The sequence below is a fragment of the Comamonas sediminis genome, from assembly GCF_041107495.1.
Lineage (GTDB): Bacteria > Pseudomonadota > Gammaproteobacteria > Burkholderiales > Burkholderiaceae_C > Comamonas > Comamonas sediminis.
Map to the genome: position 1 here is coordinate 169,481 of NZ_JBGBDC010000010.1, position 55,851 is coordinate 225,331.

At 64.5% G+C, this 55,851-nt stretch carries 50 protein-coding genes and 1 riboswitch (2 of these 51 only partly in view); of the genes, 22 read left to right on the forward strand and 28 right to left on the reverse strand.

Features of this window, described 5'->3' with window-relative positions; all coding sequences use genetic code 11:
* From AB7A72_RS21125 to AB7A72_RS21135, 3 genes are all read right to left on the reverse strand, one after another.
* On the reverse strand, positions 1–341 hold the 5' portion of the coding sequence (locus AB7A72_RS21125; protein ID WP_369461070.1) for an MBL fold metallo-hydrolase. It extends 808 nt beyond the left edge of the window; only the first 341 of its 1,149 coding nucleotides appear in the window; the start codon lies at positions 339–341; the stop codon falls past the left edge of the window.
* Between the two features lie 124 nt (positions 342–465).
* Positions 466–927, reverse strand: coding sequence for a RidA family protein (locus AB7A72_RS21130; protein ID WP_312461828.1), 462 nt, complete (start codon positions 925–927; stop codon positions 466–468).
* A 127-nt stretch (positions 928–1,054) separates the two neighbouring features.
* Complete coding sequence (locus tag AB7A72_RS21135; RefSeq protein ID WP_313332279.1) at positions 1,055–1,516, reverse strand: RidA family protein; 462 nt, start codon at positions 1,514–1,516, stop codon at positions 1,055–1,057.
* Positions 1,517–1,672: 156 nt separating this feature from the next.
* Here AB7A72_RS21135 and AB7A72_RS21140 point away from each other — a divergent pair, with 156 nt between their 5' ends.
* From AB7A72_RS21140 to AB7A72_RS21150, 3 genes are read left to right on the forward strand one after another with little or no spacing between them, the layout of a single operon-like run.
* Positions 1,673–4,339 carry a DNA internalization-related competence protein ComEC/Rec2 gene (locus tag AB7A72_RS21140; RefSeq protein ID WP_369461071.1) on the forward strand — a complete coding sequence of 889 codons (2,667 nt, stop codon included), beginning with the start codon at positions 1,673–1,675 and terminating at the stop codon, positions 4,337–4,339.
* 60 nt (positions 4,340–4,399) lie between these two features.
* On the forward strand, positions 4,400–5,887 hold the full coding sequence (locus AB7A72_RS21145; RefSeq protein ID WP_239809013.1) for a circularly permuted type 2 ATP-grasp protein: 1,488 nt from the start codon (positions 4,400–4,402) through the stop codon (positions 5,885–5,887).
* 56 nt (positions 5,888–5,943) lie between these two features.
* A complete protein-coding gene (locus AB7A72_RS21150; RefSeq protein WP_369461072.1) occupies positions 5,944–6,918 on the forward strand; it encodes an alpha-E domain-containing protein in 975 nt (324 codons plus the stop codon).
* A 107-nt stretch (positions 6,919–7,025) separates the two neighbouring features.
* Here AB7A72_RS21150 and AB7A72_RS21155 read toward each other — a convergent pair whose 3' ends face one another.
* The gene (locus AB7A72_RS21155) at positions 7,026–9,224 is read right to left on the reverse strand and encodes a TonB-dependent siderophore receptor (protein ID WP_312461825.1); all 2,199 of its coding nucleotides are present in this window, start codon (positions 9,222–9,224) and stop codon (positions 7,026–7,028) included.
* A 375-nt stretch (positions 9,225–9,599) separates the two neighbouring features.
* Positions 9,600–10,076 carry a bacterioferritin gene (gene bfr, locus AB7A72_RS21160; RefSeq protein WP_230774696.1) on the reverse strand — a complete coding sequence of 159 codons (477 nt, stop codon included), beginning with the start codon at positions 10,074–10,076 and terminating at the stop codon, positions 9,600–9,602.
* Between the two features lie 407 nt (positions 10,077–10,483).
* Between bfr and ahpC the strand changes: the two genes are divergently transcribed.
* Complete coding sequence (ahpC, locus tag AB7A72_RS21165) at positions 10,484–11,047, forward strand: alkyl hydroperoxide reductase subunit C (RefSeq protein ID WP_239809010.1); 564 nt, start codon at positions 10,484–10,486, stop codon at positions 11,045–11,047.
* Between the two features lie 134 nt (positions 11,048–11,181).
* On the forward strand, positions 11,182–12,753 hold the full coding sequence (ahpF, locus tag AB7A72_RS21170; RefSeq protein WP_369461073.1) for an alkyl hydroperoxide reductase subunit F: 1,572 nt from the start codon (positions 11,182–11,184) through the stop codon (positions 12,751–12,753).
* A gap of 223 nt (positions 12,754–12,976) precedes the next feature.
* On the opposite strand, the gene argF is transcribed toward ahpF, so the two are convergent.
* Positions 12,977–13,897 carry an ornithine carbamoyltransferase gene (gene argF / locus AB7A72_RS21175; RefSeq protein ID WP_369461074.1) on the reverse strand — a complete coding sequence of 307 codons (921 nt, stop codon included), beginning with the start codon at positions 13,895–13,897 and terminating at the stop codon, positions 12,977–12,979.
* A gap of 18 nt (positions 13,898–13,915) precedes the next feature.
* Positions 13,916–15,118 carry an aspartate aminotransferase family protein gene (locus AB7A72_RS21180; protein ID WP_239809007.1) on the reverse strand — a complete coding sequence of 401 codons (1,203 nt, stop codon included), beginning with the start codon at positions 15,116–15,118 and terminating at the stop codon, positions 13,916–13,918.
* 373 nt (positions 15,119–15,491) lie between these two features.
* Between AB7A72_RS21180 and AB7A72_RS21185 the strand changes: the two genes are divergently transcribed.
* Positions 15,492–15,854 (forward strand): DUF3579 domain-containing protein, encoded by a 363-nt coding sequence (locus AB7A72_RS21185; RefSeq protein WP_239809006.1) that lies wholly within the window; start codon positions 15,492–15,494, stop codon positions 15,852–15,854.
* 265 nt (positions 15,855–16,119) lie between these two features.
* On the opposite strand, the gene rpsT is transcribed toward AB7A72_RS21185, so the two are convergent.
* Positions 16,120–16,416, reverse strand: a complete 297-nt coding sequence (rpsT, locus tag AB7A72_RS21190; protein WP_021025539.1) for a 30S ribosomal protein S20 — start codon at positions 16,414–16,416, stop codon at positions 16,120–16,122.
* A gap of 117 nt (positions 16,417–16,533) precedes the next feature.
* Here rpsT and murJ point away from each other — a divergent pair, with 117 nt between their 5' ends.
* The 3 genes from murJ (at position 16,534) to ppk2 (ending at position 20,157) form a co-directional block, all read left to right on the forward strand.
* The gene (murJ, locus tag AB7A72_RS21195; protein WP_312413557.1) at positions 16,534–18,099 is read left to right on the forward strand and encodes a murein biosynthesis integral membrane protein MurJ; all 1,566 of its coding nucleotides are present in this window, start codon (positions 16,534–16,536) and stop codon (positions 18,097–18,099) included.
* A 218-nt stretch (positions 18,100–18,317) separates the two neighbouring features.
* Positions 18,318–19,166, forward strand: coding sequence for a SirB1 family protein (locus AB7A72_RS21200; protein WP_239809004.1), 849 nt, complete (start codon positions 18,318–18,320; stop codon positions 19,164–19,166).
* 118 nt (positions 19,167–19,284) lie between these two features.
* A complete protein-coding gene (gene ppk2, locus AB7A72_RS21205) occupies positions 19,285–20,157 on the forward strand; it encodes a polyphosphate kinase 2 (RefSeq protein WP_239809003.1) in 873 nt (290 codons plus the stop codon).
* A gap of 287 nt (positions 20,158–20,444) precedes the next feature.
* On the opposite strand, the gene AB7A72_RS21210 is transcribed toward ppk2, so the two are convergent.
* On the reverse strand, positions 20,445–21,557 hold the full coding sequence (locus AB7A72_RS21210; protein WP_312413562.1) for an AI-2E family transporter: 1,113 nt from the start codon (positions 21,555–21,557) through the stop codon (positions 20,445–20,447).
* Positions 21,558–21,652: 95 nt separating this feature from the next.
* Complete coding sequence (purM, locus tag AB7A72_RS21215; RefSeq protein ID WP_369461075.1) at positions 21,653–22,702, reverse strand: phosphoribosylformylglycinamidine cyclo-ligase; 1,050 nt, start codon at positions 22,700–22,702, stop codon at positions 21,653–21,655.
* Between the two features lie 414 nt (positions 22,703–23,116).
* Here purM and hda point away from each other — a divergent pair, with 414 nt between their 5' ends.
* The 4 genes from hda to folK are packed head-to-tail and all read left to right on the forward strand — an operon-like array spanning position 23,117 to position 26,716.
* Positions 23,117–23,812, forward strand: a complete 696-nt coding sequence (hda, locus tag AB7A72_RS21220; RefSeq protein WP_239809000.1) for a DnaA regulatory inactivator Hda — start codon at positions 23,117–23,119, stop codon at positions 23,810–23,812.
* Positions 23,813–23,863: 51 nt separating this feature from the next.
* A complete protein-coding gene (locus AB7A72_RS21225; RefSeq protein ID WP_312461820.1) occupies positions 23,864–24,562 on the forward strand; it encodes a histidinol-phosphatase in 699 nt (232 codons plus the stop codon).
* On the forward strand, positions 24,559–26,175 hold the full coding sequence (pcnB, locus tag AB7A72_RS21230; RefSeq protein WP_312461819.1) for a polynucleotide adenylyltransferase PcnB: 1,617 nt from the start codon (positions 24,559–24,561) through the stop codon (positions 26,173–26,175). The genes AB7A72_RS21225 and pcnB overlap by 4 nt, the downstream gene beginning before the upstream one ends.
* The gene (folK, locus tag AB7A72_RS21235; RefSeq protein WP_312461818.1) at positions 26,165–26,716 is read left to right on the forward strand and encodes a 2-amino-4-hydroxy-6-hydroxymethyldihydropteridine diphosphokinase; all 552 of its coding nucleotides are present in this window, start codon (positions 26,165–26,167) and stop codon (positions 26,714–26,716) included. The genes pcnB and folK overlap by 11 nt, the downstream gene beginning before the upstream one ends.
* A 97-nt stretch (positions 26,717–26,813) precedes the next feature.
* On the opposite strand, the gene AB7A72_RS21240 is transcribed toward folK, so the two are convergent.
* On the reverse strand, positions 26,814–27,785 hold the full coding sequence (locus AB7A72_RS21240; protein ID WP_312461817.1) for a Bug family tripartite tricarboxylate transporter substrate binding protein: 972 nt from the start codon (positions 27,783–27,785) through the stop codon (positions 26,814–26,816).
* A gap of 290 nt (positions 27,786–28,075) precedes the next feature.
* A complete protein-coding gene (locus AB7A72_RS21245; RefSeq protein ID WP_369461076.1) occupies positions 28,076–29,131 on the reverse strand; it encodes a CDP-6-deoxy-delta-3,4-glucoseen reductase in 1,056 nt (351 codons plus the stop codon).
* A gap of 193 nt (positions 29,132–29,324) precedes the next feature.
* On the opposite strand from AB7A72_RS21245, the gene AB7A72_RS21250 reads away from it, so the two are divergent.
* On the forward strand, positions 29,325–30,335 hold the full coding sequence (locus AB7A72_RS21250) for an NAD-dependent epimerase/dehydratase family protein (RefSeq protein ID WP_369461077.1): 1,011 nt from the start codon (positions 29,325–29,327) through the stop codon (positions 30,333–30,335).
* A gap of 12 nt (positions 30,336–30,347) precedes the next feature.
* On the opposite strand, the gene AB7A72_RS21255 is transcribed toward AB7A72_RS21250, so the two are convergent.
* The 3 genes from AB7A72_RS21255 to AB7A72_RS21265 are packed head-to-tail and all read right to left on the reverse strand — an operon-like array spanning position 30,348 to position 32,141.
* Positions 30,348–31,112, reverse strand: coding sequence for a DUF4124 domain-containing protein (locus tag AB7A72_RS21255; RefSeq protein WP_369461078.1), 765 nt, complete (start codon positions 31,110–31,112; stop codon positions 30,348–30,350).
* Between the two features lie 24 nt (positions 31,113–31,136).
* Positions 31,137–31,592 carry a hypothetical protein gene (locus AB7A72_RS21260; protein ID WP_239808993.1) on the reverse strand — a complete coding sequence of 152 codons (456 nt, stop codon included), beginning with the start codon at positions 31,590–31,592 and terminating at the stop codon, positions 31,137–31,139.
* Positions 31,593–31,649: 57 nt separating this feature from the next.
* Positions 31,650–32,141: a hypothetical protein gene (locus AB7A72_RS21265; protein ID WP_133857912.1), complete on the reverse strand. Its 492-nt coding sequence runs from the start codon at positions 32,139–32,141 to the stop codon at positions 31,650–31,652.
* Positions 32,142–32,680: 539 nt separating this feature from the next.
* Between AB7A72_RS21265 and AB7A72_RS21270 the strand changes: the two genes are divergently transcribed.
* Positions 32,681–33,811 carry a branched-chain amino acid ABC transporter substrate-binding protein gene (locus AB7A72_RS21270; RefSeq protein WP_239808992.1) on the forward strand — a complete coding sequence of 377 codons (1,131 nt, stop codon included), beginning with the start codon at positions 32,681–32,683 and terminating at the stop codon, positions 33,809–33,811.
* Positions 33,812–33,849: 38 nt separating this feature from the next.
* On the opposite strand, the gene AB7A72_RS21275 is transcribed toward AB7A72_RS21270, so the two are convergent.
* The gene (locus AB7A72_RS21275) at positions 33,850–34,383 is read right to left on the reverse strand and encodes a methylated-DNA--[protein]-cysteine S-methyltransferase (RefSeq protein WP_369461079.1); all 534 of its coding nucleotides are present in this window, start codon (positions 34,381–34,383) and stop codon (positions 33,850–33,852) included.
* A 210-nt stretch (positions 34,384–34,593) separates the two neighbouring features.
* Positions 34,594–34,751: riboswitch (FMN riboswitch) on the forward strand.
* Between the two features lie 89 nt (positions 34,752–34,840).
* Between AB7A72_RS21275 and AB7A72_RS21280 the strand changes: the two genes are divergently transcribed.
* Positions 34,841–35,362 (forward strand): 6,7-dimethyl-8-ribityllumazine synthase, encoded by a 522-nt coding sequence (locus AB7A72_RS21280; RefSeq protein ID WP_239808990.1) that lies wholly within the window; start codon positions 34,841–34,843, stop codon positions 35,360–35,362.
* Positions 35,363–35,476: 114 nt separating this feature from the next.
* Positions 35,477–36,691, forward strand: coding sequence for a sugar transporter (locus AB7A72_RS21285; RefSeq protein WP_312836168.1), 1,215 nt, complete (start codon positions 35,477–35,479; stop codon positions 36,689–36,691).
* Between the two features lie 60 nt (positions 36,692–36,751).
* On the opposite strand, the gene AB7A72_RS21290 is transcribed toward AB7A72_RS21285, so the two are convergent.
* The 5 genes from AB7A72_RS21290 to AB7A72_RS21310 all read right to left on the reverse strand — a co-directional run bounded on the left by AB7A72_RS21290 (position 36,752) and on the right by AB7A72_RS21310 (position 42,635).
* Positions 36,752–38,137: a PepSY-associated TM helix domain-containing protein gene (locus tag AB7A72_RS21290; protein WP_369461080.1), complete on the reverse strand. Its 1,386-nt coding sequence runs from the start codon at positions 38,135–38,137 to the stop codon at positions 36,752–36,754.
* A 13-nt stretch (positions 38,138–38,150) separates the two neighbouring features.
* Positions 38,151–39,725 (reverse strand): phosphonate ABC transporter, permease protein PhnE, encoded by a 1,575-nt coding sequence (gene phnE, locus AB7A72_RS21295; RefSeq protein WP_407065008.1) that lies wholly within the window; start codon positions 39,723–39,725, stop codon positions 38,151–38,153.
* Positions 39,716–40,564: a phosphonate ABC transporter ATP-binding protein gene (locus tag AB7A72_RS21300; RefSeq protein ID WP_369461081.1), complete on the reverse strand. Its 849-nt coding sequence runs from the start codon at positions 40,562–40,564 to the stop codon at positions 39,716–39,718. The genes phnE and AB7A72_RS21300 overlap by 10 nt, the downstream gene beginning before the upstream one ends.
* A gap of 74 nt (positions 40,565–40,638) precedes the next feature.
* Positions 40,639–41,523, reverse strand: a complete 885-nt coding sequence (locus AB7A72_RS21305; protein WP_369461082.1) for a putative selenate ABC transporter substrate-binding protein — start codon at positions 41,521–41,523, stop codon at positions 40,639–40,641.
* Positions 41,524–41,732: 209 nt separating this feature from the next.
* Positions 41,733–42,635, reverse strand: a complete 903-nt coding sequence (locus AB7A72_RS21310; protein ID WP_239808986.1) for a LysR family transcriptional regulator — start codon at positions 42,633–42,635, stop codon at positions 41,733–41,735.
* Positions 42,636–42,767: 132 nt separating this feature from the next.
* On the opposite strand from AB7A72_RS21310, the gene AB7A72_RS21315 reads away from it, so the two are divergent.
* On the forward strand, positions 42,768–43,427 hold the full coding sequence (locus tag AB7A72_RS21315; RefSeq protein WP_239808985.1) for an NAD(P)-dependent oxidoreductase: 660 nt from the start codon (positions 42,768–42,770) through the stop codon (positions 43,425–43,427).
* A gap of 19 nt (positions 43,428–43,446) precedes the next feature.
* Here AB7A72_RS21315 and AB7A72_RS21320 read toward each other — a convergent pair whose 3' ends face one another.
* The 3 genes from AB7A72_RS21320 to AB7A72_RS21330 form a co-directional block, all read right to left on the reverse strand.
* On the reverse strand, positions 43,447–44,244 hold the full coding sequence (locus AB7A72_RS21320) for an alpha/beta fold hydrolase (RefSeq protein WP_369461083.1): 798 nt from the start codon (positions 44,242–44,244) through the stop codon (positions 43,447–43,449).
* Between the two features lie 50 nt (positions 44,245–44,294).
* Complete coding sequence (locus AB7A72_RS21325; RefSeq protein ID WP_369461084.1) at positions 44,295–45,827, reverse strand: glycosyltransferase family 39 protein; 1,533 nt, start codon at positions 45,825–45,827, stop codon at positions 44,295–44,297.
* Between the two features lie 102 nt (positions 45,828–45,929).
* Positions 45,930–46,415, reverse strand: coding sequence for a nucleoside deaminase (locus AB7A72_RS21330; protein WP_312463242.1), 486 nt, complete (start codon positions 46,413–46,415; stop codon positions 45,930–45,932).
* A gap of 131 nt (positions 46,416–46,546) precedes the next feature.
* On the opposite strand from AB7A72_RS21330, the gene AB7A72_RS21335 reads away from it, so the two are divergent.
* Entirely contained in the window at positions 46,547–47,284 is a 738-nt protein-coding gene (locus tag AB7A72_RS21335) for a methylated-DNA--[protein]-cysteine S-methyltransferase (RefSeq protein ID WP_369461085.1), read from the forward strand.
* Between the two features lie 81 nt (positions 47,285–47,365).
* Here AB7A72_RS21335 and AB7A72_RS21340 read toward each other — a convergent pair whose 3' ends face one another.
* Together AB7A72_RS21340 and AB7A72_RS21345 are read right to left on the reverse strand one after the other, a co-directional pair.
* Positions 47,366–48,604, reverse strand: coding sequence for a CaiB/BaiF CoA transferase family protein (locus AB7A72_RS21340; RefSeq protein ID WP_312413616.1), 1,239 nt, complete (start codon positions 48,602–48,604; stop codon positions 47,366–47,368).
* A gap of 232 nt (positions 48,605–48,836) precedes the next feature.
* Positions 48,837–50,027: an acyl-CoA dehydrogenase gene (locus AB7A72_RS21345; RefSeq protein ID WP_021026966.1), complete on the reverse strand. Its 1,191-nt coding sequence runs from the start codon at positions 50,025–50,027 to the stop codon at positions 48,837–48,839.
* 217 nt (positions 50,028–50,244) lie between these two features.
* Between AB7A72_RS21345 and AB7A72_RS21350 the strand changes: the two genes are divergently transcribed.
* The 3 genes from AB7A72_RS21350 (at position 50,245) to rimO (ending at position 53,532) form a co-directional block, all read left to right on the forward strand.
* Entirely contained in the window at positions 50,245–51,183 is a 939-nt protein-coding gene (locus AB7A72_RS21350) for a LysR substrate-binding domain-containing protein (RefSeq protein ID WP_369461086.1), read from the forward strand.
* A 153-nt stretch (positions 51,184–51,336) separates the two neighbouring features.
* Entirely contained in the window at positions 51,337–51,879 is a 543-nt protein-coding gene (phaR, locus tag AB7A72_RS21355; protein ID WP_021026964.1) for a polyhydroxyalkanoate synthesis repressor PhaR, read from the forward strand.
* Between the two features lie 240 nt (positions 51,880–52,119).
* Positions 52,120–53,532, forward strand: a complete 1,413-nt coding sequence (gene rimO, locus AB7A72_RS21360; protein ID WP_369461087.1) for a 30S ribosomal protein S12 methylthiotransferase RimO — start codon at positions 52,120–52,122, stop codon at positions 53,530–53,532.
* A gap of 84 nt (positions 53,533–53,616) precedes the next feature.
* Here rimO and AB7A72_RS21365 read toward each other — a convergent pair whose 3' ends face one another.
* Together AB7A72_RS21365 and AB7A72_RS21370 are read right to left on the reverse strand one after the other, a co-directional pair.
* The gene (locus AB7A72_RS21365) at positions 53,617–54,429 is read right to left on the reverse strand and encodes a PPK2 family polyphosphate kinase (RefSeq protein WP_369461088.1); all 813 of its coding nucleotides are present in this window, start codon (positions 54,427–54,429) and stop codon (positions 53,617–53,619) included.
* 103 nt (positions 54,430–54,532) lie between these two features.
* Positions 54,533–55,851: the 3' portion of an MATE family efflux transporter gene (locus AB7A72_RS21370; RefSeq protein WP_313335244.1), read on the reverse strand. 70 nt of this gene lie beyond the right edge of the window; 1,319 of the gene's 1,389 nt are visible here — the last part of the coding sequence; its start codon lies off the right edge, out of view; the stop codon is at positions 54,533–54,535.

Consider the following 55,851-nt stretch of genomic DNA (forward strand, 5'->3'; position numbering starts at 1 on the left):
TCCGCGGGCAGCGCCTGCAGCTGCGCCGGGGTGACGGTGTTGACGGGAATGCTGTCCAGCGGTGTGGTGCCGCTCTTGTCACCGAACAGAAAGCGCGACCAGATCTGGAAGCCGCCGGCATGGGGCTTGGCGGCAGGATTGGGCGGGTTTTGAAAGCGCTTTTCAGCGGACGAATACTGGGGCGATGCCTGGTAGCGGCGTTGGCTGTCCTCGTCCGGGGTCGAGGCACAGGCCACCAGCGAGCAGGCCGTTGCCACGAGCCATCCGCTGCGCAGCCGTTGAAAGCCGCCGTTGCCACGGGTGGTGTTGTTGGAGGAGGAGGCGGGGCGGGGCTCTTGCATGGCTAATATCAATCGGGCAGGGTGGGGCGTTAAGCGACTGCCATGATACGGCGCCCACAAGAAAGCCGCATGGCTGCGGCTGTTGTAGGGATTTAGCGAAAAATCTATTGATTAATCTACAGATTTATTCCACTTCGGCGATGAGTTCAATCTCCACACAGGCGCCCCGGGGCACCTGGGCCACGCCAAACGCGCTGCGGGCATGGGCTCCCTTGTCCGGCCCAAACACCTGGGCCAGCAGTTCGCTGGCGCCGTTGGTGACCAGATGTTGCTCGGTGAAGTCTTCTGTGCTGTTGACCAGGCTCATCAGCTTGACAATGCGCTTGACCTTGTTCAAGTCACCGCCCACCGCTGCCTGCAAAGTACCCATCAGGTCGATGGCGACCGCGCGTGCTGCCTGCTGGCCTTCAGCGGTGTCCATGGTCTTGCCGAGCTTGCCGGTCCAGGGCTGGCCGTTCTTGCTGGCCGTGTGACCGCTGATAAACACGAGCTGGCCTGTCTGCGCATAGGGTGCGTAAGCTGCGGCGGGCGTGCGCACCGGTGGCAGTTCAATGTTCAGGGCTTGGAGTTGTTCGTAGATGCACATGCCGGTCTGGTCCTTGCTGGGGTGAGGAAGAGAGGCATCTTAGAGCCAGCGCCGGCCCAGCACGCATGCAAAAACAATGCGGCGCCATACCCGCAGGGCATGGGCGCCGCATGGCGTGGTGTGCGGCTCAGGCTAGTTCGGCGATCAGCTCGATCTCGACGCAGGCACCCATCGGAATCTGGGCGACGCCAAAGGCGCTGCGGGCATGGGCGCCTTTGTCAGCGCCAAACACCTCCGCGATCAACTCGCTGGCGCCGTTGGTGACCAGGTGCTGCTCGGTGAAGTCACCGGTGCTGTTGACCAGGCTCATCAGCTTGACCACGCGTTTGACCCGGTTCAGATCGCCGCCGGCGGCATGCTGCAAGGTGCCCAGCAGATCGATGGCCACGGCGCGCGCTGCCAGCTTGCCTTCTTCGGTGTTGATGTTGCGGCCAAACTGCGCCACCCAGGGCTTGCCATCCTTGCGGGCAATGTGGCCACTCAAAAACACCATGTTGCCGGTCTGCACATAGGGCAGGTAGGCGGCAGCGGGCACCGCCAGCGGCGGCAGGCTGATGCCGAGGGCCTGGAGTTTGTCGTAAACGCTCATGGAATCCTTTCAACAATGGAGGCGGGGCAAAGCGCCAGTGTGGCACAAATGCCCTGCTTGAGCGTCGTTGCCCGTGTCGCCTGAGAGGGGCAACGACCCACTTTAGGGCAAGTCCGGATCGGGCTGATGGGCAGCGCTGCCTAGCATGTGGGGATGATGGAGACTTCTTCCGCCCAGCCGGCGGACCCGCGCAGTGGAGGGCCGGGCAGGCGCTGCTACTGGCGGCCGGCCGCCTGGCTGTGGGGCATCCTGGCCGGTACGGCGGTGCAACTGCAGCAGGCCAGCCTGGGGTTGGGCTGGCACTACGCCACATCGGCACTGCTGGGGGCCGTGGCCAGTCTGCTGCTGAGCCGCTGGCGCAGGCCGATGCCGTGGCCGGATCGGGCTCTGTGCTGCCTGGCAGCCGCCGCGCTGGCGTTTGGCCTGGCGGGCATGCGCGCCGTCCACCAAGCACAAACGCAGTTGCAGCCAGCGCTGGAAGGTATCGATCTGCAGCTGGAGGGTGTCATCGTGGCGATGCCTTTGCCGGTCAGCGGCGGCCAGCGCTTTCGGCTGAAGACCGAGCAGGCCTGGCTGGAGGGGGCACTGGTAGCAGTGCCGCCGCTGGTCGACCTGTCCTGGTACCGCGCCGACCACCGCGCCTTTGCACGCGTGGCGATGGAGCAGCCCGCATCGGCTGAGGGGGCCTTGCCGCTGCTGCAGGCGGGGCAGCGCTGGCGGTTGCCGGTGCGTCTGCGCGCTCCCCATGGCAGCCTGAACCCGCATGGCTTTGACTACGAGATGTGGATGTGGGAGCAAGGGGTGCAGGCCACGGGCTATGTGCGGCACGGGCAGGCGCTGGAGCCACAGCTGCTGGCAGCGCGGCAAGGCCATGCGGTGGAGCGCTTGCGGCAGGCGGTGCGCGATGGCATGGTGCAGCAGCTGGCGCCGCCGGGCGAGCCGCAGGCGGCAGAGCGGGCACGCATTGCCGGTGTGCTCGTGGCGCTGGTGACAGGCGAGCAGCGCGCCATTGACCGCGAGGACTGGCGTGTGTTCCGCATCACCGGGGTGGCCCATCTGATGGCGATCTCGGGCCTGCACATCACCTTGTTTGCCTGGGTATCGGCGGCGATGATCCGCATTGCCTGGCGGCGCAGCCCGGCGCTGTGCCTGTGGCTGCCGGCACCCCATGTGGCGCTGTGGGGTGGCGTGCTGTGCGCTGCGCTCTATGCGGTGTTCAGCGGCTGGGGCATTCCGGCACAGCGCACGGTGCTGATGCTGGTCGTCGTGGCTGCGCTGGCATCGAGCGGCCGGCAGTGGCCCTGGTACATGCGCTGGTTGCTGGCCTGCGTCTGCGTGGTGCTGGCCCAGCCGATGGCCTTGTTGCAGGCGGGGTTCTGGCTCAGCTTTCTGGCGGTCGGTATCTTGTTTGCATCGGACCGGGGGCCTGGTGCCCGCAGCCCTGAAGCCTCTGGGCAAGGCATTACCCAGCGCGGCCTGCGCGGCGCCTTGGCGGCCACGGCCCAGCTGCTGCGCGAGCAGTGGGTGGTGACCTTGGCGATCACGCCCTTGTCCCTGCTGCTGTTTGGCCAGGTGTCGGTGGTGGGCTTTGTGGCCAACCTGCTGGCCATTCCGTGGGTGACCTGGGTGGTCACGCCGCTGGCCTTGCTGGGGGCGGTGCTGCCGCCATTGTGGACGGCGGCGGCCTGGGCGCTGCAGCCCTTGATGCTGGTCTTGCAGTGGCTGGCCAGCTGGCCCCATGCGGCGCTGTGGCTGGCGGCGGCACCTGGCTGGGCGGCGCTGGCTGCGGTGCTGGGCGGTGTGTGGCTGGTGCTGCCCTGGCCCTGGCGGCTGCGGCTGCTGGGCCTGCCTTGTCTGCTGCCAGCCCTGTTCTGGCAACCGCTGCGGCCGGTGCATGGCCAGTTTGAACTGTGGGCGCTCGATGTGGGCCAGGGGCAGGCGGTGGTGGTGCAGACGGCCAGGCATAGCCTGCTGTACGACGCCGGCCCGCTGTATGGCCCGGGCAGCAACGCCGGTGACCGGGTGGTGGTGCCGGCCATGCGGGCGATGGACGTGCGCGGGCTGGACAGCGGCAGGCTCGATCTGCTGGTGCTGAGCCATGGGCATGTGGACCATACCGGCGGCGCCGAGGCGGTGGTCGAGCAACTCCGGCCTGCCGGCGTGCTGGGCTCACTGCTGCCCCATGAGCGCCAGCGCCTGGGCATAGCTGCCGCGCCCTGGCAAGACTGTGCTGCGGGCCAGACATGGACCTGGGATGGCGTGCAGTTCAGCGTGCTGTTTCCAGGCGAGCAGGAGCTGGGTGCTGCCGACAGCCCCATCCCCAGGCCGAGCTCGGGCAATCCCATGAGCTGTGTGTTGCGTATCGAGGCCGCAGCGCGTGGCGGTCATGCGGCTGCGGCCTTGCTGCCAGGCGATATCGAGCGCGCCCAGGAATGGGCGCTGGTACAGCGCCATGCCGATGCGCCAGCCGCTTTGCGGGCCGACCTGATGCTGGCACCGCACCATGGCAGCAATACCTCGTCCACGCAGCCGCTGTTGGCAGCGGTGCGGCCGCGCTGGGTGGTGGCGCAGACGGGCTACCGCAACCGCTTCAGGCACCCGGCGGCCGCGGTGCGGCAGCGTTACCAGCAGATGCAGATAGTGCTGCGCAACACCGTGCATTGCGGTGCCGCATACTGGCGTTCGGACCAGCCGGAGACACTGGTATGCGAGCGGCAAAAACGGCCCCGCTATTGGCGCCACGAGGCTGCTGAGCTGGGCCCAACGCGTAGGACATTGGATATAAACAAAACAAATCAGCCCCTAATTCTTGATGAAGGTTAGTACTTATCTTTGGGTGGCCTGAAACTTGCTAAGCTGCTGGTGCCAGAAAGGGATTCTGCGATGCAAAAGTTCGACGAGATGTACCAGGGCCTGCCTTATGCAGCAGGTGCCGAAAGAGCGCACTACCAAAGCTATGCCAAATGGCTGCAGCAGCAGCCTTTTGAGAAGATGCAGGCCTTGCGGGAGGAGGCCGAGCTGATATTCCGCCGCGTGGGGATCACCTTCGCGGTCTACGGAGAAAAGGACGAAGATGGCTCGGGCACCGAACGCCTGATTCCGTTTGACCTGATCCCGCGCATCATCCCCTCGCACGAGTGGTCACAGATGCAAAAGGGCTTGGTGCAGCGCGTTGCCGCCCTCAACCGCTTCATCCATGATGTCTACCATGACCAGGAAATTCTGAAAGCCGGCATCATTCCGCGCGATCTGGTGCTGGAGAACAGCCAGTACCGGCCCGAGATGCGGGGCGTGCATGTGCCGCTCGACACCTATGCGCACATCGCAGGCATCGATATCGTGCGTGCGGCCGAGGCCGACGGCAGCGGCACCTACTATGTGCTCGAAGACAACCTGCGGGTGCCATCCGGCGTGTCATACATGCTGGAAAACCGCCGCATGATGATGCGGCTGTTCCCGGGCCTGTTCAGCAGCCACGCAGTGGCCCCGGTGGCCCATTACCCGGATCTGCTGCTGGACACCTTGCGTGCCAGCGCCCCCAACCAAGCGGCCAACAACCCGACCGTGGTAGTGCTGACACCGGGCATGTACAACAGCGCCTATTTTGAGCATGCCTTCCTCGCCCAGCAGATGGGCGTGGAGCTGGTCGAAGGCCAGGACCTGCTGGTGCGCGATGACATCGTGTACATGCGCACCACACAGGGCCTGCAGCGCGTGGATGTGATCTACCGCCGGGTCGATGACGACTTTCTCGATCCCCAGGTCTTCCGCCCCAATTCCACCCTGGGTTGTGCCGGCCTGATGCGCGCCTACCGCAAGGGCAATGTGGCCATCTGCAATGCGGTGGGCACTGGCGTGGCCGATGACAAATCGGTCTACCCCTATGTCCCGGCGATGATCCGCTTCTACCTCGGAGAAGAAGCGATCCTGAAGAACGTGCCGACCTGGATGTGCCGCAAGCCCGATGACCTGGCCTATGTGCTGGACCACCTCGACGAGCTGGTGGTCAAGGAAGTGCATGGCGCTGGCGGCTACGGCATGCTGATCGGCCCCGCCTCCACCCGCGCCGAGATCGAGGCCTTCCGCGCCGTACTCAAGGCCAAGCCCAATGGCTATATTGCCCAGCCGACCTTGAGCCTGTCGAGCAGCCCCACCTATGTCGAAAGCGGCATCGCGCCGCGCCATATCGATCTGCGGCCCTTTGTGCTCAGTGGCAAGGATGTGCAGATGGTGCCCGGCGGCCTCACGCGCGTGGCGCTCAAGGATGGCTCGCTGGTGGTCAACTCCTCGCAAGGCGGTGGCACCAAGGACACCTGGGTGCTGCGTGGCCCGGAGGATGATTACAGCGAATGGGATGGGATGCAGCAGTGAGCTCCCCGAGCTTCCTGATTGAAAACCCTCCATCTGCCTAGCGAAAGAATGTCACTATGTTGAGCCGAACCGCCGACCACCTCTACTGGATGTCCCGCTACACCGAGCGGGCGGAAAACACTGCCCGCATGCTCAATGTGAGCTACGAGACCTCGATGCTGCCGCAGACCGTCTCTGCGGCGACCAAGGCCTGGCAAAGCGTGCTGTCCATCAGCGAGCTGCTGCCTGCCTACTATGAGCGCCATGACGAGATCACCCTCGATGGGGTGCTGCACTTCATGGTGCGCGACGAGACCAACACCTCGTCGATCTACAGCTGCCTGCTGGCCGCGCGCGAGAATGCGCGTGCCGTGCGCGGCGCGCTGACCACCGAAGCCTGGGAGACCCTGAACGCGACCTGGCTCGATGTGAACCGCTTGTTCAAGGCCAAGAAGTTCGAGAACGACCCGGCCAAGTTTTTCGAATGGGTGAAGCTGCGCTCGCACCTGTCGCGCGGCGTCGTGTCGGGCACGATGCTGCAGGACGATGCGTTTCTGTTCCTGCGCCTGGGCACCTTCATCGAGCGGGCCGACAACACCGCCCGCCTGCTGGATGTGCGCTTCCATGCGGTCAAGAATGACTACCATGGCTCCTACCAGCCGGGCAAAGGCGGCCAGCCGTCGGACTTCTACCACTGGAGCGCGATCTTGCGCAGCGTCTCGGCCTTTGAGGTCTACCGCAAGGTCTACCGCAATGTGATCACGCCCGAGCGCGTGGCCGAGATGCTGATCCTGCGGCGCGACATGCCGCGCTCGCTGCATGCCAGCATGTACGAGGTGGTGCAGATTCTGGAGGCCGTTGCCAACGACCATTCGGCCGAAACCCAGCGCCAGGCCGGTCTGCTGCTGGCCGAGCTGCAATACGGCCGCATCGATGAGCTGCTGGCCACCGGCCTGCATGCCTTCCTGGTGCGCTTTCTGGAGCGGGTGCATGCGCTGGGTGGCCGTATCGGGCAGGATTTTCTGGCGACCACGGAGCCGGTGGCTGCCTGATTTTTCGGCGGGCCCACAAGGCAAAAGGCTGCGGTGGTCACCGCAGCCTTTTTTTCCGCTCTCTGGCGGGCATTCCGCAGCCCGCGATCCGAGCTGACCGGTGGCGATCAGTAGCGGTAGGTCGCGGTCAGCAGAAAGTTGCGGCGCTCGCCGTAGAAGCAATCCCCGCGTGACAGGCACTGCGTGATCACGACCTTGTCGGTGAGGTTGTTGGCATGGAAGGCCAGACGCCAGTCACCGCTGTCGTAGGCCACCATGGCATCGGTCAGCAGCGACGAGGGCGTGTCGATGGCGCTGGTGCCCGACCACTGCGAGCCGGTGTAGCGCATGCCGGCGCCGACGCTCCAGCCGCCGCGCCCCTGGCTGGCAAAGCGGTGCATCAGCCAGCTCGATGCCATGTGGCGAGAGACGGCGGCCACGCGCTGGCCCTGGTCGCCCGCATTGCTGCGGCTGATCTTGGCGTCGGTATAGGCATAGGCGACGGTCCAGTCCCAGCTTTTGGCCAGGCTGGCGGTCATCTCGGCTTCAAAGCCCTGGGTTTTGACCTCGCCCAGCTGCAGGCTGTTGAGCGGGTTGGCCGGGTCATTGGTCTTGCGGTTTTGCTCACGCAGGCTGTAGACGGCCGCATAGCCGGAGATGCCCTTGCCTTCGGGGATCCATTTCACCCCCGCCTCCACCTGCTTGCCACGCTGCGGCTTGTAGGGCGTGCCGTAAAAGTCCACGCCGCCCAGCGGCTGGAAGGACTCGGTATAGCTGACGTAAGGCGCCCAGCCGCCACCGGCCTGGTAGGTCAGGCCGACGCGCTTGGTCCAGGCCGAATCATCGGCAGCGGCTGCGGGCCGGCCTTCGGTCTCTGTCTTGGCATGGTCGCGGCGCAGGCCGGCCGTGGCCGTCCAGTCGCCCCAGCGCAGCTGGTCCTGCAGGTAAAAACCGAGCTGGCGCTGCGAGACATTGGGCGCCTGCACCAACTGCGATGCCGTGGGCGGCGTGAACGAGCCGTAGACGGGGTTGTAGACATCGAGCGGTGTGCCCAGCGCGCGCCAGCTCGCCTGGCTTGTGGTATTGCGCTGCCAGTCCATGCCGGCCAGCACGGTGTGCTGCACATCGCCAGTCTGCAGCTTGCCTTCCAGTTGGGTATCGACCAGCAGCATGCGGCCGCCGTTGATCTGCCAGACGGCATCGCGCTGCACGGTGCGGCCATCGGCATCGAACACCGGGCGGGCCGGGCGGCCGGTGGCGGCGTTGGCGGCAAAGCTGGTGTAGAGCGTGCGGTAGTCCACCTCGCTGGTGGTGCGGCGCAGGTTCTGGCGCAAGGTCCAGTGGTCGTTCAACTGGTGGCTGAACAGGTAGCCGAAGGACTTGTTCTCGGAGTCGTACTTGTCAAAGTTCGGCTCGCTGATGAAAGTGTTGGTGGGAATCTGGCCGTAGGGGCCGGGCAGGCGCGTGCCCTGCCAGGGGAAGAACTGGGTGATCGAGCCGCTCTTGTCCTTGTGGTACATGGCCTGCAGGGTCAGCGAGGTACCGGCAAAGGGCTTGAAAGTCAGGGACGGTGCAATCACCAGGCGGTCGTCCTTGACATGGTCGACCTGGGTGTTGCTGTCCCGGCCCACGGCCACCAGGCGGTAGAGCCAGCGGCCGTCTTCGTCGATGGGGCCGGTGATGTCGCTGGCAATCTGCTTGCGGCTATGGCTGCCCAGCTGCAGCTGCACTTCGCGCTGGGGCTGGTCCAGCGGGCGCTTGCTGGTCAGGTTGAGCACGCCGCCCACGCTGCCCTGGCCATAGAGCACCGACGAAGGGCCACGCAGAAACTCAACCCGCTCCAAGGTGTAGGGCTCGACCTTGATGTTGTTGTAGGTGCCGTAAGTGCGCAGCAGCCCATCCTGGTACTGGCTGACATCGCCGCCCCGGGCCTTGAAGCTGTCGACCCGGTTGTCGAAATAGCTGGAGTTGATGCCCGCCGCGTAGCGCGTGGTTTCGCGCAGCGTTGTCACACCCTGGGCGTCGATCTGGTCGCGGGTCACGACGCTGATGGCCTGCGGGGTCTCGATCAGCGGGGTATCGGTCTTGGTGGCGGAGATGGCACGTTTGGCAACAAAGCCCTTGACCGGGCCGGTGGCTGTTTCGGCCTCTGTGGCGCCCTGCACGGTAATGGGCGCCAACGTGGTTTCCGCAGCGGCTGCCGGCGCGGGCTGGTCAGTTTGCGCCAGCGCGTTGCTGCCCCAGCAGGCCAGGGCGGCCCACAGGGCCGTGTGCAATGCGGTATGCAGCGCACGCGGCGCGGCTGCGGAGATCAGGGTGTCAGACATGGTGAGCGGGTGTTGAACGCGGAAAAACAGGGGCGCCGACGAGGACGGCACGAGGGCTTGACCGGGTCCGACCACTGTGATGCGGGTAGGCTGCGCGGTAGATGCAAGGGCATCCAACGCAAGCCGCTGCGGCCTGGTGGACCGCAAGGCGAAGGGATGGGCAGGCACGCAGCATGGCAGTGAGGGGGTGACCCGGAGCGCTGGCTGGCACCGGTGAACAAACGATGCTGGCGTGCGAAGAAAGATGAAGGCGCAGTGTAATTGAAGTTGTGAATGATTATTGTTTAACCTTCTATCGAGGCAGGTTTGTGCGGCGGATACAACAAAAAAAGGACCCGAAGGTCCTTTTTGAGAGGGAGTTGCTGGCGTCGTCGTTTATTCGACCTCGCCCATGATGGACTGCAGGTAATTCTGGATGCCGACCTTGTCCACCAGGTCCAGCTGGGTTTCCAGAAAATCGATGTGCTCTTCGGTGTCGTCCAGGATCTTTTGCAGCAGATCGCGCGAAACATAGTCGCGCACGCTTTCGCAGTGGGCGATGCCGTCCTTAATGGTCGCCTGTGCTGCTTGCTCCAGACGCAGGTCGCAGGCCAGCGCTTCGGGCACGTCTTCACCGATCTGCAGCTTGCCCAGATCCTGCAGGTTGGGCAGTCCATCGAGCATGAAGATGCGGTCCATCAGCCAGTCCGCATGCTTCATCTCACCAATGGATTCCTCGTATTCCTTCTTGGCCAGCTTGTCCAGGCCCCAGTGCTTGTACATGCGGTAGTGCAGAAAGTACTGGTTGATGGCGGTGAGTTCGTTCTTCAGCTGCGCCTGCAGAAAACCGATGGCCTTGGGATCGCCTTTCATGGTGGGCTCCTTCTCTTGTGTGAATGACGGGGATTGGGACTATTGTCCTTGCGAAAGGTCAAGCAACCAAACCGGGCAGCGCTTATCCCCGTGCTTTTGCTCTGGCTGCGTGTAAGGCTGAGTCGTGTTCTCATTTGACGCCGCAGCGCCCTTGCTTGCATGATGCGGCTTGCTGCAGCGCAACTGCGCTGTCATGGCGCTGTGATAAGTTTGCAGCAATAAAGGCGCAGGGCGGGCTCAGACTTGCAATATCTGATTCAGCCCGCATATAACAATCTGCCTTGGGTCAGCATTTAGATAATAGTTTGTTTAAATTGAAATGATTATTTTAATTGAGTTGATCAATTATTAAGAAGTTTCTACACTGACTCCTGTCAATCGTTTTTACTCAACAGAAGGAAACAACCATGTCCGTACTCAACAGCAAGATCAAGCCTTTCACGACGCAAGCCTTCAAGGATGGCAAGTTCATCGAAGTGACCGAAAAAGACGTCCTGGGCAAGTGGGCTGTGTTCTTCTTCTACCCTGCTGACTTCACCTTCGTGTGCCCGACCGAACTGGGCGACGTGGCTGACCACTACGCAGAACTGCAAAAGCTGGGCGTGGAAGTTTATTCCGTGTCGACCGACACCCACTTCGTGCACAAGGCATGGCACGACACCTCGGACACCATCGCCAAGATCAAGTACACCATGCTGGGTGACCCTACCTGGCAGATCAGCCAGAACTTTGACTGCCTGCGCGAAGGCCAGGGCCTGGCAGACCGTGCCACCTTCATCGTGGATCCAGAAGGCGTGATTCAGGCGATGGAAATCACCGCTGAAGGCATTGGCCGCAATGCAGAAGACCTGCTGCGCAAGATCAAGGCTGCCCAGTACGTGGCTTCGCACCCCGGTGAAGTCTGCCCTGCCAAGTGGCAAGAAGGCGAAAAGACCCTGGCTCCTTCGCTGGACCTGGTCGGCAAGATCTAAGCCCAGCATCAACCTTTCTTAACTGCTGCCATTCCAACGTAGTAGACGCCCGGGTGCCTGGCGCCCGGGCTTTGTTTTTTTGAAAAGTGCTGCAAGCCCACGAGGCTGGGCACAAGAAGTTTGAAGGAAGTCCCATGCTCGACAACACCATGAAAGCCCAACTGAAAGCCTACCTGGAGCGCTTGACCAAGCCCGTCGAGCTGGTGGCGACCCTGGACGACGGTGAAAAGTCGAATGAAGTGCGTCAGCTGCTGGCCGATATCAAGGCGCTGAATGACAAGATTTCGGTGGTCGAGGACAGCGCGGCCGATGTGCGCAAGCCCTCGTTCTTGATCACCAACCCCGGCACCGATGTCGGCGTGCGTTTCGCTGGCGTGCCGCTGGGCCATGAGTTCACCTCGCTGGTGCTGGCCCTGCTGCAGGTGGGTGGGCACCCGTCGAAGGAATCGGCAGAGCTGCTCGAGCAGGTCAAGAACATCGACACGCCGCTGCACTTCGAGACCTTCTACTCGCTGTCCTGCCACAACTGCCCGGACGTGGTGCAGGCGCTGAACCTGATGTCCGTGCTCAACCCCAAGATCACGCACACCGCGATCGATGGCGGCCTGTTCCAGAAGGAAGTGCAAGAACGCGAAATCATGGGTGTGCCTACCGTGTTCGTCAATGGCCAGCGTTTTGGCCAGGGCCGCATGGAGCTGGCTGAGATTGTCGCCAAGGTGGATACCGGCGCCGCAGCCCGCGAAGCGCAAAAGATTTCGGCCAAGGAGGCCTTTGATGTGCTGATCGTCGGTGGTGGTCCTGCTGGCGCAGCCGCTGCGATCTATGCGGCGCGCAAGGGCATCCGCACCGGCATTGCGGCCGAGCGCCTGGGCGGCCAGGTGCTCGATACCGTCGATATCGAGAACTTCGTCTCCGTCAGCAAGACCGATGGCCCCAAGTTTGCGGCCGCGATGGAGAGCCATATCCGCGACTACGAGGTCGACATCATGAACCTGCAGACCGCCAAGTCCTTGACGCCAGCGGCGCAAGCGGGTGGCCTGATCGAGATCGAGACCGAATCGGGTGCCAAGCTCAAGGCCCGCACGGTGATCCTGTCGACCGGCGCGCGCTGGCGCAACATGAATGTGCCCGGCGAAGACACCTACCGCACCAAGGGTGTGACCTACTGCCCGCACTGCGATGGCCCGCTCTTCAAGGGCAAGCCCGTGGCGGTGATCGGTGGTGGCAACTCGGGTCTTGAGGCGGCCATTGACCTGGCTGGCGTGGTCAAGCACGTGACCTTGCTGGAGTTTGCCTCCGAGCTGAAGGCCGACGCCGTGCTGCAGCGCAAGCTGCGCAGCCTGCCGAACGTGACGGTCATCCTGAATGCGCAGACCACCGAAGTGAACGGTGACGGCAAGAAGGTGACGGGCCTGACCTACAAGGACCGCACGAACGACGAGACCAAGACCGTCGCGCTGGAAGGCATCTTTGTGCAGATCGGTCTGCTGCCCAACACCGGCTGGCTCAAGGGCACCGTGCAGCTGACTCCGTTTGGCGAGATCGAGATCGATGCGAAGGGCCACACCAACCTGCCCGGAGTGTTCGCTGCCGGTGACTGCACCAATGTGCCGTACAAGCAGATCGTGATTGCCGCAGGTGCCGGCGCGACTGCCGCGCTGAGCGCGTTTGACCACCTGATCCGCACGACGGCACCCGCTGCCTGATCTGCCGAGCAGGCGCTGAAATAACAATGCCCCGATACCGGAAGGTTCGGGGCATTGCTGCATCTGGAGGGGCCGGGGCGGCTCAGCCAGCCGATGAACAGCCGCTGGATTGGTGGCAGCGAAAGGCGTTAACACGGCCCTTGAGACGAGGCGCCGAGTCGCAGGCAGTACTTTAGTACGACAAGACGCGGCAACGAAGTATCAAGGGTTGTGTTAGCGCCGCCTAGCCTTGCTTGCCGATGAGCAGGTACTCCATCAAAGCCTTTTGCACATGCATGCGGTTCTCGGCCTCGTCCCAGACGACGGACTGCGGGCCGTCGATGACCTCGGCCTGCACTTCTTCGCCGCGGTGGGCGGGCAGGCAGTGCATGAAGAGGGCGTCCTTCTTGGCGACGGCCATCATGTCGAGGTCCACGCACCAGTCGGCAAAGGCCTTCTTGCGCTTTTCGTTTTCCTCTTCATAGCCCATGCTGGTCCACACATCGGTGGTGACCAGGTCGGCGCCCTTGCAGGCCTCTTGTGGATCGCTGAACAGCTGGTAGCAGCCTTTGTCGTAGGGGCGGCCGCTGAAGGCCAGCAGTTCATCGATGCCATAGCCGCTGGGCGTGCTGACATGGACCTTGAAGCCCAGCAGGTTGGCCGCCTGCAGCCAGGTGTTGGCCATGTTGTTGCCATCACCCACCCAGGCAACCGTCTTGCCCTGTATGGAGCCGCGGTGCTCGATGAAGGTGAAGATGTCGGCCAGGATCTGGCAGGGGTGGAACTCGTTGGTCAGACCGTTGATGACCGGCACGCGCGAATGTGCCGCAAAGCGCTCGATCTTGTCCTGCCCGAACGTGCGGATCATCACCAGGTCGGTCATGCGGCTGATCACGCGGGCGCTGTCCTCGATCGGCTCGGCACGGCCCAGCTGGCTGTCGCCGGTGGTCAGGTGGACCACCGAGCCGCCCAGCTGGTACATACCGGCTTCAAAGCTCACGCGCGTGCGGGTGCTGGCTTTCTCGAAGATCATGGCCAGGGTGCGGTCGGCCAGCGTGTGGTGGGTCACATAGCCCTTGAACTTCTGCTTGATCAGCGCGGCGCGCTTGAGCAGGTATTCGTATTCGTCGGCGCTGAAGTCCTGGAATTGCAGATAGTGTTTCATTGCGTTCTTTTTCCGGCCTTATTGGCCTGCCAGGAAGGATTTGACCAGCGGTACCAGCTTGGCGACGATTTCATCGGCCTCGGCCTTGGTGAGGATCAGCGGCGGCACGATGCGGATCACAGTGTCGGCGGTTACGCTGAACAGCAGGCCGGCTTCCTGCACGCCGCGCGTGATCAGCTCGCCGCAGGGCTTGTTCAGCTCCACGCCGATCATCAGGCCCTGGCCGCGCACTTCGACAAAGCCCGGCGTGTCGGCGAGCGCCTGGTTCAGCGCTGCCTTGAGGTGATCGCCGACCTGGGTGGCGTTGGCCAGCAGGCCTTCTTCTTCCATGATCGCAATGGTTTCCACGCCGGCACGCATGGCCAGCGGGTTGCCACCAAAGGTGGTGCCGTGGTTGCCTGGCTGCAGCACCTTGGCTGCCTTGGGGCCGGCAACGACGGCGCCCACCGGCACGCCCGATCCCAGGCCCTTGGCCAGCGACATCACATCCGGCACGATGCCGGCCCATTGGTGGGCAAACCACTTGCCGGTGCGGCCCATACCGGCCTGGATTTCATCAACGATGAACAGCCAGTCCTTGGCATCGCACAGCTCGCGCACCTGCTTCATGAACTCCGCGCGCATCGGGTGCAGGCCGCCTTCGCCCTGGATGGGCTCCATCATCACGCCCACGATGTTGGGGTTGCCTTCGGTCGCTTCCTGCAGCGCGACGAAGTCATTGGCCGGCACACGCAAAAAGCCGTCGAGCAGGGGGCCGAAGCCGTTGCGCACCTTGGGGTTGGCGGTGGCGCTCATCGTGGCGATCGAGCGGCCATGGAAGGCATGGTCGAACACGACGATCACCGGCTTTTCGATGCCCTTGTCCACGCCGTACTTGCGCGCGATCTTGATCGAGGCCTCGTTCGCCTCCAGACCGGTGGAGCAGAAGAAGACATTGGTCATCTTCGAACGCTCGACCAGCAGGGCCGCCAGCTTTTCCTGGCCGGGCACATAATAGTAGTTGCTGGTGTGGATCAGCTTGGTCATCTGGTCGTGCAGCGCAGCGACCAGCTTGCCGTGGTTGTGGCCCAGCGTGTTGACCGCAATGCCGCCCAGCGCGTCGAGGTATTCCTTGCCGTTGACATCCCACACACGCACGCCCTGGCCTCGCTCCAGTGCGACCGGCACGCGGCCATAGGTAGTCATCACATGGGGCTCAGAAGGCTTGACAGTGTCTTGCATGGAAATCTCCGGAAAAAGGATCAGAATCAAAAAATCCGCTTGGGCCCCATACCCCTATGGCATGGCACCAGCGGAAGTCCCATTCTAGGGGCTGCATTGCGGCAGACTAGTGAAGAATGCGCATCACAGAATCGCGGTGCTGCCTGACTGCCTGCGCGGCCCTTTCTGCGCAGGCTAGACTGCAGAGCGCAAAAACCCGGGCTGGGCTGTTCCGGCGGCTCCTGCATGCGCTGCAGGGTTATGCGTTTCTTGCATTTCCTGATGTTTTGAACTTATGCCTTGCGCGTGCGTATCTCTTATATAAGAGTTAAAATACGGGTTTGGCCTGAGGCAGTGATCCTGTGCTCAGGCGTCTATCAGAGGCTTCCACCCCATGGTTTCTCCAACATCTCAAGAAGTGTTCATTCTGGGCCTGACCCAGAATGGGAAGACCTTTCGCCCCAGCGACTGGGCGGAGCGTCTCGCGGGAGTGATGAGCCAGTTTCGTCCGGGCGGTATGCGCCGTGGTGGCCATCTGGGCTATTCACCCTGGTGCGTCCCTACAACGATGAACGGCGCCAAATGCGTCATCGTCAAGCGCGAGCTGCAGGTCCATGAGCCGATGGCCTGGGATTTCGTGATGAACTTTGCGCGCGACAACGGACTGCAGACCACCGATGCCTGCCTGATTCCCGAGGCGGCGGTGGATCCCGGCAAGCCCGGAGCCAACACTTCCAGCGACACGACCAAGGCCTGAGTTTCAGGCCTTTTTTGCGGCTGGGCCCGGGCGGTCAACGCGGTTGCGCTGGGGCTCAGCCGGTGGCGGGCCCGTGAGCAGGCCGAGCCCGTCCGGCTGGCTCGCCATCCGGGACGCGCGGCGGCAGGCCGATGCAGATCAGGCAGTGGGCAAAAGAGGCCCACACAACTAAAAAGCCGTCTTGCGACGGCTTTTTAGTTCACTGAGAGCGCACCCGTTACAAACGGCGGGCAGGGGATCCTGCCCGTGCGATTGCCTAATGGGCTTAGGCGGCCAGTGCCAGGGCCTTGACCTTGGCAGCAATGCGGCTCTTATCGCGAGCAGCCTTGTTCTTGTGGAAGATGCCCTTGTCGGCAATCGTGTCCAGCACGGATTGCGCCTTGGCAAACAGTTCGGTGGCCTTGGTCTTGTCGCCAGCGGCAACAGCCTTTTCCACGTTCTTGATGGCGGTACGGTACTTGGAACGCAGCGAGGTGTTGGCGGCGTTCAGCTTGATGGTTTGGCGGGCGCGCTTGCGGCCGGATGCCAAACGGGGGTTTTTCTTGACTGGCTTAGATGCCATGATGAGTGTCCTTTGAGTCTGCGGATGTTTTCAGTGAATCGGGCATTATAGCCGCTCTTTACTCAGAAATCCAGATATCCGGCAATTTCCTGCCAGCGGCGCAGCTACACTGCCCAGGTGTCACTGTTCAAAGCTGCCTCCACCGTCTCCCTGTTTACGCTGCTCTCGCGTATCACAGGGCTTGCCCGCGACCTGCTGATGGCCACCATGTTTGGTGCCAGCGCGTTGACCGACGCATTCAATGTAGCGTTCCGCATTCCCAACTTGTTCCGGCGCTTGTTTGCAGAAGGGGCATTCAGCCAGGCCTTTGTGCCGGTGCTTGCCACCACCCTGACCAAGGAAGGCGAGGAGCGCACGCGCACCCTGGTGCACAGTGTGGCCACGGTGCTGTTCTGGATTCTGGCGCTGACCTGTGTGGTCGGCGTGGTCGCAGCGCCCGTGCTGGTCTGGCTGCTGGCCAGTGGCCTGCGGCAAAACCCGCACAGCTATGACGCGGCCGTGCTGATGACGCGCTGGATGTTTCCCTATATCGGTTTCATGTCGCTGGTGGCATTGGCTGCCGGGGTGCTCAATACCTGGAAGCGCTTTATCGTGCCGGCCTTCACACCGGTGCTGCTCAATGTCAGCATGATTGTGGCTGCCTTGGCACTGACGCCCTGGATGCGCAGCCATGGGCTGGAGCCCATCTACGGCATGGCCATCGGCGTGATGGCCGGAGGCGTGCTGCAGCTGGTGGTGCAGTTTCCGGCGCTGCGCCGCATCGGCATGCTGCCACGCATTTCGTGCCGGCCTTCGGTCATCAGGCAGGCCTGGGCCGATGCCGGTGTGCGCCGCATCCTGTCGCTGATGGCGCCCGCGTTGCTGGGTGTGGGCGTGGCCCAGATCTCGCTGATGATCAATACCCAGATCGCCTCCTACCTGGCCCCTGGCAGTGTGACCTGGTTGTTCTACGCCGACCGGCTGATGGAATTTCCCACCGCCTTGCTGGGCGTGGCGCTGGGCGTGGTGCTGACGCCGCAGCTGTCCTCGGCCAAGGCAGCGGGCGATGACGAGCGCTATGGCGCGATGCTGGACTGGGGTCTGCGCATCGTGGTGCTGCTGGCCGCCCCCTGTGCGGCTGGCCTGCTGCTGTTTGCCAAGCCCTTGGTGGCGGTGCTGTTCCACTACGGTGCGCTCAAGGGATCGGATGTGGGCCAGATTGCGCTGGCGCTGCAAGGCTATGGCGTGGGCCTGTTGGCGATGGTGGCCATCAAGGTGCTGGCCCCTGGCTTTTATGCGAGCCAGGACATCCGCACACCGGTGAAGATTGCCATCTGTGTGCTGGTGCTGACGCAGCTGTTGAATCTGGTGCTGGTGCCGACAATGGCCCATACCGGCCTGGCCTTGTCGATTGGTCTGGGTGCCGTCATCAATGCGCTGTGGCTGCTGGTGGGGCTGATCCGGCGCGGCAGCTTCCAGCCCAGGCCGGGCTGGTGGATCTTTCTGGCCCGGGTCTCGCTGGCGGTGGCACTGCTGGGCATCTTTCTGGCCTGGGGCGCACAGATGACCGACTGGGTGGCGATGGGCGCGCACCGTCTGGAGCGCGTGGGCCTGCTGGCGCTGTGGATGGCCGGCGCCGCGCTGCTGTACTTTGGCGTGCTGGCCTTGTCAGGCATGAAGCTGCGCAGCTTGCTGCGCCGCTGAGCGCCTTGCGCTCACTGCAGGCGCAGTGGTGGCATCTGCCCGGCATTAGTTCCTAAGGGCATTCCTGGGGGATAGCCTGCATATTTACGCAGCTTTTGCACAATTGTGTCCTACACGGCCTGCATTCGGGGCTGTCTCGTGCTATACATGGTGTCATGGCACAGGCAGCGCCCGAATGTGCCAGCGATGTATGCGGCGGCGCTGCAGTTGGGATGTGTATGGACTTCCGCTTTTCTATCCCCACACCGTTGGAGCATTTCGAATCGTTGGTCAGCAGCGATGAGGGTTTTCCGCTGCTGGAAGCGGCTGCTGCCGTGGCCTGCATCGAATACCCGCAACTCGATACCCAGCAGGTGTTGAACGAGGTCGACCAACTGCTGGGTCAACTGATGGAAAGCCGCGATGCCAGCAGCCGCAGCGCGCTGACCCGGCTCAAGGCGCTCAACCACCGGTTTTATGCCGACTGGGGGTTTCAGGGCAATCCCAATGACTTCTACGCACTGGACAACAGTTGCCTCAATGCCGTGCTGCACCGCAGGCGCGGCATCCCCGTGTCGTTGGCTGTCATATGGCTGGAACTCGCATCGGCGTTGCAGCTGCCCGCCCATGGCATCTGCTTTCCCGGCCATTTTCTGCTCAAGGTGAGTGTGGCCGAAGGGCAGATCGTGCTTGACCCGCTGTCGGGCCAGTCGTTTTCCAGCAATATGCTTGCCGAGATGCTCGAGCCGATGCAAAAGGCGTTTCACCGCGTCGACGAAGACGATGTGCCGCTGGGCCTGTACCTGCAGGCGGCCACTCCGCGCGACATCATTGCGCGCATGCTCTCCAATATGAAGGAGGTCTACCGCAGTGACAAGAACTGGGCCAAGCTGATCGAGGTGCAAAACCGCCTGCTGGTGCTGCTGCCCGATGCCTGGACGGAGCTGCGCGACCGGGGCCTGGCCTATGCAGAACTGGGCGTGCATGACCGCGCGCGTGAAGACCTGCAGGCCTACCTGAACCACACCGGCAATCCGGAGGATGCGGCGTATATCCGTGCGGCTTTGTTAGATTTGCAACGAATGTAACGTTTGACGTGGTTCTGACATTTCTTTGTCATTGTGTCGTCACACAACTTCGGCAAGATGGCAGCACTAGGGATGCGCCATTATGAAAGACCGATTGGGAATATCACCAGAAGACGTCATGCACAAGATTGCGCGTGACGTGATGGATGACTATGACGAGTCTCTGGAGCTCGAGATGGAAGATGGCATGCTGGGCACGCCGTTTGCCGCCGGGATGACGGAGCATGACTACCAGTACTTTCGCGAGCTGCTCAGGCTGCAGGGTGAGCTCGTCAAGCTGCAGGACTGGGTGCAGCACACCGGTCAAAAGGTGGTGGTGCTGTTCGAGGGGCGCGACGCCGCAGGCAAGGGCGGTGTCATCAAGCGCATCACCCAGCGCCTCAACCCTCGCGTGGTGCGCGTGGCGGCCTTGCCGGCCCCCAATGACCGCGAACGCACGCAGTGGTACTTCCAGCGCTATGTGGCGCACCTGCCTGCAGCCGGCGAGATCGTGCTGTTTGACCGCAGCTGGTACAACCGCGCTGGCGTCGAGAAGGTCATGGGCTTTTGCACCAACGACCAGTACGAAGAGTTTTTCCGTACCGTGCCCGAGTTTGAAAAAATGCTGGTGCGCTCGGGTATCCGCCTGGTCAAATACTGGTTTTCGATCAGCGACGAAGAGCAGCATCTGCGCTTCCTCGGGCGTATCCATGATCCGCTCAAGCAGTGGAAGCTGTCGCCGATGGATCTGCAAAGCCGCGTGCGCTGGGAGGAGTACACCAAGGCCAAGGAGGTGATGCTGGAGCGCACCCACATCCCCGAAGCGCCGTGGTGGCTGGTGCATGCCGATGACAAGAAAAAGGCGCGCTTGAACTGCATCGCGCATTTCCTCTCGCAGGTGCCCTACACCGATGTGGACCACGAGAATGTCGTGCTGCCCGATCGGGTGCGCCATCCGGATTACACGCGCCTGCCGGTGCCCGCATCCATGTATGTTCCGGAAGTCTATTGATCAACGGCCCAGCGCATTTCGTACACAGAACCCCGGTTTGATCACCGGGGTTTTTTGCGCCTGTGCGGTGCCGATGGTGCATGGAAGGCATGGCCTGGACATCCCTCTGTGCGGTTCGCGCTGATCGGGGGCTGACAGACTGCGGGACCGCATGATGCAGAGGCATGGGCCTGGGCTCAGCCCCTGCAGGTGGGGCGCTGTGATGGATGCCTGGCGCTCTGTACCTGGAGCGACCGGGGGTGGGGCATCTGCACCTGCCTGGGGTGCCATGCCCGTGGAGACGGATGCTAGATCAGCCGCGCCGCAAACAACTCTTTTTTCAGATAGGCGTAAAAGAGCGGCGCTGCGACCAGCCCGGCAGGGCCAAAGATGGCTTCCGCGACAAACATCACCGACAGCAGTTCCCAGACGCCCATATGCGTTTTGGCGCCGACGACCTTGGCATTGATCAGGTACTCGGCCTTGTGGATCAGCACCAAAAAGGCCAGGCAGGCCACGGCGGTCAGCGGAGAAACCGATAGGCCCACGGTGGTGATGACGGCATTGCAGACCAGGTTGCCGACAATGGGGATCAGGCCACCAAAAAACGTCAGCATGATCAGCGCCCCGCTATAGGGCAGGCGCATGTTGATCAGCGGCAGGATGCCGAGCAGGAAGATGGCGGTCAGCACCGTGTTGAACAGCGCGATCCAGAACTGGGCCGCGACAATCTGCCGGAAAGCATCGCCAAAGCGCTGCACACGCAGCTGCAGCTGGTAGGCCAACGGCGCATGGGAGTGGCGGCTGTGGCGCACGGCGGCCAGCGCGCCAATCAAGAGACCCACAAACACATAGAGCAGGCCGGTGAGCCAGAGCCGGCCCATGTTGGCGATGGCGCCTGCCTTGGTGCCCAGGTACTCGGCAGCCCTTTGCTGCAGGTCCTGCACGCCGTCGGGCAGCACATTGGCCAACTCGGGCGGCAGCTTGCTGCGCAGGTCGAGCAGGGTCTTGGCCATCGATACCAGCATCTCGCGGTACTGCTGCGGCGCGTTCAGCAGATAGCCCTGCGAGTGGATCAGGCCGATGGTCACGAGCACCACGGGCACCACCAGTACGATGGTCACGGACAGGTATTCCATCCACAGCGGGGGAGGGGTGTTCAGCGATGCCGGCACGCGGCTGAGCTCGCGGATCTTGTGCACCAGAAACAACGTGAAGGTGTAGCCGGCGCATGCGGCCAGCAGGCCCACCAGCAGGCCATTGAGCATGATCAGCAGCAAGGCGGCGGCCATCAGCACATAGGAGGCCACCCTGACGCCCCAGTGTGCAGGAGGCGGCCGCCAAACATGCGGCAGGTCCGCAGCGCCACTGGCCGGCTGGCCGGGGCTGTTGGACGTGGGCTTTGCAGAATCCGGTTGCATCGTAGGCCATCCATCTGAGCGAGTCGGAGGGCCAGGAACTGGCCCGTGCTGCGCACGGGGCAGGCGGCTCAATGCGCCCGCCCTGTCGGGGAAGCTTAGCGCACCGTGACCGCAGCATCCGCGCCGCGGGGGCCGATGCTGCCAATCGTCCACACTTGTTCACCAAGCGCAGAGAAAGCGTCCTTGACCGCCTGTTCGCTGTCGGCGGGAACGACCACCACCATGCCGATGCCATTGTTGAACGTGCGGTTCATCTCGATGTCATCGATGCCCGCCGTCTTTTGCAGCCAGGCGAACAGCTCGGTCTGGGGCCAGCTGCCTTTGACCAGGTGCGCGCCCAGGCCTTCCGGCAGCACGCGGGGGATGTTCTCCAGCAGGCCGCCACCGGTGATGTGGGCCAGCGCCTTGATGGGCTGCGCTGCCAGCACCTTCAGCACGTTGAGCACATAGAGGCGCGTGGGCTCCATGATGGCTTTCTTGAAAGGCTTGCCGTCCAGGGTGTCGGGCAGGCCGCCCTGGCTTTGTGCGCGCTCGATGCACTTGCGCACCAGCGAGAAGCCATTGGAGTGCACGCCGTGCGAGGCCAGGCCCAGCACCACGTCGCCGGCCTGCACGTTCTGGCCGGTCAGGATCTTGCTCTTCTCGACAGCGCCGACGGCAAAGCCGGCCAGGTCGTATTCGCCGTCCGGGTACATGCCGGGCATCTCGGCGGTCTCACCACCGATCAGTGCGCAACCCGACAGCTCGCAGCCCTTGGCGATGCCGCCCACCACAGCTGCTGCGGTGTCCACATCCAGCTTGCCGCAGGCAAAGTAGTCGAGGAAGAACAGCGGCTCGGCGCCTTGCACCAGCACGTCGTTGACGCTCATGGCCACCAGGTCGATGCCCACGGTGTCATGCATGTTCCACTCAAAAGCCAGGCGCAGCTTGGTGCCAACGCCGTCGGTACCCGAGACCAGCACCGGCTCCTTGTAGCGCTTGGGCACTTCAAACAGCGCGCCAAAACCACCGATACCCGCCATCACGCCTTCGCGCATGGTTTTCTTGGCCAGGGGCTTGATGCGCTCGACCAGCGCGTCGCCTGCGTCAATATCAACGCCAGCGTCTTTGTACGAAAGGGGGGTGGAGGAATGGGAAGAGCTCATGAGGGACTACAAAGGCAATAAGGCTGTCAAGCTGACCCAACGGGGGCCAGAAACGTCGATTTTATGCCGCAAGCCATACCTGAGGGGCCAGAATGCCCGTCCGGTGTGCACTGTTAACGGCTGTGCAGCCATTTGCAGCGCGCGGTGTGGCCGATTTCCTGCATAAATGCGGCACTTCGGCCTTTTGTGTCACACGGTCGTGACTACCGACTAAAATCAATGGGTTTGCATGTACGCCTCTGGCCAGTACCTATGCCCCGAGCAGGGGAGCCCCCAGTTGGCGCGCGTTGCGCCCAACCACACTGAACGCTTTCTTGTATTGAACGCAGCCATGCGTGAGATTTCCTTTTATCCGAACCCCACCAACGCAGTGCCCCACGCACGGCGGGCACGGGTGCGGATAGGAGTTGGCGCATGAAGCAAATGGCTTTGGATCTGGGCTTGGCGCCAGCGCCAAGCCTGAACCGGTTTTTTGCGGGCTCGAACCAGGCAGCACTCGCGCATCTGCATGCCCAGGTCAATGAGGCCTGGGACACGCCGCGCTCGACCGTGCCGACCTACCTGTGGGGTGAGATGGGCTGTGGCAAGACCTATGTGCTGCGTGCGGTCGCGGAGGCCTTGCGCGAGCAGGGCTCACCGGTGGGCTGGCTCGATGCGAGCACGCGCTTTCCCAGTGCTTTCAATGAGCGCTGGTCAGCGGTGATTCTGGATGAGGTGCAGTTCTACAACCCGGTGCAGCAGGCGGCGGCCTTCAACTGGTTCGTCAACGCCACCAGCCCGGCAACCGGCGCGCGGCGCTGGGTGCTGGCGGCGGGCGATGTGCCGCCCTCGGACCTGAAACTGCGTGACGACTTGCGCACCCGGCTGGGCTGGGGCGAGATCTACCAGCTGCATCTGCTCAGCGAAGCACAGCGCAGGGACGTGCTCAAGGATGAAGCCAAACGACGTGGCCTGGTATTGACCGACGATGTGATGGATTACATGCTCAAGCGCTTCTCACGCGATTTGGGCAGTCTGATGCAGCTGTTGGACCACCTGGACAATTTTGCCTTGCGCAATAAGAGGGGCCTGACGATCCCCTTGCTCAAGGACATGCTGGAGACGGAGTAAATGGTCTTAGATCACAAACACGTTCTTCCGGCAACAACCGAGATTTTTTGAATGAATAACTCTGCTGGCACAAGCACTAGGCTTGCGCTTTTTGACCTGGACCATACTTTGCTGCCGCTCGATTCGGACTACGAATGGGGGGAGTTCACGTTGCGCAAGGGCTGGTGCGACAAGCAGGAGTTCGGCAGCCGCAACGCGGCCTTTTTTGCCGATTACCAAAAAGGCACGCTCGATATCCATGCCTATGTGCGTTTTGCCACCGAGGCCATTCGCAAACTGGGGCCGCAGGCCGCCGACGACGCCCATCTCGCGTTCATGCAGGAGGTCATCGAGCCGCATATCCAGCCGGCGGCGCTGGCGCTGCTGCAGCAGCACCGGGACGCGGGTGACACCATCGTGATCGTCACCGCCACCAATGAATTCGTGACCCGCCCCATCGCCAAGGCCTTGGGCGTGGACCACCTGCTGGCCGTCAACCTGGCGCGTGATGCCTCGGGCTGGATCACCGGCGAGATCGATGGCGTGCCGACGATGCGTGCCGGCAAGGTCACCCGCATGGAAGCCTGGATGGCCGAGCGCGGCCTGAGCTGGGACAGCGTGGACAGCATCTTCTACAGCGATTCGATGAACGACGTGCCGCTGCTGGAGAAAGTCAATACGCCGGTGGCCACCAACCCTGACGACCGCCTGCGCCAATTGGCGACAGAACGCGGCTGGCGCATTCTGGACCTGCTGGAGCCTCACGCATGATCAAGACCATCATCGATAAATTGCTCGGCAAAGCCACGGCGGCCAGCAAGACCAAGAACCCCTTTGGCAAGCGCGAGGAAGTCGGCGTCGATGTGCACAACATCGATCCCAAGCTGGTGGACCGCCGGGCGCTGGATGTCTGCAGCACGTTGAAGGAAGCGGGGTTTGAGGCCTATATCGTCGGCGGGGCCGTGCGCGACCTGCTGCTGGGCCTGCGCCCCAAGGACTTCGACGTGGCCACCAACGCCACGCCCGAGCAGGTCAAGAGCCTGTTCCGCCGCGCCTTCATCATCGGCCGGCGTTTTCGCATCGTGCACGTGGTCTATGGCCGTGGCCGCGAGAACGAGGTCATCGAAGTCACCACCTTCCGGGCCTTTCTGGACAGCTCCAAGGCCGAACAGGTGCAGGGCAACGAGAAAACCAGCAAGGCCGCACTGGCCGGCATGAAGCTGGCGGTGGACGAAAGCGGCCGTGTGCTGCGCGACAACGTCTGGGGTCCGCAGAACGAAGATGCGGCACGGCGCGACTTCACCGTCAATGCCATGTACTACGACCCGCAGACCCAGATCGTCGTGGACTACCACAAGGGCATCCGCGACTCGCAAAAGCATGTGCTGCGCATGATTGGTGATCCGGCCACCCGCTACCGCGAAGACCCGGTGCGCATCATCCGCGCCGTGCGCTTTGCCGCCAAGCTCAGCAAGAAGGGCTTCACGCTCGACCCCAAGACCGCCAAACCGCTGGTCGAATGTGCCCAGCTGCTGCAGGAAGTGCCGCAAAGCCGCATGTTTGACGAAATGCTCAAGCTTTTGCAGACAGGGCATTCGCTGGCCTCGATCGAGCAACTGCGCCTGCTGGGCCTGGCCAAGGGCATCTACCCGCTGCTGGATGTGGTGGTGGACCGCGCCGACCTGCCGTTTGTGCAGGCTGCGCTGATGGACACCGACCGCCGCGTGGCCGAAGGCAAGAGCGTGGCGCCAAGCTTCTTGCTCGCATGCGTGCTGTGGCAGGACGTGAAAGCGGGCTGGGACAAGCGCATGCTCAAGGGCGAGCACCCGCACCCGGCGCTGCAGGATGCGATCGACGATGTCTTCAACCACCGCATCGGCGATGTCTCCGGCCGGGGCAAGCTCGCCGCCGACATGCGCGAAATCTGGGTGATGCAGCCGCGCTTTGAAAAGCGCACCGGCAGCACGCCGTTCGGCATGATCGCACAGGCGCGCTTCCGTGCCGGCTTCGACTTTCTGCGTCTGCGCGCCGATGTAGGCGAGGTGGACGAAGCGCTGGCCAACTGGTGGCAGGAGTTCCAGCAGGCCGATGAGGCCCGCCGCGAAGACCTGATCGCCCAGGTGCGTGAAGAGCAGCGTGCCAAGCCCAAGGCAGGCGCTGCCAAGCCCAAGCGCGCCCCGAGAAAACCGGCAACTGCCACAGAGGCGCAGCAAGGCTCCAGCCTGGACCAGGTGGCTCAGCAGGCCATCGACAGCGAGAGCGCCGCCGCTGGCGATGCGCCAGCGAAGAAGCGCCGCCGCCGCCGCCGCAAACCCGGTGCGGGTGATGCTGGCGGAGCAGCAGGTGGCGGCAATGGTGGTGATGCAGCCGCCCATGGCGACTGAAGCGCTGGGCCAGGCGCAGCGCCTGGCCAATGGTGATGCCGCACCGCCCGCCGGGCAGAGCTTGCGCGCCTGGATAGGCCTGGGTGCCAATTTGGGCGACCGGGGTGCGGCGATGGCTCAGGCCTTGCAGCAGTTGGCGGGCAGTGCGGGCGTGGCAGTGCAAGCGGTGTCATCGCTGTATGCCAGCCGCCCCGTGGATTCGACCGGACCCGATTACCTCAATGCGATAGCGCAGCTGCAGACGTCGCTGTCTGCGCACCAGCTCCTGGTGTTGTTGCAGCAACTGGAGCTGGCCGCCGGCCGCGAGCGCCCCTACCGCAATGCCCCGCGCACGCTGGACCTGGATGTGCTGCTCTATGCGGATATCGACACGTCGATCGCGATGCCCGACCTGCAGGTGCCCCATCCGCGCATGTGGCAGCGTGCCTTTGTGCTGGCACCGCTGCAGGAGCTGGCGCCGGCCTGGGTCAGCGAGGCACAGCTGCAGCCGCTTTTGCCGCAGGGTGTGCAGCGCAGCCAAGGGCCGGACTGGTGGCGCTGAGCCGGCGAGAGAAAGATACCGCCCCACAAGAACAAAGCCCCGCAGCTGCACGCTGGCGGGGCTTCTTGCTGGGCGCTACGGATTCGCAGCGCGGCGCTTAGTCGACCTTGGCGCCAGAGAGCTTGACCACCGATTCGTACTTGTTGCGCTCGGAGGCCATGAACTTGTCAAACTCGGCCGGCGTAGTGGGCACGGGCTCGGCCATCAGGCTGGCAAAACGGGTCTTGGTGGCCGGATCCTTCAGCGCATCGGTAAAGGCCTTGTTGAGGCGGTTGATCACATCAGGCGGCGTGTTGGCCGGTGCCACCAGGCCCCACCAGGTGTCGATCTCGAAGCCTTTGAGGGTGTCAGCCAGCGGTGGCACGCCGGGCAGCATCGGGCTGGCGTGCAGGCTGGTGACGGCCAGCGCGGTGAGTTTGCCGCTGTGGATGTTGGCCGACGCGGCCGCCAGGTTGTCGATGTTGAAATCCACCTCGCCCGACAGCAGCGCCAGCTGCGCAGGGTTGGCGCCCCGGTAGGGCACGTGCACGGCAAAGATGCCGGCCTGGCGCTTCATCATCTCGCCGGCCAGGTGGCCGGAGCTGCCATTGCCGCCGCTGCCGAAATTGAGCTTGCCGGGGTTCTTCTTGGCATAGGCGATCAGCTCCTGCACATTGCTGATCTGCAGCGCCTTGGCGCGCTCGGTGTTCATCACCAGCACGTTGGGCACGCGCACCATCTGGGTGATGGCGGTGAAATCCTTGGCGGCGTTGAAAGGCATCTTGGTGTACAGCCAGGGATTGACGGCATGCGTGGCCGTCGCCGACAGGCCGATGGTCAGGCCGTCCGGTGCGGCCTTGGCCACGATGTCGGCACCGATGTTGCCGCCGGCGCCCGCCTTGTTGTCGATCACCACGGTACCCAGTTGGTCGCGGACACGTTCAGCCAGGATGCGCGAGGTGACATCCAGTGGACCTCCCGGAGCGTAAGGCACGACCAGGCGAATCACCGGATCGGCCGCAAAAGCGGCAGGTGCAGCGAAAGCGGCGGCGGCCAGGACGGTGGATAACAGGATATTTCTGCGTTGCATGGTTTGGTGTCTTCTTGACGAGAGTGAATAACGACGAAGCGCCTGAGACGAGCAGGCACTACCCCCTTGAGTGCCGCCAGCACAGCCCCGCCAGCCAAAGCTTGGCGTTGCAGAGGGAGGGGCCCAGCCTGCAGCATGACAGACGCACGACAAGGCGGGGCCCTAACGCAGGTTGGACTGTGTGAGCGGCTCTAAACTTTCTAGTGTAGCGGCTGGGGCATGTACATGCCGTGACGCGGAAGTGGGACAGGGCCGCGATTGCGCCCTGTCAGACCCCGTGTCTCAGCCGTTCATACGATCTGGTTCTGCTTGTCGGCCTCGGTCACGAAGGCATCGGCAAAGAAGGCGTCCTCCGGCAGGCCGCGCTGGCTGGTAAAGCTGGCGCGGGCAGAATCCACGACAATTGGCGCGCCACAGGCATAGACCTCGTAGCCCGACAGGTCGGCAAAATCATCGAGCACGGCCTGGTGAACAAAGCCGCTGCGGCCTTGCCAGGCGTCTTCTGCCAGCGCGTCGGAAACCACCGGCACATAGCGCAGATGGGGCATCTCGGCGCTGCGTGCCAGCATCCAGTCGTGCATATACAGGTCTTGCGGGCGCCTGCCGCCCCAGTACACCACCACCGGGCGCTGGATGTCGTGGTGCTGCAGATGTTCGATGAGCGCCTTGATCGGCGCAAAGCCGGTGCCTGAGGCCAGAAAGACCATCGGTTTGTCGCCCTCGTGCAGGAAGAAGCTGCCGAACGGGCCTTCGATGCGCAGGATCTCGCGCTCCTTCATCGCGCCAAACACGTGGTCGGTAAAAAGACCGCCGGGTGTGTGGCGGATATGCAACTCCAAGCCAGGCGCGCTGTCCTGGTGGTGCGGCGCAATCGCCATCGAATAGGCACGGCGCGTGCCACCTGCAAGCAAAAACTCGATGTACTGACCGGCGTGGTAGCGAAAGCTGTCTGCGGCAGGCAGCTGCAGGCGCAGCTTGACGACATCGGGCGACAAGCGCTCGATGGTCTGCACGCGCACCGGCATTTTCTTGATCGGAAAGGCGCTTTCATCGGTGACATGGCGCGACTCGATCACCACATCGCTGGTGGGCACGGCGCAGCACGGCAGGATCATGCCGTCGGCCTCTTCCTGCGGGCTCAGCGCACGTTCGCTGTGGGGACCATGCACGACGGTGCCGCTGAGCTTCTTGCATTTGCAGGAGCTGCAGGCGCCATCCTTGCAACCATACGGCAGACCTACGCCGCTGCGGATCGCAGCCGTCAGGATCGCTTCCGAGGCCTGGGTGGCAAATGCGCGTCCGCTGGGCAGGACCGAAATTTGAAACGCGCTGGACGAAGAGCTCATTGCACCAAAATTCCTTATCGACACAAAACAACGGCGCTCATCGGCGCCTGGGGTTGCATAAATGGGGTGAGCGCTGGCATTTGCAAGCAGGTTCAGACGCTAGACTGCAGTGTGATGGCTGCCATCTGAACCACGAAAGCTTATTGTGCCTTTAAACCAAAGCCCGCGAAGCGGGCCCCGACAGCGCTGCGCCATGGCAGCTGGCCAGGCCTTGCCGGCGCGTTTTCGGCGCCAACGGGTGCTGATCGTGGGCTGCGGCGATGTCGGCCAGCGGGTGCTGCGGCTGTGGCAGCGGCCAGGCCAGCATGCGCATGCGGCGCGCGGCCCGCTGGTGCGGGCGCTCAGTTCATCGCCGCAGCGCTTTGACAGCCTGCGTGCCCTGGGTGCTACGCCGTTGCTGGGCAATCTGGACGAGCCGCGCAGCCTGCGCCGGCTGGCGGGGCTGGCCCAGCGTGTGGTGCATCTGGCGCCACCGGCGCAGCCCGCTGCGGGAACGCCGCCCACGCTAGCCTCGCGCGATCTGCGCACACGCCACCTGCTGCAGGCGCTGGCCTGCCGCGCGGGGCAGGTGCCGCAGCTGGTGTACGGCTCCACCAGCGGTGTCTATGGCAACTGGGACGGTGCCTGGGTCACGGAGACCCATCCGCTGCGCGCCAGCACCGCCCGGGCGCTGCGCCGGGTCGATGCCGAACGCCAATTGCGGGCCTGGGCGCGGCGCTTGGTGGCCAGCGGCGCTGCCGTGCATGTACTGCGCATCCCCGGCATCTACGCAGGAGACCGCGAGGGCGGTACCCCGTTGGGGCGGCTGCAGCGCGGCACGCCGCTGTTGCGGCGCGAGGACGATGTTTACACCAGCCACATCCATGCCGATGACCTGGCGCGCGCGGTGGTGCGGGCGCTATGGCGCGGCATGCCGCAGCGCATCACCAATGTGGCCGATGACTCTGCGATGCTGATGGGCGATTATTTTGACCTGGCCGCTGACCTGTGGCGCCTGCCGCACCCGATGCGCATCAGCCTGGCCGAGGCCGAGCAGCAACTGAGCCCCACCTTGCTGAGTTTCATGCGCGAGTCGCGGCGCCTGAGCAATACGCGTATGCGGCAGGAGCTGGGCCTGGTACTGCGCTACCAGACGGTGCACCACGGCTTGCAGGCCGCTGTGTATCTGGTGGGGGCGGGCACTGCGGCTGGCCCTGGTGCTTGAACCTCGCCCGGGCTAGCAGGGTGCCGAGCCGCCCTGGCTACGGCAGCTGCGCGGGTTGGCGCCGGGGCTCGGTGGCCGTGCGGTTTCGCCAATCTGGCCCCGGGGGTGCGAATAGCCCTGCGTATCCACGCACTTGAACACATCGCAGCGGCTGATGCTGGGTGCGGGGGCGGGCGGTGGTGCCGGTGGGCGGGGGCGATGGGGGCGGTATGGGTACCCGTCCCAATAGGGATCAGCGGGCAGTACCGCCGTCGGGGCGGTGCGGCTGGCCTCCAGCCGGCTATAGGCCTCGGGGCCCATGCAGTCGAGCTCCATCTGGCGCTTGGCCGCATCGAGCCGGGCATGGCTGCCCATGGTCTTGTCGGCAGCCTCATCGGATGCGGCGCTGTAGCGCTCACGCGATTGCTGGCAGGCGGCTGACTGCGCGGGGTTGGCGCGAGCGGGGCGGTTGGCGGCCCGTTGCGCCAAATCCTCGGCGCGTTCATCGGCCTGCAGCCGGCCCTGGGCCAGCTCCTGCTGGCGCCGCTCGGCCTTGGCTTGCAGGGCTTCCTGCTCGCGGGCGCGGTCCTGGGCCAGCTCCTCATCGGATTTGCGGCGCTCTATCTCGGTCGCGCTGGCACCGCTGGCGCAGGCGCCATCGGTGTAGGTCACCTTGCCCGTGCCCGGGTCCACGCAGCGGGTGACCTGGGCCTGCGCCAACGGCGCCGCCAATGCGCAAGCACACCAAAAACCCAGCCATGCGGCATAGCGAAGGCTGGGCAAAGGGGGGCGTGGCATGAGGCGCATGGTGGTGACCGAAGGTTAGCGCTCGAACTGTCCACCAAACCGGCCGCCGTTGGGGCGCGACGCGGGCGCTGCCGGGCGCGGGCCCGAACCATAAGGGCGGCCAAAGTTGGAGCCCGTGCCGGGTGCCAACTGCTGGGGACGCGATGGTGGTGGCCGGCTGCTGCCGCCATGGCCGGGGCGGTCATAGCCACCGCCGGGGCGGTAGTAACCGCCACCCGGGCGGTAATAGGGGCGGCCGCCGCCATACACGTAAGTCGGAGAGCTCTGGATGACCAGCGAGCTGCTGCCGTAGTAGGGGTAGCTGTTATAGCCATACCCGTAGCCCCCATAGCCGTAGCCATAGCTGGGGGTGGAGTAGGTCGAATAGGCATCGCCGTAGTACACGCCGTCTGCGGGTGCGACCACGCAGCCGCCCAAGAGCAGGGCGCTGGCCGCAGCGATGGCCATCGTTCCGAGACGAATGGTACGCATGGTGAAAACTCCTTGAGGAATAAGCCCGCGCGCTCGGCACGCGGGCGGGTCAGCAGGTTAGCGGCAGGGGCGGCTGGGGGTCAGCACATTGTCGCTGCCAGCGGCATTCTGGCGGGCAGCGGCCGCGCATTCCTGCTGGTGACGGCTTTCGCCAAAGCGGTTGCGGTCGCGCTCGCGGTTTTGGCGTTCACGGTCTTGCGCCTGGCGCTCCAGTGCGCGGCGGCGGTCTTCGTCACGGGCGCGCTGGTCGCGGTCGCGTTCACGGGCCTGGCGATCGCGGTCACGGTCACGCTCGCGTTCACGGGCTTCGCGCTCGCGGGCTGCGCGGTCCCGGTCACGTTCACGGTCGCGGTAATAGCGGTCGTCGTTGTAGCGGTCCTGCACATAAATGGTTTGCGAAGGCTGCTGGTAACCATAGCCATAACCGCCGCCATAGCTGCCGTAGCCCGAATCGCTGTAGTAGCCGTCGCTGCCGGTGGCAACGCAGCCGGTCGTGGCCAGCGCGCTGAACGCGATGGTGGCAATGCTGAGCAGATGACGATGATTCATATTCGAGCCTTTCTGGTTGTGTGGTGGCAGGACTTGCGTGATGCCATAGGGCCAGCAATCGCGATTCCCAATGCTAACCGTTACACCCTCAAAACCGGAGACATGGGCCCATGTATGTAAAGACGTTTTTCCGGCCTTGGGGGTTGACGGCGATGCCACAGCCATGCTGTGTTTTGCCAATCTTTACAGACAATCCCTGCGTGGTATGCAGGAGACATGCCTGTTGTGGGATGTCAATATCCGTATTCGTCGGTGTTGAGAAGTTAGACAAATAACGGCTGTCACCGTTCCGATTGATGCAATGCAGCAATCGTTGGAATGCGTTGCGTGCTGGCGCTTATATGCGATTTCAAACCCACTGTGTCGCTATTTTTACAGGACTTGTCCTAATACCGTCGTAGGCCCGGGTAGATAAAAAATCTCACTCACGCTATCGAGTTCGATGATGTACCGAATGTGCGGCCTCCATTACAAGTGGCAAGGCGGCAGATGCCGGTACCGGTGGCGCTTAACAGACGCTTTTGATGGAGTACGACGCAATGGATAAAAGTATCAAGGCTGCAGTGGCCCTGGTGGTGGCCGGTATGGCCGTGGCTGCAAGCGCACAAGAGGTGGTGAAGATCGGTACGATGAGCCCGCTGTCCGGTCCTCAGGCGCACTATGGCAAGGACAACGTCACCGGCGTGCGCTTTGCGGTGGAAGACCTCAACACCCAGGGCGTGACCATCGGTGGCAAGAAGATCAAGTTCGAAGTGGTGGCCGAAGACGATGCGGCCGACCCCAAGCAAGGCACGGCTGCTGCGCAAAAGCTCTGCGATGACAAGGTGGCGGCGGTTGCCGGTATTCTGAACTCGGGCGTCGCGATCCCCTCATCCAAGATCTTCAACGACTGCGGTGTGCCCTTCATCACCGGCGCGGCCACCAACCCCGAACTGACCCGCCCTGGCTACCCCGGCGTCTTCCGCATCATCGCCAACGACAACGCGCTGGGCGCTGCGCTGGCAGGCTACGCGGCCGACACCCTGAAGCTGAAGAACGTGGCCGTGATCGACGACCGCACCGCCTACGGCCAAGGCCTGGCCAATGTGTTCAAGAAGGACGCGGGCGCCAAGGGCGTGAACATCGTGGCGTCCGAGTTCACCAACGACAAGGCCACCGACTTCATGGCCATCCTGACCTCCATCAAGGCCAAGAAGCCCGATGCGATCTTCTACGGCGGCATGGATGCGCAAGCCGGCCCCATGCTGCGCCAGATGGTGCAACTGGGCATGACCAATGTGAAGTTCTTCGGCGGCGATGGCATCTGCACGGCCGAGCTGGCCAAGCTGGCCACCGGCACCAAGACCTTGGGCAATGTGGTCTGCGCCGACGGTGGTGCATCGCTGGCCAAGATGCCTGGCGGTACCGAATGGAAGAAGCGCTATGACGCCAAGAACCCTGGCGTGTTCCAGGTCTACAGCCCTTACTTCTATGACGCGACCATGCTGATCGTCGACGCGATGAAGCGTGCCGATTCCACCGATCCGAAGAAGTACCTGCCCGAGCTGCGCAAGTCCGAGTACAACGGCGTGACCGCGAAGATTGCGTTCCAGGAAAACGGCGAGCTGAAGGTGCCTCTGTACACGCTGAGCCACTACATCGACGGCAAGAAGACCCCGATCGGCGAATAAGCTGCCAAACCGGTGCTGATAGCCTCCCCGAGCCCGCCCTAGGCGGGCTTTTTGCTGTGCCGCGCTTCATGCGCCAGCAGCCACTGCTTGCGCGCCAGGCCGCCGGCATAGCCGGTGAGCGATGCATCGCTGCCGATCACCCGGTGGCAGGGCAGCACGATGCTGATGGGGTTGGCGCCATTGGCCATGCCCAGCGCACGCACTGCTGCCGGCCGCCCGATCTGCGCGGCCAGGCTGGCATAGCTGCGCGTGCTGCCTGCAGGGATGGCGCGCAATGCCGTCCAGACCTGGCGCTGAAAATCGGTGCCACCCAGTGCCAGTTCCAGGCGATCAAGCGCCTGCAGCTCGCCATCAAAGTACGCGGCCAGGGCATCGGCCACCGGCGCGGGCACGGCCGCGCTGCTGTGCATCTGGACGGCATCGCGCGGGTACTGGCGGCGCATCAGCAAGGCCATGCGCGCTTCATAGCCCTGCCAGTCCAGCGCGCGCAGGCGCTGCTGCGCGTCGCACAGCAGCAGGATGCCCCCTTGCGGGCTGGGGAGGGGGGAGAGCATGAAGTTCAGCAAGGCCATGGTAGGGATCGGTGGGGCGCGCAGGTACCGCAGTGTAGAGCGCAGGCGATGTATGGCAGGCCGGCAGCTAAAGCCGAAAAACTAGACGCACAACAAGTTGCCCGCGCATCAAAAACCTGGGTGACGGTGTTTGTATCGCAGCCCCTCTACAATCGGCCGGCGAGCTGCAGCAGGCTTGGGCCCTCCAGGGCCTTGCCGGCAGCGGCTCAGCGTTATTCTCAGGGCGGGGCGCAATTCCCCACCGGCGGTATCTGGCTTTGAGGAGCCAGGAGCCCGCGAGCGCTTGCAAGGCCTACGGCTGCGCAAGGTCAGCAGATCTGGTGCGATGCCAGAGCCGACGGTCACAGTCCGGATGAAAGAGAATCGCGCAAACCTTGTGTCGCCCTGCGTCTGTACGTGGGGTGCTGCGATGGGCTTGCGCGCGCCCTGATTCAGGTCATTGAAGGACAGCAAAACCATGAATCAGCATTCCAGCATTTCTTACTCCATCAACAAGGCTGCACGCCTGGCGATTGTCTGCGCGCAATGGCATTCGGACATCGTGCACCAGGCCCGCGATGCCGCCCTCGCCGAGTTGGCACAACACGGCTGGCGCGCCGACCAGATCGACCTCTACGATGTGCCCGGCGCCTTCGAGATCCCCTTGCTGCTCAAGCGCCTGGCCCAAAGCGGCCAATATGCGGGTCTGATGGCCTGCGGCCTGGTGGTCAACGGCGGCATCTACCGCCATGAGTTTGTCACCACCGCCGTGATCGATGGCCTGATGCGGGTGCAGCTGGACACCGGCGTGCCGGTGTTCTCGGCCGTGCTGACGCCACGCGACTTCCATGAATCGCAGGAGCACCACGATTTCTTCCACCAGCATTTTGTGAAGAAGGGTGCCGAGCTGGCCCGCGCCTGCGCGGCCACGGTACAGCTGCACCGCACGTTGGAAGCGCAGCAATTGCAGCAACTGCAGCCGCAAACCCTGGCAGCCTGACAGCTGCCAACAACCGGGACCAAAGGGTTTTCCCTGGCCATTGTGGGCAGGTAAGCGTTTTTTGGCACACTGGCGAGCCGCTCTCCGCTTTGGAGCTGCGGCTTTTTTATTGCCATGACTGACTCCGCATCTTTGACCCGCCGCCAGGCCTGGCTCGGCGTGCTCGCCCTGGCCATGGGCGCCTTTGTTTTCAACACCACCGAGTTCGTGCCGGTGGGCCTGCTCAGTGACATTGGCGGCAGCTTTGGCATGACCACCGAGCAGGTGGGCCTGATGCTGACCATCTATGCCTGGATCGTCGCGCTCACATCGCTGCCCTGCATGCTGATGACCAAGAATGTTGAACGCCGCAAGCTGCTGATGGGCGTGTTCGCGCTGTTCATCGTGAGCCATGGTCTGTCGGCCATCGCCTGGAACTATGCCACCTTGCTGATCAGCCGCATGGGCATTGCGCTGGCACATGCGGTGTTCTGGTCGATCACCGCATCGCTGGCGGTGCGCATTGCGCCGCAGGACAAGCGCCCGCAGGCGCTGGGCCTGCTGGCTACCGGCACCACGTTGGCCATGGTGCTGGGCGTGCCGCTGGGTCGCATGGTGGGCGAGGCGCTGGGCTGGCGCACGACCTTTGGCATCATCGGCGTGCTGGCGCTGCTCGTCATGCTGGTGCTGTGGCGCATGCTGCCCTTGCTGCCCAGCGAGAATGCCGGCTCGCTGCGCAGCATTCCGGTGCTGTTCAAGCGCCCGGCGCTGTCGGCCACCTATGCCCTGCTGATCCTGATGGTGACGGCCCAGTTCACCGTCTACAGCTATATCGAGCCACTGATCCAGCGCGAGGCCGGGCTGAACAACCAGGTGACCACCTGGGTGCTGCTGCTGTACGGCGGCATGGGCATTGTCGGCAGCATCTTGTTCAGCAGCTTTGGCATGCGCTGGCCGCGCGGCTTTTTGCTGGGCGCGATGGCCGTGCTGACCGCCTGCCTGTGGCTGCTGCTGCCCAGCACGCGCTGGCCGCCTGCGCTGTACCTGGTCTGTGCCGTGTGGGGTGTGGTCATGCTGTGCATGGTGCTGCCGCTGCAGGCCAAGGTACTGCGCCTGGCCTCCGATGCCACCGACGTGGGCATGTCGCTGTTCTCGGGCATCTTCAATATCGGCATTGGCGCAGGCGCGTTGCTGGGCAGCCAGGTGGGCATGCATGCCGGCCTGCACTACCTGGGCCCGGTCGGCGGCAGCATTGCCGTGCTGGGTGTGCTGTGGTGTGCCTATGCGGGCTGGAAGTGGCGCAGCAGCTTTGCCCCCGCAGGCGCCGAGGCGCGCATTGTGCCGCACTGAGCGGCAATCCAGCGCTATTCACCTGCCCGGCACCGCCTCTGTGCCGGGCATTTTTTTGACCTATCGGCGCAGGTAGATCCAGGCATCCAGCGCCAGCAGTGCCAACAGGCTGCAGCCCAGCACCGGCAGCAGCCAGCCCAAGGCGGCTGCCACCAGCAACAGGGCCAGCGCAGCAGTACGCGGCAACTGGCGCCATTGGTGGACCAGGGTCAGCTGGCCATGCAGCCATTCGCGGCTGCGGCCCGGGCGCTTGCGCCATTGCAGCCAGCCGGTCAGCGCCATCGCCACAATGCCGGCGCCCAGCAGCACCAGCAAGGCCTGGTTCAGAACACCCCAGCTGCCCATGTGCAGGTCAATGCCCCAGCGCGTCAGCTTGGAGGCCAGCGGGTAGTCGCGGAAGCGGTTGTGGTCCAGCACCTGGCCCTGCGCCAGGTCAATGGCCAGCGCATCCACTTCGGTGGGCCAGGAGCGGTTGATCTCCGTCACCGTCCAGGCCTTGTTGGCAGCGGCTGGCGGCCGGATCTCCAGCTTGGCGGATGCCAGGCCGTGCTGGCGGGCGATTGCCAGCACGCTGTCAAAGTCCTGCGGCATGGGGCCCATACCCGCCATACCGGCCATACCAGCCATGGCCATGGGCGCGGCCTGGTGCTCTGCATGGTCCGCATGCGAGTCTGCGGGCTGGTGGTGGGCATGGGCGCTGCTGGCGTCCGTGCCCAGGCTGGTGTTCAAACGCGGCGTTTGCCAGCCCATCTGCTGCAGCGCCTGGCCAAAATGGCCGCCGGCCCAGCGCGACCAGGTCAGGCCCGTGGCCGAAAGAAACAGCAGGCCCACCAGCAGCCACAGCCCCAAGCCATGGTGCCAGCGGCGCAGCGGAGCATGGGCTACGTGGGCGCCGGCCCGCTGCGGGCGCGACAGCCACCACAGGGCCACACCGCCCAGCGCAGCCACCCACAGCCAGGAGGCCGCCAGTTCGCTGTAGGTGCGGCCCCATTCACCCATCAGCAACTGGCGGTGCAGCAGATCAAGCTGCTTGCGCAGCGGCAGCACGCCGCTGGTGCCATAGACCGTCAGGTCGCCCTGCAGCGCCAGGCTGTAGGGGTTCACAAAGAGGCTGCGGTATTCCGAGGGGCCCAGCGCCGCATCGGCCACCATGACGCGGGTGGTGCTGCGCGCATCGGGCGCCGGGCGCACGGCCAGCACTGCAGCGGATGCCGGCAAGGCCTGCAGGGCGGCCTGCACCTGGGCCGACAGCGGCTGCGCCGGGGCGCCTGGCGCCGATTCGGCCTCCAGCGCGCTGCGGTAGAGCTGGTTTTCCAGCTGGGGCGTCAGCGCATACAGCAGGCCGGTAGCGGCAGCCACCACGATGAACGGCGCGACCAGCAGGCCGATGTACAGATGCAGCCTGCGGATCAGCAGCTGCCAGGTTTTGCGGGAGGAGGGAGACATCAGGGATGGGGGGTCAGCGCATCGCGCGGCGCAAGGCGGCGCTGCTCCAGTCCACCGCCATGCTCAGCAGCAGCATGGCAATGATGACGGTGCTGGCCTGCGCGTAGTGGAACAGCGAGAGTTCGACATACAGCAGCTGGCCCAGACCACCAGCGCCGACAAAGCCGAGGATGGCCGCCATGCGGATGTTCATCTCCCAGCGGTACAGGGTGTAGGCCAGCAACTGCGGCGCGGCCGCTGGGAGCGTGCCGTAGCAAAAGGCCAGCAGGCGGCTGCTGCCGGCCAGGCGCAGCGCCCGGGCGGGAGCGGTAGGCGTATTCTGCAAGGCCTCGGCATAGAGCCGGCCCAGCACCCCGGCCGTGTGCAAGGCCAGCGCCAGCGCGCCGGCCAACGGGCCCAGGCCCACCGCCAGCACGGTGATCGTCGCCCAGACCAGCTCGGGCACCGAGCGCAGCAGGTTGAGCAGCGCGTTCCAGGGTGCGCGCCAGCGCGGCAAGGCCAGCAGCAGCCCGGCCATGGCCGCCAGCAGGCTGCCGATAATGGAAATGGCCAGGGTCTCCCACAACCCTTGGGCCACTTTGCGCAGCCAGGCGGCGCTCAGGTCGGGCGAGAAAAAACCGGCCACGAAGCTGCCCATCGATTGCAGCGCATCGCGGCTGAACAGCGCGGACCAGTCGATGCCGAGCAGCCAGAAGCTGGCCCACAGGCCGATGCCGCCGAGCAGCAGCATGGCCGCGCTGCGCCAGCCAAAAGGCAGCGCACGGGCCGCTGGCGGCGTATCGAGCGCGCGGCGCAGCCACCAGGACAGCAGATCGGCCAGCGCCACCAGCAGCATGAAGGCCAGCAAGATGCTGGCGACCTCGCCGCCATTGAGCATCTTCATCGCCTGGTCCATCAACTGGCCCAGGCCACCCGCGCCCACAAAGCCCATCACCACCGAGGCGCGGATCGCGCATTCCCAGCGGTAGACGGTGTACGAGGTCAGCTCACGCGCCGCTTGCGACAGGCTGCCGTAGAGCAGGGCCTGCAGGCGGCCTGCGCCACTGGCGCGCAAGGCGCGGGCGGGGCCCGGGTCGGTGGATTCCAGAATCTCGGCATACACCTTGGCCAGCATGCCGCCATAGGTCAGGCCCAGGGCCAGCACGCCAGCGGCGGGGCCCAGGCCAAACACCCGCACAAACACCAGCGCCCAGACCAGCTCGGGCACGCCGCGCAGAATGGTCAGCACGCCGCGGGTAAGGGGGTTGAGGCTGACTTTCTCGCGCGCAGCGCCGCTCGCCAGGTAGGACAGCGGCAGCGCCAGCAGCAGCGCCAGCGCCATGCCGGCGGTGGCAATGGCCAGGGTCTCCAGGCTGGCCTGGCCCAGGTAGGCCAGAAACTCCTGGCTGCTCTCGGGCGGCAGAAACTGGGCCAGAAAACCACCGACCACTTTGAGATTGTTGCTGTCAAAAAACGGCGCCAGCGAGAAGCCCGAGGTCTGCAGCATCGGCCACAGTACCACCAGCGCCAGCAGCAGCGCGATGAGCCGGCCTCGGGCGGCAGGGTCGCGGCGCTGTGCGTCGTTGGCAGCGGCAGGCATCAGCGGCATGTGATCACTTCAGCTGCCGGGCTGGACAGCACTTGCGGCGTGGCGCTGCCCATGCTGCCCAGCGTGGGCAATGCGGCCGCACTGCCATCGGCATGGGCATACAGGGCCTGGAGCTGTGCCTGGCTCACCTGCGCAGCGGGCAGGTCAAAGGCAATCCGGCCATCGCGGATGCCGACAATGCGGGCAAAGCAGCGGAGGGCCAGGTCCACCGCATGCAGGCTGGCCACCAAGGTGGCCTGGCGCGCAGCGGCTTCCTGCACCAGCAACTGCACGGTGGCCAGCGACAGCGCAGGGTCGAGCGCGGAGACCGGCTCATCGGCCAGAATCAGCCGGGCCTGCTGGTAGAGCACCCGGGCAATACCCACGCGCTGCAGCTGGCCGCCGGAGAGCTGGTCGCAGCGCGCAAAGAGCTTGTCCTCCATCTGCACACGGACCAGGGCCTCGCGGGCGCCGGAGATGTCTTGCGGGTAGGCCAGCGATGCCAGCGCCTTCCACAGCGGCCACTGGCCCAGGCGGCCGGCCAGCACGGCGGTGACCACGCGCTGGCGCAGCGCAATGGGCGCGCTCTGGTGCACGGTGCCAATCAGGCTGCGCAGCGCTTTGAGCTCGCGCACGGAGGGGGTGGCAGGTGCCGCCGGCAAGGCCTGGCCCAGCACCTGCATGCGGCCGCTGCTGGGCAGGTGGGCCGTGCCGATGGCCGTCAGCAGCGAGGTCTTGCCCGCGCCGGAAGGGCCGATCAGCGCAATGCTCTTGCCCTGGGCCGCCGACAGGCGAATGCCCGCGAGTGCGACAAAACCATTGGTGTGGGTCAGGCCCACATCGTCAAGCACAAAGCTCATGGATCAAATGCTGGAAAAGTGCAGCAGAGGCAGGCGGCATGGGCCCTGCAACAGTGCCCATGCCCGGCGGCCCGTTACTTGAGCAGGCCGGCGGACTTGGCGGCCGCTTCGGTGCCGGCATAGTTCTCGGGCTTGGTCGGGATGAACCTGGAGGCGCGCTGCAGATCCATGATGGCCTTGTGCTCGGGCTTGGCCGGGTCCAGCGCCAGGAAGGCATCGGTGAGCTTCTTGATGATGGCCGGGTCCAGGTCGCCGCGCACGGTCCAGTTGTAGTCAAAGTAGGTGGGGGTGGTGGCGAACACGCGCACCTTGCTGGTGTCCACCTTCTTGGTCTCGACCAGCTTGTCCCATACCGACGTATTGAGCACGCCGGCCTCGGCCTTGCCGGCCGCCACAAAGGCCACGGTGGCGTCATGCGCGCCCGAGTAGGCCACGGTCTTGAAGTCCTTTTCCGGGTTCAGGCCGTCCTGCAGCAGAAAGTAGCGCGGCATCAGGCTGCCCGAGGTGGACGAAGGCGCGCCAAACGCGAAGGTCTTGCCCTTGAGGTCGGCCAGGGTCTGGATGCTGGGGTCGGCCGTGATGAACTTGCTGGTGAACACCGCGTCTTCGGCGCGCTGCACGATCGGGATGGCCGTGCCATTGGTGCGGATCTTTGCCTGCACATAGGTAAAGCCGCCCAGCCAGGCCAGGTCCAGCTTCCTGGTGGCCAGGGATTCAACCACCGCCGCATAGTCGGACACCGGCGTGAACACCACCTTCATGCCCGTCGCCTGCGACAGGTACTCGCCCAGCGGCTTGAACTTGCGCTGAAGCTCCGTGGGTGCCTCGTCGGGGATGGCAGATACGCGCAGCACCGCCGGGGTGTCTGCATGGGCACTGAAGCTTGCCAGGCTGGAGAGGGTGAGCGCGGCCAGCGACAGGCCACGCAGCGCCGAGCGGCGAGCGGTAGAGTGGGTCATAAAGCTTCCGTTCGTTAATCTACCGCCGTCCGGATACACGGCGGTTTAATAGGCCGCGCGGGGTGCGCGCAGCGATAGGGATCCAGGCAGTACACCGACCACCAAGGGAGGATTCTTGCGTATTTGCCAAAACCACCGCTGCCCCTCACGTTCTTTTTAGGCAACAGCGAAGGTGCAAGCGTCCGCTTGGGGCGGCCAGGCAATGCGCTTCAGGACAGCGCCAGCGGCGCAAAGTGGGCCTGCAAGGTGGCCAGCGCCAGCCGCACCCGCGCAGGCAGCGCCTGGCGCTCGGGGGTGAGGGCGGAGATGCGCAGGCTGCCGCAGTCCCAGTCGGGCAGCAGGCGCAGCAGCTGGCCGCTGCGCACCTGGTCAGCCACTTCGAGCGAAAACAGCCGCGCCAGGCCCAGCCCCTCGCTGCACAGCTGCTGCAGCGCGTACTGCTGGTTGCTGATGATGCGTGGCGCCGTGTGCAGCATGACCACCTCGCCGCTGTGGCGGTGCTGCAGCTGCATGCTGGCGCTGGTGGTCTTGCCGATGTTGCGCGCCATCCAGGGCCAGGCCTGCAAGGCCTGCGGGTGCTGCGGCACCGGCCTGCCTTGCGCCAGCGCAGGGGCGGCGCATATCCACCAGGGCAAGGTGCCCAGCGGGCGGGCCACCCAGTGGGAGTCGGGCAGCTCGCCCAGGCGGATGGCGATGTCCACCCGCTCTGCTACCAGGTCGCTGTGCGATTCATCGAGCAGCAGTTGCAGCCGCAGCTGCGGGTGGGCGTGCAGCAACGGAGCCAGCGCCCGGCCCAGAGGTGCGGCCAGGCCCAGCACGGCGGCAATGCGCAGCTCGCCCACTGGCTCGTCGCGCTCGGCATCGAGCTCGGCGCGGGCCTGGCGTGCGGCCTGCAGCATCACTGCGCACTGTGCATAAAAGCGCTGCCCGGCATCGGACAGGCTCAGTCTGCGCGTGGTGCGGTGCATCAGCGGCAGGCCCGCCTGGGCCTCCAGATGCCGCACCTGCTGGCTCACCGCCGAGGCACTCATGCCCAGCAGGCGTGCGGCGGCCGTCATCGAGCCTTGCTCGACCACGGTCGCAAAAATAGCCATGCGCTTGAGGTCTTCCATCGGCTGATTATGAAGCACAGCTTCAAAGAAATGCTTGGATGGGAGGGATTATCAATGCCGCTCGACCGGCATACAGTGGGGTCTTGGCGTGGCGCAGGGGCTGCCCGCCTTTGTCCATGCGAAGGAAATACGATGAAAGTCACACTGATTGGATCGACCGGTTTTGTAGGCGCTGCACTGCTTGATGAACTGCTGCAGCGCGGCCACGAGGTGGTGGCCCTGGTGCGCGACCCCGCCAAGCTCAAGCCCCGCCCGCATCTGCAAGTGCTGCAAGGAGATGTGATGGATGCGGCCGTGGTGCAAAAGGCGGCCACCGGCAGCGATGCCGTGCTATCGGCCTACAACGCAGGCTGGACCAACCCCAATATTTACGAGGACTTCCTCAAGGGCTCGCAGGCCATCGAGGCTGGCACCCGCGCAGCCGGTGTGGCCCGCTACCTGGTGGTGGGCGGCGCAGGCAGCCTGTATGTGAACGGCCAGCAGCTCGTGGATTCGCCCGAGTTCCCCGCCGCCATCAAGCCCGGCGCCAGTGCGGCCCGCGACATGTACAGCGCGCTGCAAAAAGAGACCGCGCTGGACTGGACCGTGCTGAGCCCGCCGGTCGGCTTCCATGGCGGATCAGCCGCGCAAAGCCAGGGCCGCACCGGTCAGTACCGCACCGGCAAGGACGAGCCGCTGTGGCAAGCCGATGGCAGCCCTGGCGATATCTCGGCGGCGGATTTGGCCGTGGCCCTGGTCGATGCGCTGGAGCAGCATCTGCACAGCAAGGCCCGCTTCACGGTCGCCTATTAATCAAAGGCCAAACGCAGGTCTAGCCGGCCTGCGCCAGAAAAGCACGCACCCGGCCGAGCACCTGCTCGGCCATTTCGCGGTGCGGCATATGGTGGGCGCCGGCAATGATCTCGGTCTGGCCACCGCCACCGGCCTGGCGGGCAATGCGCTCGGGGTGTGCGGTGCTCCCGTATTCATCCCGCTCACCATGGATGGCGAGCAGAGGGCATTGCAGGCGGGGCAACCAGGCGTCCACGTTCCAATCGCTAAACGCGGGGCTGAGCCAGGTCTCCGTCCAGGCATCCACGACCCAGCGCGCCTTGCTGCCGTGGTATTTGGCCAGGCGCTCCAATTGCGCAGCGTCCTGGAACAGCGCGCGGGCCTCGGCAATTCCCGCCCGCGTGCGGTCTTCGACAAAGGCCTGGGCGGCGATGGTCACCAGCGCCGTGCAGGCCTGGCCCGCGCCTGCGGCTATCGCAATGCCCATGCCGCCACCCACGCTGTGGCCCAGCAACGCAAAGCGATCCAGGCCCAGATGCTGGCGCACAATGGGGAAGTAAAGCTCCGCCTCTTCAGCCACAAACTGCGCCGACAGCGTGCCGCTGCGCGCATCCGATTGGCCAAAGCCCAGGCGGTCATAGGCGATCACCTGCCGTCCCGTGGCCTGGGCCAGCTGCGCCGGAAAATCGCGCCACAGCGCGACTGAACCCAGCGAGTCATGCAGCAGCACCAGTGGCGCTTTGTGCGTGGTGCCCGGGGTCCAGGTTTTGGCATACAGCCGGCCCTGTGGGGGCAGGCCGATCCAGTGCTCTTGGGCGATGGCGGCGGTGTCGGTCATGGTCTGGGCGGCGAGGGAAATGGCCAGATCTTAGTGGCGCCGTGCGCTGTTTATCTGCCCGCCGGAGACACCACAAAGTTCATCTGCATCTGCGCACGTGCCGGATCGGTCCAGCGGTAGGGCAGCTCGGCCTCCTGCACCTGCAGCATGGCATCGACGGGCCAGGCGGCCCACCACCAGGCATCGGGCGCCGGGTCCTCGGTGGAGATCTGCAACCAGGGCAGGTGCTGGCGGCGGGCGCTTTCAGCGGCCTGCCAGGCGCAGTCCTTATGAAAGCCCGGTTCGTCTGCATCGCAGACCACGATCTTGGCCTGGGGGAACAGAATGCGCATCACGCCGCCGGTGGTGTGGTGCTCGGCCAGCACCATGCCCTGGCCTTGGTAGCCGGCCTGGCGCAAGGTGTTGGCAATCAGGTCCAGCTGCCAGTTGAGGCGGTCGCCCTTGCCGCGCTTGGCATCGCGCAGCGGCGCCAGCAACGCCAGCGACCAGACCAGCACCAGCATGCCCAGACAGGCCAGCAGATAGCGCCGGCGGCTTGTGTCCGACTGGGCCAGCGCCGGCCAGCGGGCCAGCATGTAGAGCGGAAAAATGAGCAGCAGCGGCTGGATCCAGCGGCCATCGAACTTGGCTGCACCTGCCAGCGCCATCAGCACCAGCGCGCCCGCCACCAGCGCCATATAGCGGCGCAGCAGCGGCACCAGCCAGTCAGGCGTGGGGCTGTGATTGACAGCGCCGGTGGCAGCAGCGCGCTGTTGCCAAAAGCGCCCACTGGTCCAGCGCGCCATCAGCAGCAAGGGAAGCACCGCCAGCAGCAAAAAGGCCAGCAGATCCCGCAGGCCGTGGGCCAGGCCGCTGAGGTAGGAGCTGGTCTCTGCTGGATGCAGCTTGTCCAGGGTGGCGCCGCTGGCCGCTTGCCAGTGCTCCAGCACCCACCAGGCATGGGGGGCGACCAGCGCGATGCTGATCAGCGGCGTGAGCCACCAGCCGCGCGACAACAGTGCGCGGCGCGTGCTGGCCATGCTCAGGCAGGCCAGCAGCAGGGTGACGGCGACCAGCAGGTAGCTGTACTTGGACAGCATGCCCCAGGCGACGACGAGGCCCAGGTAGACAAAGCCCAGCGGGCGCGGCTGGCGCAACTGGCGCAGCAGCAACCACCAGGTGGCGCAGATGGCGCAGGTCAGCATCACCGTATGGGTCTGGTCGCGCAGCAACTGCCAGGCAATGCCGGGCAGCCAGGTCATGCCGGCAGCGGCCAGCCAGGCCTGGCGCGCGGGCAGCACCTGGCGTGCGGCCAGCAGCATAAAGACAAAGCTCAGCGCGATCAGGCTGTTTTTCAGCAGCACCACGGCCAGGGTGCTCGGGCCCAGCACCCCCACCAGGCCCCATTGCAGCCAGGTGTAGAGCGGCGGCTGGGGCCCATAGCCCAGCGCCAGTTGCTGGGACCAGACCAGCTGCTCGTTCTGGTCCCAGGACACGCCGTGCGAAGCCAGCAGGCGGCTGGCCATGACCAGTACAAACAGCGCAGCAATCCAGCGCAGTGCTTGGCGGTCAACGGCAGGGGGCGGGGCAGAAGGCGGGGTCATGCAAGCGGAGGGAAGGGCGGCATGGCCGCCAAAAATAGCTGCCCGATCATAAGGGGCAGACGTAAAGCCAGCGCAAAGCGCGAAGGCCAGGTAAGGCGCTTGTCAGCCCGCGCTGGGCCAGGGCGCATCGCCATACAGCTGCGCTGCGCTGATGCCCAGATTCAGCCGGTGGATAGGCAGGGGCGGCGGTTGCAGTTGCAAGCCCAGGCGCTGGTAGACGCCTTCGCTCGACAGCCCGAAGGGCGCCGCATCGGCATTGTCAAATGCAAAAAACACCTGCTTGGCCTGGCCCGCCACTATTGCTGCCAGGCACATGGGGCAGGGGTGGCCGGAGGCATAGACCGTCAGCCCCTGCAGATGCGGCAGCTGGCGCTGGTGGCAGCAGTCGCGGATGGCTTCCATCTCGGCGTGGCCGGTCATGTCCTGCGTCTGGCTGATGGTGTTCACGCCCCGGCCCAGAATGCGGCCCGCATCATCGGCAATTGCTGCGGCAAAGGGGCGGCCTTTGTGCAGATGGCGGTTGTGGTGGGCGCTGTCCAGCACCTCGCGCATGATGGCGGCGTGCTGGGCTTGCAGGGTGTCGGTCATGGGGATCTTCTTATCGGGGAACACGGGCTTGATTGTCCTGGCAGCCCAGGGGGCAGCGCGGCTTGGGCGGCAAAGGCTGACAGTGGCACTGCGGCTTGCGGGGTCGGCATGGTGGGGGCAAGATGCGGGGCATGAACACTGAGCCGCTTTCTTCCCGCTCCCTGCCCGGCGATGCCTGGGATGCTGCGCAAACGGGCCATGCCTTGTTCCGCACCCGCCTGGGTGTTTGTGGCATTGCCTGGGGTGCGCAAGCCGTTGTCGCGCTGCGGCTGCCCGAGCCCAGCCTGGAGGCTACACAGATGCGCCTGCTGGAGCATGCCCGCCAGCGCCGCGAGGGCTTGTGGCCACAAGCCCAGGCGCCCGGTGATCTGAGTGCCCAGGCTTTGCAGGCGGTGGCCGGCGTGCAGTGGCTGCTGGCCGGGCGCCAGGAGACCGGTGAACCGGAGGGCAGCGCGCGCTGGCCGGATGCACCTGCCCCCGTGCTGGGCGACTTGCGCAGCTTGCTGACCCTGAACCGCTGGTCCGCGCACAGCGGTTTGCCGCTGCTCGATGATGTGGTGCTCGACTGGCATGGGGTGCCGGATTTTTCGCGTGCGGTCTACCAGCTGGCACTGGCCATTGAGCCGGGGCAGACGCGCAGCTATGGTGAGCTTGCCGACGACTTGGGGGGCAGGGGGATGGCCCGTGCGGTAGGCCAGGCGCTGGGGGCCAACCCCTTTGCACCCGTGGTGCCCTGCCACCGCATCTTGGCGGCGCATGGCGCGCGCGGCGGCTTCTCAGCCAATGGCGGCACGCGCACCAAGCTGCAGCTGCTGGAGTGGGAGGGTGCAGCGCTGGGCGACGGCATCAGCCTGGGCTTGTTTGACTGAGCCTCTCAAGGGATGAAAAAAGGGCCGCGTTGCGGCCCTTGGTGCATGGAAGCAATAGCCCCTAGCCCTTTGAACAGGTTCTTAGACCACGCCTTCGCTGTGCAGCTGCGCAATCTGCGCGGGCGAGCGGCCCAGCTCGGCCAGGATCTCGTCGGTGTGCTGGCCCATCGCGGGCGGCGGGCGGCGCACCACCGGCGGGGTGGCGGTCAGCCGCATGGGGCTGGCGACGGTGCTGATCGTACCGATCTGGTCGCCGGCATCGCGCGGGATCTGCACATGCAGGCCGCGTGCAATCACCTGCGCATCGTCAAAGGCCTGGGCGATGTTGTTGATGGGGCCGCAGGGGACGGCCTTGTCTTCGAGCAGCGCAATCCATTCGGCGGTGGTGCGGGTCTTCATCAACGGGTACATCAGCTCCTGCAAATCCTTGCGGTGGATGATGCGGCCCGAGTTGCGGGTAAAGCGCGGGTCCTGTGCCCAGGCCTCGTTGCCGGTGGCGGCGCAAAAGCGCGCGAACTGGCCGTCGTTGCCAATGGCCAGCAGCACATTGCCGTCCTTGCTGGGGAAATCCTGGTAGGGGCCCACGCTGGGGTGGATATTGCCTGCGCGCTGCGGAATATCGTCTGCATTCAGGTAGCCCACGGCCTGGTTGGCCAGCACGGCCATGCCCACATCCAACAGCGCCATGTCGATGTGCTGGCCTTCGCCGGTCCGGTGGCGTGCCTGCAGTGCGGCCAGGATCGAGCAGCAGGAGTAAATACCGGTGAACACATCGGTGACCGCAACACCGACCTTGAGCGGGCCGCCACCGGGCTCGCCATCAGGGTGGCCGGTGATGCTCATCATGCCGCTCATCGCCTGCACCATCAGGTCGTAGCCGGCGCGCGGGGCGTAGGGGCCGGTCTGGCCAAAGCCGGTGACCGAACAGTAGATCAGGCGCGGGTTGATCTTGCGCAGGCTTTCATAGTCCAGGCCATAGGCCTTGAGGCCGCCGACCTTGAAGTTCTCGACGAGGATGTCGGCATCCTTGGCCAGCTCGACGATCAGCGCCTGGCCCTGGGGCGAGGCCATGTCGATGGTGATGCTGCGCTTGTTGCGGTTGCAGCAGGTGTAGTAGCTGGCCTGCTCGGTCTTGGTGCCGTCATCGGTGTGCAGGTAGGGAGGGCCCCAGTGGCGCGTGTCGTCACCGGCCTCGGGCCGCTCGACCTTGATCACCTCGGCGCCCAGGTCACCGAGCATCTGCGCGCACCAGGGGCCGGCCAGCACCCGCGACAGATCCAGAACTTTGATGCCGTCCAGCGGCGCGATGGGTGCGGTCATAGTGTCTCCAAATTCGATAGCTGCCCATGCATGTGCAGTAGGCATTGCAGCAAGAAATTTCTGCAAAACTCGCCGATGGTACGTGCGGCCTCAGGGCGGCGCCATTCGCATCCGGCAAGGGGGTGGTTAAGCGATCACAAAACACCACAACCCACCCACGCAGCGCCTGCGGTGAAGTGGGTTGTGGGCAGGCATGCAGCGGGCGCTGCATGCGATGGGGCTCGGGCCGTTCTTAATTGGCGAACGCGGCGATGCCGGTCTGGGCGCGACCCAGGATCAGCGCGTGCACATCATGCGTGCCTTCGTAGGTGTTCACCACTTCCAGGTTGACCAGGTGGCGCGCCACACCGAACTCGTCGCTGATGCCGTTGCCGCCCATCATGTCGCGGGCCAGGCGGGCAATGTCCAGCGACTTGCCGCAGTTGTTGCGCTTGATCAGCGAAGTGATCTCGATGACGTTCTGGTGCTCGTCCTTCATGCGGCCCACGCGCAGCGCCGCTTGCAGGCCCAGCGTGATTTCGGTCTGCATGTCGGCCAGCTTTTTCTGGATCAGCTGGTTGGCAGCCAGCGGGCGGCCAAACTGCTTGCGGTCCATCGTGTACTGGCGCGCGGTGTGCCAGCAGAACTCGGCCGCACCCATCGCGCCCCAGGCAATGCCAAAGCGGGCGCTGTTGAGGCAGGTGAAGGGGCCCTTCAAACCACGCACTTCGGGGAAGGCGTTTTCTTCCGGCACAAACACATCGTCCATGACGATTTCGCCGGTGATCGAGGCACGCAGGCCCACCTTGCCGTGGATCGCAGGAGCCGACAGGCCCTTCATGCCCTTTTCCAGCACAAAGCCACGGATCTGGCCGACGGCGCCGCCTTCGGAGACTTCCTTGGCCCAGACCACGAACACATCGGCGATGGGGCTGTTGGTGATCCACATCTTGCTGCCCTTGAGCTTGTAGCCGCCGTCCACCTTGTAGGCGCGGGTGGCCATGCTGCCAGGGTCGGAGCCGTGGTCAGGCTCGGTCAGGCCAAAGCAGCCGATGAACTCGCCCGATGCCAGCTTGGGCAGGTACTTCTGCTTTTGCGCTTCGGTGCCGAACTCGTTGATCGGCACCATCACCAGCGAGGACTGGACCGAGGCCATCGAGCGGTAGCCCGAGTCGATGTACTCGATCTCGCGCGCCACCAGGCCGTAGCTCACGTAGTTGAGGCCGGCGCCACCGTACTCGGTCGGGATGGTGGGTCCCAGCAGGCCCAGCTCGCCCATCTCACGGAAGATGCTTGTGTCCACCGATTCCTTGCGGAACATTTCCTGCACGCGTGGTGCCAGCTTGTCGCGGCAATAGGCACGGGCCGCGTCGCGGATCATGCGCTCGTCTTCGGTCAGTTGTTCGTCGAGGTGGAAGGGATCTTCCCAGGTGAATTGCGCCATGTCTGCTCCTTGGATCGGTATTCGCTTATCGAAAGGCGGGGGCCGGACGCCGATGCGCTGCCCTGCCAAAACAGCCGCCATGGTAGACCCGCGCTAGCGGCGGGGCAAACGATTGTTTATCATCCAGATATGCGACCTACGCATTTATAAAAACGCATGCACTGGGTAATGCCAGAGAAAGATGCAGTGATGCCATGCGTCACATCGGAGACAAGATATGCGCCGAATGATTCCCTCGACCCAGGCGCTGGCCTGTTTTGAGGCCGCCGCCCGCCACGAGAGCTATACCCGCGCCGCCCAGGAGCTGGCGCTGACGCAAAGCGCCGTCTCGCGCCAGATCATTGCGCTGGAAGAGCAACTGGGCGTGCAGCTGTTCAAGCGCTCGCGCCACGGCATGGTGCTGACGCCTGCGGGTCACCAGTACAGCCATCAGGTGGCGCAGTGGCTGCAGGGCATTGAGCGCGGCACCTTGGACATCATGGCCCACCAGGGCGCAGGCGGCGCGATCAGCATTGCGGCCGTGCCCACCTTTGCGACCCGCTGGCTGTTGCCGCGCCTGCCGCAGTTTTTGCAGCAGCATCCCGGCGTGGTCGTGCATATCGATGTGCAGACCCGGCCCTTTGCGTTTGCCGAGCGCCTGGTCGATGCCGCCATCTATGCCGGTACTGCCGAGCAGGCGCGCCAATGGCCGGGTACACAGGCGACCTGGTTGATGGACGAGGTGATCGTGCCGGTCTGCAGCCCGCGCCTGTTGGAAGGCGCCACCCAACGCGGGCGCGGCCGAGCCTACCTGACCGTATCGCCCCAGGTGCTGGCGCAGCTGCCGCTGCTGCAGCAAAGCACCCGGCCCGATGGTTGGCGCAAGTGGTTTGATGCTGCCGGTGTACCGGCCCCCCATGCGCTCGATGGCCCGCGCTATGAGCTGTTCTCGATGTTGGCCGTGGCCGCAGCAGCGGGCATGGGGGTGGCGCTGATTCCGCCGATGCTGATCGAGGATGAGCTGGCCCGGGGCGAGCTGGTGGTTGCCTGCGAGCAGCCGTTGAAAGGCAGCCGCGCCTACTACTGGATGACCCCGCTGGCGACCGAGCCCATGCCCGCCCAGCCTGCGCTGCATGCCTTTGGCCACTGGCTCAAAGGCCGGGCGGGCGCCTCTTAGAACAGGTTCTTAGGGTAAGTGCTGCAGCGCAACAGGCCTCCGCCGTCACTACAATCTAAAAATTGCCTTAGAGGTAAAAACCGCCGTCCCAGAGACTAGGATGGTCGGTATTCCTATAACGCCCGCCGTTGGCGAGAGACACAGGAGATCCGCGTGCCGGAAAACACCCCAGGAACAGCTACCGCGTCCGAGCGCGTCGTCAAGAAATACCCCAACCGCCGTCTGTACGACACCCAGACCTCTGCCTACATCACCTTGGCCGAGGTCAAGGCGCTGGTCATGCAGAACGAGCCCATCGTCGTCAAGGACGCCAAGACCGGCGAGGACCTGACGCGCAGCATTCTGCTGCAGATCATTCTCGATGAGGAAGCCGGCGGCGCGCCGATGTTCACCGAGGCCATGCTGGTCAACATCATCCGCTTCTACGGCCATGCGATGCAGGGCTTCATGGGCTCCTACCTGGAGCGCAATGTGCAGCTGTTCACGGAGATGCAAGGCCGCTTTGCCGACCAGATGAAGGGTGCCACGCCCGAGATGTGGCGCAACTTTCTGGGCATGCCGATGCCCGGCGTGCCAGGCATGCCCGATGCGAGCAACTACCAGGCCCAGTCGCAGCAGTTCTTCCAGCAGATGCAGGAGCAGATGCAAAAGCAGACGGAGCAGATGCTGACGGCTTTTGGGATCAAGCGGCCTTGAAGCAGGCCATCTAAAGCGTCGGCTGCCGTGCTGCCATCAAGCAGCTAGGCATGCGGATGCGGGTGCAATTTTCGCCAACCCACCCGTGATCAACCGCCATCTACCGGAAGTTTCGGTAGATGGCGGTTTTTGTTGCTGTAGCGCCCACGCCTGCGGGTCTATACCCCAGGGGCGGAGCCTGTCAGGGCGCCTGCTTTAAAATACCGCCCAAATTAGTTGCCAGGTTCCCCTGCAAGAAAAATGAATACCGATTCCCACGCTGCCACTGCGACGCTCGACGCCAACCGAACCCCCAAGGTGGGGTTCGTCAGTTTGGGCTGCCCCAAAGCCCTTACCGACAGCGAGCTGATCCTGACGCAGTTGAGCGCCGAGGGGTACCAGACCTCCAAGACCTTTGAAGGCGCCGATCTGGTGATCGTCAACACCTGCGGCTTCATTGACGACGCCGTGCGCGAAAGCCTGGACACGATTGGCGAGGCGCTGGCTGAGAACGGCAAGGTGATCGTGACCGGTTGCCTGGGCGCCAAGATGGGCGACGGCGGCGGCAACCTCGTCAAGCAGATGCACCCCAGCGTGCTGGCGGTAACGGGCCCCCATGCCACGCAAGAGGTGATGGACGCGGTCCACACCAACCTGCCCAAGCCGCATGACCCCTTCATCGACCTGGTGCCCGGCAGCTTTGGCGAGGCGGGCATCAAGCTCACGCCCAAGCACTATGCCTACCTGAAGATTTCCGAAGGCTGCAACCACCGCTGCACCTTCTGCATCATCCCCTCGATGCGCGGTGATCTGGTCAGCCGCCCGATTGGCGATGTGCTCAAGGAAGCCAAGGCGCTGTTTGCCGGTGGCGTCAAGGAGCTGCTGGTGATCAGCCAGGACACCTCCGCCTACGGTGTCGATGTGAAGTACCGCACCGGTTTCTGGGACGGCAAGCCGGTGAAGACCCGCATGCTGGAGCTGGTGGAAGCGCTGGGCGAGCTGGCCAAGCCGTATGGGGCATGGGTGCGCCTGCACTATGTGTACCCGTATCCCACGGTGGACGCGATCGTGCCGCTGATGGCCCAAGGCCTGGTGCTGCCGTATCTGGATGTGCCACTGCAGCACAGCCACCCCGATGTACTCAAGCGCATGAAGCGCCCGGCCAGCGGCGAACGCAATCTGGAGCGCATCCGTGAGTGGCGTGCGATCTGCCCCGAGCTGGTGATCCGCTCGACCTTTATTGCCGGCTTCCCCGGCGAGACCGAAGAAGAGTTTGAGCACCTGCTGGACTTTATCCGTGAGGCCGAGATTGACCGCGCAGGCTGCTTTGCCTATAGCCCGGTGGAAGGCGCCACGGCCAACGAGCTGCCCGGCATGCTGCCCGCTGAGGTGCGCGAAGCGCGCCGCGCCCGTTTCATGGAAGTGGCCGAAGAGGTGTCCGCCAAGCGCCTGGAGCGCCGTGTGGGCCAGACCATGCAGGTGCTGGTCGACAAGGCCATCGGCCTGGGCAAGAAGGGTGGCATCGCCCGTACCTATGCCGATGCGCCCGAGATCGACGGTGTCGTGCACCTGCTGCCGCCCGAGAAGCTCAGCAAGACCTACAAGGTCGGCGAGCTGATCAAGGTGCGCATTGTGCGCAGCCAGGGCCATGACCTGGTGGGTGTGCCGGTTTAGACACTGGATCGTAGACAAAGCAAAGGGGCCTTGCTGTTGCAGCAGGCCCCTTTTCTGTGGTCGGTGCGCTTTTGCCGGGCGCGCTTATTCGACCTGCAGGCCGACCAGTTCGGGGAAATCGACCGGGTACTGCGGCTGCATGTCGAGCAGGCAGTGGTTGAGCAAGGTGTTGACCATCAGGTTGCGGTGCAGCTTGTTGTCGGCCGGCACCACATACCAGGGCGCATGCGCGGTGGAAGTGGCTTCCAGCAGGTCCTCGTAGGCCTGTTGGTAGGCGTCCCACTGCTTGCGCACCGCGAGGTCATCGAGGCTGAACTTCCAGCGTTTTTCCGGCACATCGATGCGCTCCTGCAGCCGAACGCGCTGTTCGTCCTTGCTGATATGCAGCATGCATTTGAGTACGGTGGTGCCGTTCTCGGCCAGCAGGCGCTCGAAGTCATTGATCTGCGCATAGCGCTGCTTGGCGACCTGCGGCGTGATCCAGCCGTTGACCAGCGGCACCAGCACGTCTTCATAATGGCTGCGGTTCCAGATACCGATCTCGCCCTTGGCGGGCACCACCGCATGGCAGCGCCACAGGTAGTCGTGCGAGAGCTCTTCCTTGCTCGGGCTTTTGAAGGTGGCCATGCGCAGGCTCTGCGGTCCCGTGGTTTTGAACACGCCGCGCACGGTGCCGTCCTTGCCGCTGGTGTCCGTGCCTTGCAGCACCAACAGTACCGAGCGCTTGTTCTCGCCCTGCAGCGGGCGCATCAGCTGCGCCAGCTGCTTGTTGAGCGTCTTCAGGTCCTTTTCCTGGGCCTTGACAGTGCCATGTGCAAACGGTGTGGCGGCCGGGTCGTAGTCGGCCAGATGGACGGGGCCCTTGACGGGCACGCGGTAGTTATCAAGCTTGGGCATAAAGGCGGATCGTTGAAGGCAGGCTGCTGCAGCTGGCCATGATTTCAGTTTTTACGGCGCTTGTCACCTGGGCTGGTGGGCGCAGCGCCTGGGCGTGGCGCGCTCAGACCATCTTGCGGATCGGGCGCTTTTTCCAGATGGCCTGGTAGTACCAGGTTTGCAGCGCCAATGTGATGCCGTAGGAGACCGGGAAGGCCATCCAGATGCCCACCAGGCCAAAGTGGCGGCTGAACAGCCAGGCCAGCGGCAGCTCCAGCGTGGCGATCACGCCGATGGTGATCAACGTGGGGATCAGCACATCACCGCTGGCACGCATCAGCGCTGCCAGGGACGCGAAGGCGCCAAACAGCAGACCGCTCCACAGCACAATGCGCAGCAGTTCCACGGCCACATGCAGCACCTCCTGATCGGTGATGAAGATCGACAGCAAAGGCCTGGCGAAGAGGGTGCCGAGCAACGCGGTGGCGCCCCCGATGGCCAGGTTGATCTGCATCGCTGTGCGCGCAATGGCGGGCAGGCGTTCGCTGCGGCCGGCGCCGATCGACTGGGCGGCCAGAATGGAGGCGGTGATGGCGATCGAGATCAGCGGAAACTGCGCGAACGCATTGATCTGGTTCACGGCGCCGTAGGCGGCGGTGGCGTTGGATCCAAATCCGTTGATCAGCGACAGGACGACCAGGCCGGCCAGCGAGGTAGCGATCATCAGCACGCCGGTGGGGATGCCCACGCGCAGCACGCCGCGCAGCAAGCCCCAATCCGGGCGCATGGCGCGCAACAGCGCCCTATTGGGTGCCAGCACGCTGCGCTTGCGGCGCAGCTGCACCGTCAGCCAGACCAGGGCGATGCTGAAGCCCAGGATCATCGACACCCCGGCGCTGGCCACGCCCAGGCGCGGCAGGCCGCCCCAGCCGGCAATCAGCGCCGGGGTGCTGACCAGGCCGATGCCGGTGGACACGATCAGCGACCACATGGGCGTGAGTGTGTCGCCGACGCCGCGCAGCAGCGAGGTGAACAGCAGGAAGATGAACAGCCCGGGCATGCCCAGCAAGACGATGCGCGAATACACTGTGGCCTGCTCGAGGATATCGGCTGGGGTACCCAGCAGCCGCATGATGGGCTGGGTGAACAGGCCGCCAAACAGCGCCACCGCCGCCCCCATGGCCAGCCCGGTCAGCAAGGTGGTGCCGGCAATGGCACGGACCTTGTCGGGCTGCCCCGCGCCCCATGCCTGGCCAATCAGCACCGAGGCGCCAGCGCCCAGGCCGATGACAAACGCAATAAAGACAAACATGACCGGGAAGAAGGCCGCGACCGCAGCCAGCGCCTTGACCCCCATCATCTGACCGAGAAACATGCTGTTGAGCGTGCCCGAGAGTGACTGGAGGATGTTGGACAGCAGCATGGGGCCCAGAAACACCATGA

Coding starts and splice junctions, on each gene's coding strand:
- AB7A72_RS21260 (WP_239808993.1), bottom strand. CDS start 31,592: ATGCGTACCATTCGTCTCGGAACGATGGCCATCGCTGCGGCCAGCGCC.
- AB7A72_RS21135 (WP_313332279.1), bottom strand. CDS start 1,516: ATGAGCGTTTACGACAAACTCCAGGCCCTCGGCATCAGCCTGCCGCCG.
- AB7A72_RS21200 (WP_239809004.1), top strand. CDS start 18,318: ATGGACTTCCGCTTTTCTATCCCCACACCGTTGGAGCATTTCGAATCG.
- AB7A72_RS21325 (WP_369461084.1), bottom strand. CDS start 45,827: ATGACCCCGCCTTCTGCCCCGCCCCCTGCCGTTGACCGCCAAGCACTG.
- AB7A72_RS21280 (WP_239808990.1), top strand. CDS start 34,841: ATGAATCAGCATTCCAGCATTTCTTACTCCATCAACAAGGCTGCACGC.
- AB7A72_RS21145 (WP_239809013.1), top strand. CDS start 4,400: ATGCAAAAGTTCGACGAGATGTACCAGGGCCTGCCTTATGCAGCAGGT.
- AB7A72_RS21265 (WP_133857912.1), bottom strand. CDS start 32,141: ATGAATCATCGTCATCTGCTCAGCATTGCCACCATCGCGTTCAGCGCG.
- AB7A72_RS21150 (WP_369461072.1), top strand. CDS start 5,944: ATGTTGAGCCGAACCGCCGACCACCTCTACTGGATGTCCCGCTACACC.
- AB7A72_RS21305 (WP_369461082.1), bottom strand. CDS start 41,523: ATGACCCACTCTACCGCTCGCCGCTCGGCGCTGCGTGGCCTGTCGCTG.
- AB7A72_RS21350 (WP_369461086.1), top strand. CDS start 50,245: ATGCGCCGAATGATTCCCTCGACCCAGGCGCTGGCCTGTTTTGAGGCC.
- rimO (WP_369461087.1), top strand. CDS start 52,120: ATGAATACCGATTCCCACGCTGCCACTGCGACGCTCGACGCCAACCGA.
- AB7A72_RS21330 (WP_312463242.1), bottom strand. CDS start 46,415: ATGACCGACACCCTGCAAGCCCAGCACGCCGCCATCATGCGCGAGGTG.
- AB7A72_RS21140 (WP_369461071.1), top strand. CDS start 1,673: ATGGAGACTTCTTCCGCCCAGCCGGCGGACCCGCGCAGTGGAGGGCCG.
- ppk2 (WP_239809003.1), top strand. CDS start 19,285: ATGCACAAGATTGCGCGTGACGTGATGGATGACTATGACGAGTCTCTG.
- AB7A72_RS21285 (WP_312836168.1), top strand. CDS start 35,477: ATGACTGACTCCGCATCTTTGACCCGCCGCCAGGCCTGGCTCGGCGTG.
- hda (WP_239809000.1), top strand. CDS start 23,117: ATGAAGCAAATGGCTTTGGATCTGGGCTTGGCGCCAGCGCCAAGCCTG.
- AB7A72_RS21275 (WP_369461079.1), bottom strand. CDS start 34,383: ATGGCCTTGCTGAACTTCATGCTCTCCCCCCTCCCCAGCCCGCAAGGG.
- AB7A72_RS21225 (WP_312461820.1), top strand. CDS start 23,864: ATGAATAACTCTGCTGGCACAAGCACTAGGCTTGCGCTTTTTGACCTG.
- argF (WP_369461074.1), bottom strand. CDS start 13,897: ATGAAACACTATCTGCAATTCCAGGACTTCAGCGCCGACGAATACGAA.
- pcnB (WP_312461819.1), top strand. CDS start 24,559: ATGATCAAGACCATCATCGATAAATTGCTCGGCAAAGCCACGGCGGCC.
- AB7A72_RS21320 (WP_369461083.1), bottom strand. CDS start 44,244: ATGACCGACACCGCCGCCATCGCCCAAGAGCACTGGATCGGCCTGCCC.
- AB7A72_RS21270 (WP_239808992.1), top strand. CDS start 32,681: ATGGATAAAAGTATCAAGGCTGCAGTGGCCCTGGTGGTGGCCGGTATG.
- ahpC (WP_239809010.1), top strand. CDS start 10,484: ATGTCCGTACTCAACAGCAAGATCAAGCCTTTCACGACGCAAGCCTTC.
- AB7A72_RS21365 (WP_369461088.1), bottom strand. CDS start 54,429: ATGCCCAAGCTTGATAACTACCGCGTGCCCGTCAAGGGCCCCGTCCAT.
- AB7A72_RS21315 (WP_239808985.1), top strand. CDS start 42,768: ATGAAAGTCACACTGATTGGATCGACCGGTTTTGTAGGCGCTGCACTG.
- AB7A72_RS21185 (WP_239809006.1), top strand. CDS start 15,492: ATGGTTTCTCCAACATCTCAAGAAGTGTTCATTCTGGGCCTGACCCAG.
- AB7A72_RS21245 (WP_369461076.1), bottom strand. CDS start 29,131: ATGAGCTCTTCGTCCAGCGCGTTTCAAATTTCGGTCCTGCCCAGCGGA.
- AB7A72_RS21290 (WP_369461080.1), bottom strand. CDS start 38,137: ATGTCTCCCTCCTCCCGCAAAACCTGGCAGCTGCTGATCCGCAGGCTG.
- AB7A72_RS21310 (WP_239808986.1), bottom strand. CDS start 42,635: ATGGAAGACCTCAAGCGCATGGCTATTTTTGCGACCGTGGTCGAGCAA.
- AB7A72_RS21155 (WP_312461825.1), bottom strand. CDS start 9,224: ATGTCTGACACCCTGATCTCCGCAGCCGCGCCGCGTGCGCTGCATACC.
- rpsT (WP_021025539.1), bottom strand. CDS start 16,416: ATGGCATCTAAGCCAGTCAAGAAAAACCCCCGTTTGGCATCCGGCCGC.
- AB7A72_RS21300 (WP_369461081.1), bottom strand. CDS start 40,564: ATGAGCTTTGTGCTTGACGATGTGGGCCTGACCCACACCAATGGTTTT.
- ahpF (WP_369461073.1), top strand. CDS start 11,182: ATGCTCGACAACACCATGAAAGCCCAACTGAAAGCCTACCTGGAGCGC.
- AB7A72_RS21250 (WP_369461077.1), top strand. CDS start 29,325: ATGGCAGCTGGCCAGGCCTTGCCGGCGCGTTTTCGGCGCCAACGGGTG.
- folK (WP_312461818.1), top strand. CDS start 26,165: ATGGCGACTGAAGCGCTGGGCCAGGCGCAGCGCCTGGCCAATGGTGAT.
- phnE (WP_407065008.1), bottom strand. CDS start 39,725: ATGCCGCTGATGCCTGCCGCTGCCAACGACGCACAGCGCCGCGACCCT.
- AB7A72_RS21240 (WP_312461817.1), bottom strand. CDS start 27,785: ATGCAACGCAGAAATATCCTGTTATCCACCGTCCTGGCCGCCGCCGCT.
- purM (WP_369461075.1), bottom strand. CDS start 22,702: ATGAGCTCTTCCCATTCCTCCACCCCCCTTTCGTACAAAGACGCTGGC.
- AB7A72_RS21130 (WP_312461828.1), bottom strand. CDS start 927: ATGTGCATCTACGAACAACTCCAAGCCCTGAACATTGAACTGCCACCG.
- AB7A72_RS21255 (WP_369461078.1), bottom strand. CDS start 31,112: ATGCCACGCCCCCCTTTGCCCAGCCTTCGCTATGCCGCATGGCTGGGT.
- AB7A72_RS21335 (WP_369461085.1), top strand. CDS start 46,547: ATGAACACTGAGCCGCTTTCTTCCCGCTCCCTGCCCGGCGATGCCTGG.
- AB7A72_RS21180 (WP_239809007.1), bottom strand. CDS start 15,118: ATGCAAGACACTGTCAAGCCTTCTGAGCCCCATGTGATGACTACCTAT.
- AB7A72_RS21345 (WP_021026966.1), bottom strand. CDS start 50,027: ATGGCGCAATTCACCTGGGAAGATCCCTTCCACCTCGACGAACAACTG.
- bfr (WP_230774696.1), bottom strand. CDS start 10,076: ATGAAAGGCGATCCCAAGGCCATCGGTTTTCTGCAGGCGCAGCTGAAG.
- AB7A72_RS21210 (WP_312413562.1), bottom strand. CDS start 21,557: ATGCAACCGGATTCTGCAAAGCCCACGTCCAACAGCCCCGGCCAGCCG.
- AB7A72_RS21340 (WP_312413616.1), bottom strand. CDS start 48,604: ATGACCGCACCCATCGCGCCGCTGGACGGCATCAAAGTTCTGGATCTG.